The organism is Capillibacterium thermochitinicola, from assembly GCF_013664685.1.
In the GTDB taxonomy this organism is placed as follows: Bacteria; Bacillota; UBA4882; order UBA10575; family UBA10575; genus Capillibacterium; species Capillibacterium thermochitinicola.
The window spans coordinates 1-57,671 of record NZ_JAAKDE010000014.1 but is presented as its reverse complement, the minus strand read 5'-3'; the positions used below and the strand labels follow the sequence as shown (position 1 = coordinate 57,671).

The window sequence follows — 57,671 nt, the reverse complement described above, 5'->3', positions numbered from 1 at the left end:
TCGCTCCCGGCGACTACTATGAACTGACCATCAATTACTACTTGCCGGCGTCGATGCCCTCGAACTTCCAGGTAACGATCGACGGCCAGAAATATGCGTTCAAATGTGAATATCCGGATGGTGGCGCGGACGGGACAACCCCGACGCCAACGCCGACGCCGACCCCAACGCCGGGGACTAGCCCGACGCCAACCCCAACACCGACCCCAACACCAACACCGGGCACATCGCCAACGCCAACACCGACCCCAACCCCAACCCCGACGCCCGGGTCAGGTTATCCGGCTTGGGATCCGAATACGGTCTATGTGCGCGGCGACCGGGTAACGCATAAGGGCAAGGTTTGGGAGGCCCAGTGGTGGACGGTAGGCGAAGAACCGGGCACGACCGGCGAGTGGGGTGTCTGGCGCGAGGTGCAAGGCGGCGGCCCGACCCCGACTCCGACGCCAACCCCGACTCCGACCCCGACGCCGACGCCAACGCCGACCCCAACACCGGTCATATCACCAACACCAAGTCCGACGCCGACCCCGACTCCAAGCCCGACGCCAACACCAACTCCGGGGAGCGGTGTGCAGCCGTGGCAGGCAGGAGTAAGTTACAAAGTTGGTGACCAGGTTACCTACCAAGGGATCGTGTACCAGTGCCGGCAGGCCCATACCGCGTTGGTCGGTTGGGAACCGCCCAATGTACCTGCTTTGTGGTTGCCCTTATAAAACCGGGTACTGATTAAAATTGCGAGGTGCTTTAAACGGAGTGTGGCGGAAGCCGGTGGCTTATGAAGCCACACTCCAGTCCCCCTTTCATTTTGCACGGTCGAGGAAGGCGGTGGTTGATGCAAAGAGGGTAATAAAGTGCTGGTGGAGAGTAGTGTTGATTTAAGAGAAAGGAGGAATAAAAAACATGTCCAGGCGGACAAAGATTACACCTGTCGTGTTATGTTTGCTCTTGGCGATGTTCTTCTTACCGGTTGTCCGGGCTAATGCGGCCACAACCAGCGATCATAACAAACAGGTGATTGGCTATTTCACCCAATGGGATGCTTGGAAAGCGGAACAGGCCGGTTTACCGGCACAAGGTGCTTTGACCCACTTAAATATTGATTTTTCGAAGTATACCATCTTAAATTATTCTTTCTTTGGCGTTGCCCATGACGGTTCGTTGCACAGTGCCGATTTTCGGAATAAAAATCTGCACCAGCCGGGGGTCCGGCAGGAGCCCGCGCCCTTGCTGAATGCGGACATCTATAGCAGTTGGGATCTGTTTATCCTCTTTGGTGAGTTGGATCCGGTTTATTACATAAATGAGGAAATCCTTCAGCGCGCGACGGCACAAGGTTTTGAAGTTACGCTGGGCAGCGGGACATGGTCACACCCGGACTGGGGCCTTTATAACCAACCATTCCCCTTACCCCTCAAAAAAGAAGGGGGAGCGCCTGGTGTTCTTGACAAAGCGAAACAACATGGTGTAAAGGTCTTGGCTTCCATTGGTGGTTGGAGCATGTGCCGGCACTTCCCTGAAGTCGCGGCGGACCCGGTAAAAAGACAACGGTTCGTTCAGGACTGTGTCCGCTTGATCAACATTGGTTTTGACGGTATTGACCTTGACTGGGAATACCCGGGGCCGTTTGCCGGCATGAATTTTACGGGCTCGGAAGCCGACTATGAAAACTTCATCAAGTTGGCGGAGGATATCCGCGCCGCCATTGGCTATGACAAACTGTTGACCACCTGTTTTGCCGCGGACATCAACAAAATCAGCGGCTTTGACTGGCAAAGGTTAGATCAACTCTTTGATTATTTCAACATGATGACCTATGACTTCAACGGTGGCTGGTCGAATAAGGCCGGGCACAACTCGCCCCTCTACACCTATGACAATGCGGAAGCTCCGACCTGGAACTGGAACGATGTTTACAACGGGCTTGTTGCCCTGAACGTAAATCTGAGCAAAGTCAACATGGGGATACCTTTCTATGGCCGGGGTGTGATCACCAACGGTCCGGCTGCGCTAAATGCGCCGACGGTTAAGCGGCAAGAATTCGTAGAGCCCGACGGGAGCGTTGAAACCTGTGCCGACTTCGTCAACTGGCCCCGGAATGTCTATGACGGGACTCCGAATTACTACTATATTTTACAAAAGGCTTTAACCCCCGGCAGCGGTTGGATAAGGCACTGGGATAACCAGGCCAAGGTTCCGTATTTGACGAAGGACAATTACTTCTTAAGCTATGATGATGAAGAGTCCATCGCGCATAAAGCCCAATTCATTGTGGACAAAGGGCTGGCCGGGACCATCATCTGGACGGCCTATGGCGACCTTATTTTCAGCGGGCCGTATACCGCTTACGGGAACAAATTAAAACAGTGGGCGAATGTGCAATCGCCGCTTGTTGACACGATTAACAACGTCTTTGCGGCCGGAGGACCATCTTTACCGACCCCAACACCGACGCCGACCCCAACGCCGTGGACTAGCCCGACGCCGACCCCGACCCCAAGCACATCACCGACCCCGACTCCGACGCCAACACCGACCCCGACCCCAACCCCGACACCGACACCAGGGTCAGGATATCCGGCTTGGGATCCGAATACGGTTTATGTGCGCGGTGACCGGGTAACGCATAAAGGCAAGGTTTGGGAGGCCCAGTGGTGGACGGTAGGGGAAGAACCGGGAACGACCGGCGAGTGGGGTGTCTGGCGCGAAGTGGAAGGCGGAGGACCGACCCCGACGCCGAGCCCAACTCCAACTCCAACACCGACACCAACCCCAACGCCGACCCCGACGCCAACACCGGGCACTTCACCAACACCGAGTCCGACCCCGACCCCAACCCCGAGTCCGACGCCAACGCCTACTCCGGGTAGCGGTGTGCAACCGTGGCAGGCAGGGGTAAGTTACAACGTTGGTGACCTTGTTACCTACCAGGGGAATGTATACCAGTGCCGGCAGGCCCATACCGCCTTGGTTGGCTGGGAGCCGCCCAATGTACCGGCATTGTGGTTGCCGCTATAAAGCAAAACTTCTATTGACGGAAGAAAGGCAGCAAGAAAAAGGGGTGTGGTGTTCGCCTCCGTTTGTGACCACTACCATATAAATATGTTTCATCCACACCCCTTACCCCTTTCCCCTTTTCAACTTCGCCTGGCAGTAGTTTCACTTCAAAGACAGGTTCAGTTCGGGACGAAATTGGGTGGAAAGGGATTCACCATTATCGTTTGTTTACCCTTTAGTGACCAGCGTTTTAGTTACCCGTGCAGGCAGCGCAGGAAGGGAATTCGTGCGGAAAATTGAGTAAGTGAGCGTGGTAGAGATGAACAGGTTTAAAATCCGTTTTTTCGCCATCCTTGTGGTGGTGAAAATAATCCTTCTGTTCATTGGACCGGCGGTTTATGCGGAAGCGACCGGTCCTCCGGCGGTACCCACTCTGTCGCATAACCAATGGGGCGGGGATTTGGATGGCGATTACGATTTGACCTGGAATTTGTATTACGGCAACAATGCCACCAGTTGGAAGCTTTATGAGAAGATGGGGGCCGGCGATTATGTTGCCATCCGTTCCGGAATCCTGACGGATAACACACCGCATCCGCAGAACGGAACGGTGGAGATCAGGGGAAAGACCATTGCCGGGACTTATACATATTACGTTGAACTGGAGAATACTTACGGAACAAGTAAAAGCAACACGGTTTCGGTAATTGTCGGGGACCAATTCGGGGATATTTTGATCAACGGGGTGGACACTCATGGTTTAGTTAACCAGTTTACCATCAACCAAGGAGTTAACGAATTTGTCTTAAGTTTTGTCGGAACCGCGTCCCCCAATTTTAAGGTGGAAACAAACAATGATTATGTGCTCAATTGTCAGGTTGTAAACAACAATACACTGCGGCTCGAGGGTTTAAACGCTGGGCGCGCTGGGCTCAGGATCACGGAACAAACCACCAACGTGACCAGATATGTCGGAGTACGGGTTAGGGAACAGGACGGCAGTCTGCCCGGGATGCCGGCGTATGTATCCGTGGGTTCCGTGAGTGAGGATACGGCGGGCGATCTTAACTTTTGGCGTGACTTCCAGCCCGGGGATAAGAACAAGCGCATGGATGTCCGCTACATCTATATTAACGGCGGGCCGATCAACGGTTGGCGAAAGTGGACAACCGTGGAAGGCGACCGGGCGCGGGTCTTCATTAAGGAGAGCCAGAAGCTGGGGATGATTCCGTTTTTCGTCTATTACAACATCCCGGATGATGGCGAAAGTTACGAAATTGATCTCAATCACATCCAGAGCATTTCCTATATGGAAGCCTACTATCAAGATTTAAAGTACTTCCTTGAGATTTGTCGCGACACGGCCGGCGATGATACCGTCGGGATCGTCTTTGAACCGGATTTTCTCGGTTACATGATGCAACAATCCGGAAAACAACCGGATCAGATCATGGCTCAGGTCTCTGCAGCTTACAGCAGTGGTGTACTGGATGCCAGTGATCCATCCTTTCCGAACACCGTCGAAGGATTGGTTAAATCAATAAACTACATTGTCAGGAAATATTACCCTGCGGCCTTTTTCGGTTGGCAGTTCAATCTATGGGCCTACGGCGGCCCCGGTGTGCCCAGTAATGGGCTTTTGCACGCTACCGAAACCATGGGTATGGCGGGCGGACTTCAATTTATCAGGGATGTAGCACAGCAGATTACCGACTATTATCTACGTGCGGGAGTCGCTTCTTACGGTGCCAACTTTGTTTCCATCGACAAGTATGGTTTGGACGGCGGGGCCCTTCCGGGTGCGGCGGCCGATCCAAAGAATTCAACCTGGTTTTGGAATGCCGATCTTTGGAACAACTATTTGGAGTTTGTCCAGGTCATGCATACCAGAAGCAACCTGCCGGTTATTCTTTGGCAAATTCCTGTCGGCCATATCAACAGCAGTCTTGCCGCCAACCCGTATACGGGTGGCTATTTCCCGGATTTGGATGGTTCCGACCGCAAATATGAGGATTCGGCACCCGTCTTTTTCCTGGGCGATACCTTCAAGCCTGGGACAAGCGCACGCTTTAACTACTTCCGCACCAATGAATGGGCGGACCCGAAGATAAGCGACAACGGGGTGGATACGATCACCTGGGGTTCGCATATGCAGGAGGCGCGGGATAAAGGCGTGATCTCCGTCTTGTTCGGGGCGGGAGTAAACAGCAGTACCGATGGGGTGGGTTCACCACCGACCGATGCCTACTGGTGGATCACGAAGGTCCAAAGGTATCTCATGAACCCGGTCCCCTTATCGGGTGCGCCGCAACCGACGCCGACGCCGACCCCGGTGCCCACCCCGACCCCGACACCAACGCCGACCCCCACACCGACCCCGGGACCAACAGCAACCCCGACGCCAACGCCGGGCTCGGGATACCCGTTGTGGGATCCCAACCGGATCTATGTGAAAGGTGACCGGGTGCTCCATAAGGGTAAGGTCTGGGAGGCGCAATGGTGGACGCAAGGAGAAGAACCAGGAACAACCGGCCAGTGGGGTGTTTGGCGCGAGGTGCAAGATGGAGGACCGACCCCGACTCCGACCCCAACGCCAACACCGACACCAACCCCAACGCCGACCCCGACGCCAACACCGGGCACTTCACCAACCCCGAGTCCGACGCCAACGCCTACTCCGGGTAGCGGTGTGCAACCGTGGCAAGCGGGGGTCAGTTACACCCAAGGTATACTGGTGAGCTATCAAGGCTACGTTTATGAATGTATCCAGTCCCATACGTCGCTGGTCGGGTGGGAGCCGCCCAATGTACCTGCTTTATGGCGGCGGTTGTAGGACGATTAAAGAATAACCGGAAGAATAAATATAGTTTTTAAACACAGAGAAATATCAATTGCCGTTCCATAAATTATATGGTATGATTGAAACAGATACAATTTATTAACAATCCTGTAAGAAAACGGTAAAATGCCGCCATGAGTTTCTGGCAGAAACGGAGTGCAATATCCGATCTATTCCGTAACCGATTCCAGTTGGCCTAAGCTTTTGTCCTGGCCAGGCAAGAGAGAGACGGGTGTCCGGGTTGACTGGCTAATCAACGGAGTAAACCAGAAGCTCCGGATCCTAGAAGAAAGTTCTGTGCCGATAGATGAAGGGGTTGTTGTGCGACGATTATCGTTAAGGGAGGTTTTGTGATGAGGAGAAGCCTAAAATTACTATTGATCCCAAGCATCCTGATTTTGCTCTTGTTTTCTTTCGCAAGTCAGGCGGCAGCCCTCAATAAGAACATCGTAGGTTACTTTATCGAATGGGGTATCTACGGTGCCCATGATTATTACGAAGTGGGTCATATCCCCTGGAGCAAAGTCACCCATATCAACTACGCCTTTGCGGTCATTCGTAATGGGGAGATCGCCCTCTTCGACTCTTGGGCGGCGGTGGAGAAACCCTTCGAAGATGACACCTGGGATACCCCGATTCGTGGCAACTTTGGCCGTTTGATTCATTATAAATCATTGTATCCCAACGTGAAAACTTTGATCTCCGTCGGGGGATGGACCGAGTCTACATACTTCTCGGATGTGGCATTGACGGAAGCTTCCCGTAACAAATTTGCCGACAGTTGCGTCCGGTTCATTCGGCAGTACCAATTTGACGGTATCGACATCGATTGGGAGTACCCTTGTGGCGGCGGACATCCTTCGAACATCAGCCGCCCCGAGGACAAGCAGAACTTTAACCTGTTGCTCCAAACTCTGCGCCAGAAGTTGAATCAAGCCGGCCAGCAAGACGGGAAGTACTATATGTTGACTATCGCGGCGCCTGCCGGTTACAGCAACATCCAAAATCAGGAACCCAATGTTTATCACCAGTATTTAGACTTTATCAACCTGATGACCTACGACTACAACGGTGCGTGGTCGAACTTAACCAACCATTTGGCGCCCCTCTACATGAATCCGAACGACCCAACCGCTTCGCCCCAGAAAGAACTCTTCAATATTGACGCCACGGTCAATCAGTACTTAAACCTGGGTGTACCGGCGCACAAATTGAATCTGGGTATCCCCTATTACTCACGGGGTTGGGCTAATGTCACTGGCGGACAGAACGGTCTGTTTGCATCGGCCAACGGCGCTCCGATGGGGAAATGGGATGACGGTACTTCCGGCCCCACCGGGAGCAACCCGCTCTACATTATCTATGAGAACTACGAAACCAATCCCGCCTACCAGAAATTCCGTGACCAATATGCCAAAGTGCCCTGGCTGTACTCACCGTCGCAACGGATCATGTACACCTACGACGACCCGACTTCCGTAACGGAAAAAGTTAACTATGTAAAAGCCAAAGGGCTGGGCGGCGTTATGTTCTGGGAGTTCAGCGGCGATTACCCCGGGCCTGCCGGCACCGGCCGAGTGGGCAGTAACATGACCAGCTTGATTTATAACCTGTTGTCCACAGGTGGCGGCCCGACGCCGACGCCGACCCCGACCCCGAGTCAAGGGCCAACCCCAACCCCGACCCCCACGCCGACACCGGGTTCTTCGCAATATCCGGCTTGGGATCCGAACACGGTTTATGTCCGCGGCGACCGGGTAACGCATAAAGGCAAAGTTTGGGAAGCCCAGTGGTGGACCCAGGGCGAAGAACCGGGCACGACCGGCGAATGGGGCGTCTGGCGTGAGGTTGGAAGCGGCGGCCCGACGCCAACGCCGACCCCAACTCCTGGTCAGGGCCCAACGCCGACCCCAACTCCAACGCCAACACCGACGCCAACGCCAACCCCGGTGAGCGGCGTACAACCGTGGCAGCCGAACGTGTATTATAAAGTCGGCGATCTGGTGTCCTACCAGGGAGCGGTGTACAGTTGCCGTCAACCCCATACTTCCTTGGTTGGTTGGGAGCCGCCGAACGTGCCCGCACTATGGGAGCTGTATGCGGGCGGAGGACCGACGCCGACCCCGACCCCGACACCAACACCGACCCCGACCCCGAGTCAGGGCCCAACACCGACGCCTACACCGACGCCCACCCCACCACAGACGGGTATTCCGGGCAAGATTTTAATCGGCTATTGGCATAACTTTGACAACGGTTCGACCGTAATCAAACTGCGTGACGTTTCCAAGAAATTTGACGTGATTGATGTTGCCTTCGCGGAACCGACTTCGCCCGATTGTTGGATGTCGTTCACACCCTTCAACGCCACGGTGCAGGAATTCAAATCTGATATTGCCTATCTGAAGAGCCTTGGCAAGAAGGTTGTCATCTCCATCGGCGGAGCCAATGCCACAATTGAATTGACGAATTCTACGAGAAAACAGAACTTCATCAACTCAATGATCTCCATCATTGAGACCTACGGTTTTGACGGGCTGGACATCGACCTGGAGGGAAGCTCCCTGTCGTTGAACCCGGGCGATACCGACTTTAGAAATCCAACCACACCCAAGATTTACAACTTGATTGACGCGGTACGCCAAATTGCCAACCACTTTGGTTCGAACTTTGTCCTGACGATGGCCCCGGAAACCGCATATGTCCAAGGCGGATATGGCAATTATGGTGGTCCTTGGGGTGCCTACTTGCCTGTCATCTATGCCTTACGGGACAAGCTGACCTTTATCCATGTCCAACACTATAACAGTGGTTCCATGATTGGTCTTGACGGCCGGTCATATTCGCAAGGGACCGCCGATTTCCACGTGGCCATGACGGAAATGTTGCTCCAAGGATTCCCCGTGGCCGGCAACCCGAATAATGTCTTCCCGGCCTTAAGGCAGGATCAGGTGGCCTTCGGAATCCCGGCTTGTCCGAGTGCGGCCGGCGGCGGGTATACCAACCCCACTGAAGTGAAGAAAGCCTTGGATTACATAATCAAAGGTATTCCGTTTGGTGGCTCCTATCAACTGCGTAATCCGGCCGGATATCCCAACTTCAGAGGTTTAATGACCTGGTCGATCAACTGGGATGCGGCCAGCAATTACGAATTCTCCAACAATTACCGCGCCTATTTCGATTCACTGAAATAATCATAACTAACTAAAATCCGCCGTCTTTGTGGGCGGAGGATGAATGGAGTGATCAGGGGGATTGGCGAAAAACAACCGAAGAAGCGACACCCGATCCCCCTGACCTCTTTTATCAAACACGGTTGCCGCTTGCTGTATCGGTAAAGGAGTGCAAATAAAGCATGGGAAAAAGAGAGAAAGACCGGTTAATGAAGGAACAACAGCCCAACAAGGCCTCCACCGCTAAATCAAGTTCCAAGCGTGCCAAGGCCTCCCTCGTCAAAACGGGAGGAGTAATCGGGGTCATCCTGGTACTGGTCATCCTCGCCCTTTGTTGGTTTCGGAATTACGTAAAACCGGTTTATCTGATGCCGGAGCTATGGACAGAAATTTCTGGAGATTTTATCCTGGATGAAGCAGGGTACGAGCCGACGCTGCTCGAATTAAGAAGTAAACTAGAAAAAACCGAAAAATACCTTAATTCCATTGTGGCCAGTGATTTTTCCGGTTTTAAGCAAAGCTTGATCCAGTGGGCAACCAGTCAGATTAATAAGGAAGAGGTAAAAGGATACATCACGGAGCTATGGGCGAAGGCGAAAAGCGGCTTTCGGGTTGCTTTGCCAGGCCAAATGGAAGAGATGTTTACGGATATCAGTGAGAGTATGATCGTCGCTGTAGATCAGATCGGCAGCTTAATCGAGGCCGACCTTGCCACCCTTGAAGAGAAAGGGCCGCGCCGCTCGGTGCTTCTGCTCGGTGAAAAACAGCTTGCCTTTTATGATTTTTCCTCCGCCGAGATGGTCAGTTATATTCAAAGGCAGATTGAGGAGCTGAATCGGGTAATCGACCGGATCGAACGGGCCAAAAAGGTCGGCGCAACGCGTTTGACCAGGATTAGTCGAACCGTTGAAGCGATTGATCAGTATTTCACGTTTGAAACACGAACCCGCGTGGAACTGGATAGCGGAGAAGGGCTGATCCCAGCGGCCAAAGAAATGTATTTGGCCATCAACCAAGTTCGTCTTCTGCATGATACATACTGGGACGAAAAGTTGACCGGCATCCCGCAGGAAAGGCTGATTGCCGCGCTTGAAGAGTTTTACCACCAAAAGGTAACCGGCGGGGCCAAGGATGAAGTCAGGGTTACCATCCCCCTGGGACCGGAGGGAGAGCTTGTGATCGAGCCGCATCTCGAAGCGACGGCAACGATTCGGGGGCCGCTCGCGGCTTTGAAATGTACGAACCATCCCCTGGTTTCCTTGAAAAAAAGATGAAGGCAAATTAGAAAATTAATTATAAATGTATTTCAGGACTATTCATTGTAAGTGGGGGAGCTGTTTTGAGCAAGAAGAAAAAGGGGTTTTTCCGGGTCTCCCTATGCTTAATCCTCTTCCTCCTTGCGCTTGGGGTAGAAGCAGCGGCAAAGTGGGATCTGGATTTCAAGAACGCCGATCTTCATGATGTTTTAAGAGCCCTGGCCGAGTTGGAAAAGGTCAACATGATTATTGACCCGGCGGTTCAGGGGCGCGTCACCATTCATCTGAAACAACTGACCTTTGCGGAATGCCTGAATATCCTGGCTGCGGAATTTGGCTTTCAGGTGGAAAAGAGCAACGGGGTTTATCGTGTTTACTACGATCCGTTGCGATCAATCAAGATTGAAGCGGGAGAGCATGGACTGTCCGTTGACCTGAAAGATGCCCCGTTGGAACTTGTTTTGGCGGAATTAAGCAAAGCTACGGCGACCAATATTATTTACCCGCCGGAGGTAAAAGAAAGGGTCAGCCTGACTATGTATCAGGTCGGGCTTCCTGAACTTTTGACCATTCTGGCGGACCGGACCGGGTATGAGCTAGAGAAAGACGGTGAGTTTTATTTCTTGAAGAAGAGCCCGTTGCGGGAAGGCTTTTATCTTCTTTGGGAAAACGACCTGCTTTCCCTGGATCTTACCAATGTTCCCCTCCAGGAGTTGGCGCGTGAGCTGACCGCACAGACCCCGGCGACGGTAGTGGTAGACCGGACGTTGCAGGCGTCGGTGAGTGTTTTCTTCCGGAATTTACCGCTGGAAGCCGGGCTCCAGCTTTTGTGCCGGACCAATAACCTTTCGCTGTCCAAGGAGGGCCCGCAACTTTATCGGATCGTGGGCAATGATGAAGACTTTCAGGTGATCTTTAACAACAACCTGCTGAGCGTCGAGGCGAATAACGTGGAAGTAACCCGGATCCTGGATAAAATCGCCCGGGTGGCCGGGATTGACCTCTTGTACGACCAGGAGGTAAGGGGCCGGATTACCGTTAAATTTGTCGATCTTCCGCTTGAGCGGGGACTGCAATTGATGTTGGAGTCAAACAACTTTATCCTGGAGCGTAAGTCCGGCTATTTCTATGTGCGTTGGAACCGCAATCCAAACATCAAGATTGTTCATGATGAGGAAACAGGCCTTTTTACGCTTGACATTATCAATTCTTCCTTGAATGATGTCCTGATTGAACTGGCGAGGCGGGCGGACCAGGACATCATTATCTACAGCCATGTCAATCATAACATCAACAAGATCTCTATCCGCGGTGTTACCTTCACGGAAGCCCTGGATTATGTTTTACAGGGGACAATCTATACCTACAAGTATGCCAATGGTGTTTATGTGGTTGGTGACGGGACAAACCTTCGCCCGGAAACGATTGATCTGATTGAATCGCGTTTTTATACCTTAAATTACACCAATGCCGAGTATGTCTTCAATAATCTTCCCGTTAATCTTCCCCGCACTAATATCGTGGTTTTCAAAGAACAGAACGGTTTTTTGGTTAACGGCAGTAGCCAGTTACATAAGTACTTTCAAGAATATTTGGCGGCGTTAGACCGGCCGGATAACATGATCCGTACGGAAGTGATCCGGCTTCAACATATCAAAGCGGAGGAAGCCCTTAAGTTGATCCCGTCCAGTATTCCCAAGCAAGACCTGATGGTCTTGACCGAAGCCAATGCGATTGCGGCGACGGGGACGAACGAACAGATTAAACGGGTGCGGAATTACCTCGAAAAGATCGACTTGAAGAACCCGCTCATCCTCTTTGATGTGATGGTGGTTCAGTTAAGTAAAAGTTTAGGACGGAATTATGGCCTCACCGAGCTTGGTGCCGCCCCCGGCCAAAGCGAACCGGGAACGGTTTTATCGTGGGGAGGGGATTCTTTAAAATCACTGGTGGCCGAGACGATCTTTCCTGGCTCCACCGCCGCACAACTGGTTAAAGCCCGGCTTGAAGCAATGGTCAAGGATGGCAAGGCTCAGCTCTGGGCCAACCCGCAGATTACAACCTTAAACGGTTCACGGGCCGAATTCAATGTCTCAACCCGGTATCCCCGGACCGTGGTGGTGACCACGGCCGTTCCGGCCGGCGGCGAAGGGCAGGAGACCCAGACGCAGACCAGGCTGATCGAAGTGGTGACGGGAATTAAAATCTCGATTCTGCCCTGGGTTTCGGCGGATAAAGATATCACCCTGGAGATTAAACCGACGATCACGGAGAGTGTTCCGGATACCCTGGCCGGCGGCGAGGGGAACCCGATCCCGGCGACCAGTGAACGCTCGACCGAATCGACGGTGCGGGTGAAAGAAGGGGACCCGGTGGTGATCGGCGGTTTAATTCAACGGCAAGAGAGTGTAACCCGCAACAAGATTCCGATTTTGGGTGATTTGCCGTTGATTGGCGGGTTGTTTAGTAATACCGCGGTCAACCAGGAAGAGAGCGAATTTGTGGTGATCATTACCCCTTACATCCTTTCGGGCGAATATGCCGAGGAAGAAAGCAAAGTAAGCACGACGGATATAATGGAAGAATACAGTGCGGAGTTTCAGAAGGTAATACCTTAAAAATAAAAAGGAGCGGTACCTTTGGTGACCAAGCTGCAGGAATGGTGCCGGCAGCAATTTGTCCGGTATTTTCCGGCGGAAACCCGGCACCAGTTCATCAGATACTTAATCACCGGCTTTTCCTCGTTCGGGTTGGAATATTCCTTGTTTTATCTTTTCTACCGCGGCGTACGGATGCCTTATCTGTGGGCGAACACCCTGGTGATGACGATCGTTTTTTGGTTTAATTTCCTAATGAACCGGTACTGGACCTTCAAATCAAAACAAAAACTCCGCAAACAGCTGCCGCTTTACGGTTTGATCTTCTTTTTTAACATCGGTGTCTCCAATCTATTGATGTATTTGTTGGCGGAGAAGATGAGTATCTCTCCTCTGATCTCAAAGGTTCTTGCCATGGGCTTCATTGTGATGTGGACGTTTACCATCTACCGGAAGGTTATCTATAAAGACTAGTTGGTTAAGGCGAGGTTCGGAAGGTGAAAGATTTTTTCCTCTCCATTATTATTCCGGTTTACGAAGAAGGAGAAGCTCTCGCGGAGAGTATCAGGACGATCGACGGTGTCCTTGCCCCGCTGGAGATCCGGCGCGAGTTTATCCTCGTGGATGACGGTTCAACCGACCAGAGCTGGCAGGTGATCAAGGAGCTGGCCCAAGAGGTTCCCGGAGTGTGTGGGCTTCGTTTTACGCGTAATTTCGGGAAGGAAGCGGCGATCTTTGCCGGTTTGGCGGTGATGAACGGGGATGCTTGCGTGGTTATGGATGCCGACCTCCAACACCCGCCCGCCCTGATCCCGGAGATGGTCCGGTTGTGGCGGGAGGAGGGGTATCAGGTCGTGGAAGGGGTCAAGCGGACCCGGGGGCAAGAAGGCCTCAAAAACAAAATATGTGCCACTTTGTTTTACCGGCTGTTAAAGTCCTTTTCCGGCATTGACTTGAACAACGCCACCGACTTTAAGCTGTTGGACAAACGGGTGGTTTCCGCCTTGTTGCAAATGGAGGAACGGAATACTTTCTTTCGGGGGATGGCCAACTGGGTCGGGTATAAGCGGGCGAGTATTCCCTTTGATGTCCCGGCGCGCCAGGTGGGGAAATCCAAGTGGTCGACTTGGGGTTTATTTAAATTGGCCGTGAACGCCATAACCTCCTTTTCGTCCATGCCGTTACAGATCGTTACCATGCTTGGGGTCTTGTTCTTGTTGGGCTCTTTTCTGTTGGGCATCCAAACCTTGTACATGAAGATCAAAGGGGTGGCCGTCAGTGGTTTTACCACTGTGATCCTGCTGCAGTTGATTGTGGGGAGTACATTGATGATCAGCTTTGGGATCATCGGCACTTACATTGCGCGGATTTTCGATGAAGTAAAAGCGCGCCCCAGATATCTCCTGGCCGAAACTTTTAATGTGAAGGATTCCGCAAACGACTGAGTGGGGTAATAAGTTTTGTTTTAAGGAGCAGATGAAATGGCTGGTCTCTTCTATTTAGGCCTTTCTTGGCTAACTGGTTATTATCTTCTACAGTTTTGCCTGCCAAGCCTTTGGCGGGTCAACAAAGAAAAAAGCCTCTTGGCGTGCGGAAAGAGTTCCTTTGGATCCTGGCTGGTCATCTTGCCAGCCTCCTTTTTGGTGGGAATTCTGGTGGTTACTTGGGCGACCTATCTTGTTGCCTACCGGTGGCGGGAGGCGGATAAGCCGCTTTTTTGGGCAAACTTGGTCGTCTTAAGCCTGCTCACACTGGTCCTAGCCGGGATTACGCTGAAACGGTGGCGGCAAAAAAGCGGACTACTTAAACCAACAAAGGAAGGGTTTTTTGCTTTCTGCCGGCGGAACAGGACGGAACTCATTCTGATCCTTCTGGTGACGGCGTTCTGGAGCTTTTTCATGTTTCGCTCCTTTTACTGTGCCGCCGGGACAATGTATGTGGGTTATTCGGTCTTTAGCGATTTCGCGCCGCACCTGGCGGTGATCCGCTCTTTTTCGGTGGGGAATAATTTCCCGACGGAATATCCCCATTTTGCCGGGGAGGGGATCCGGTACCACTTTTTCTTTCAATTTCTCACCGGGAATCTGGAGTTTTTGGGTTTACGCATCGACTGGGCGTTCAACCTTCCCAGTATTTTGTCCATGCTCGCCTTCCTGCTCCTGCTTTATGCCTTTGCCCTCTTGCTGACGGATGACAAAGGGGTCGGGCTGCTTACGATCGTGTTGTTTACGTTCCGCAGTTCGTTTGCCTTCTTTACTTTCATGGCCGGTATGGAATCCCTTCCGCAGGCCATCACCGCCATCCTCACCAACGAGTTGCATATCGGGAAAACGCGGCACGAAGAGTGGGGGTTATGGGCGCAGAAAGTCTACGTCAATCAGCGGCACTTTGCCTTCGCCCTGGGGGTGATGGTGCTGCTCCTGATTGCCCTTTATCCTTTGTTCCGCAAGATGGTCGCGGTTTTAAGTGAAAGAGGGAAGGAGCAACAAATTACGATTCCGGAGGCCGGTACCGGGGTCGACCAGGCTGGCGGGGCCGGCGGGACCGAAGAAGCGCGGCCCCGGTTGGGCTGGCGGAGGAGGATAAGTATGCTCAAGCCTGGCCTGGCGGAGTTTTTCTGGACAAAAGACGCGTGGTGGCCGGCGGATTTTAAACGCGCTGTTGTGCTTGGCCTTTTCCTTGGCCTACTGGCCTTCTGGAACGGTGCTGTCGTCCTGGCGACCTTGGCGATCCTTTTCGTGCTGGCGCTTTTTTCCAAACACCGGTTGGAGTATCTGGTGTTGGCGGTGCTCACCGTCGGCTTATCCATGGCGCAGAGCAGGTTTTTTATCGGGTCCGGGACGGGGGCGGTTAACCCCCGCCTGACGGTGGGGTTCCTGGCCGCGACCCCGGATCTGCTGGGCATCGCCGCTTATTACTTGGAGCTGCTGGGGTTTTTGCCCTGTCTCATCCTGGCTTTCTTTTGTACGGCGCCGCGGGGCGGGCGCGCGCTGACCCTGGCTTTTCTCGCGCCCGTCATTATGGCTACCACCTTACAAGTGACGCCGGATATTGCGGTCAATCATAAATATGTCATTGCCGCAGTGCTTCTTCTTAATATTTTGGCCGCCGTTTATCTCGTCCGCTTTTTTGCAGTCCGCAACATTAGGGCGAAAGGATTGGCCGTGTTGTTGGTCGTGTTGTTAATCCTGACCGGGGCGGTGGACCTGATCACCCTGTACAATCTAGATAAAAAAGCACTGGTGTTCCGGATGGATGACCCTTTACTGGTTTGGGCTATGCAGAATACCGAAGCCCATGAAATCTTTCTCACACCCCCATACAGCAATCATCCGCTGTTACTGGCGGGGCGAAAAATCTTCTGCGGCTGGCCCTATTATCCGTGGTCGGCCGGGTATGACACCTACGGGCGAACGCAAATGGTCCGGTCGATTTATGCCGGGGACGACCCCGCCCGGGTGGTGGAGATGCTGCAAGCGAACAATATCAGTTATGTCGTTATAGACCGGGAAGTGCGCAGTTCGGTTGAATATGACTTGAACTACCAATTGTTTGTAGACCACTTTGTCCGTGTTTATACGGACCACCGGCAGGAGATTGAGATTTTCAAAGTTCCCGAAAGCGGGCGACCTTAAACGTTACATGAAAGGGTTTGTCATTCTGTTGTGCTCATAATCAAAAAGGGCGGGTGTTGGCCCAGTTGGTACCCCGCGCAGATGGATTGGAGGGGAAGGGAATGAAGAACCGTGTTTCTTCGGTAAAAGGCTGGTTGATCGGCTTGGTGGTTGGGGTGACTGTGATCGTCCGTTATTTGTTGACGCTTTTACCCAGTTACCAGGTGGATATGGGCGGGTACAGCGCATGGAGTTTATACCTGGCCCAGGCCGGTTTTGACGGTTTTTACCAGACCTTTCACGTGGTATATGCCCCGGCCTACATGTATCTCTTGTGGCTCACGGGCAAGATCACGACGCTTTTTTCTTTAAGCATGGAAACCCATGTTTTGCTCATCAAGTTATGGGCGGTGCTCTCCGACCTGGTGGGGGGCTATCTTATCTATCTGATCGGAAAGCGGCTCGGCAAAGCGAAGCTGGGTTTTATTCTTGGGACGGCCTATGTCTTGAACCCGGCCATCTTTTTCAACTCTTCGGTCTGGGGGCAGTTTGACTCCATTCCGGCCACCATGCTGCTGGGGGTTATTTACTTCTTTACTTTAGAGCGGAGTGTAACTGCGGTTATCCTGTTCGCCCTGGCCGTGCTCACCAAGCCCCAGAGTGCGATGGTCTTTCCGGTTGTGCTATATCTCTTTTTCCAAACTCCTTTTTCCTGGAGGAAGCTGATTTCCTCCTTCCTTGGCGGGCTGGCGACTTATACGGCGGTCACGCTTCCGTTCGCCGCGGGACGGTCTTTCCTCTGGATCATTGACTTGTACCTGACCAGCGGGGGCGATTATCCCTACGCAACGGCCAATGGGTTTAATTTCTGGACGCTCTGCGGCGGACAGGCTGTTCATGATTCCCTTCCTTTCTGGGGTTTGACCTATGCCACCTGGAGCCTGATCTTTCTGGCGGCGGTTGCCCTCTTTTCGGTCTGGGCCTTATGGAAGAAGGGCGGTTCGCCGCAGATGTGGTATTTCACCACCTATTTCCTGTCCTTGGGTGTTTTCTTCTTCGGCAGCCGCATGCACGAGAGGTATATGTTTCCGGCTTTGCTCTTTTTAACGGTCGCCCTTTTGTGGGACCGCCGGTTGTGGCTTCCCTTGGTTGCGTTAAGCCTGTGCATGCTGGTTAACCAGTGGTACGTCTACGAACTGGCGAAGAAAAACCAGTTTTGGCTGGCCAACTACGACCCGGTGGCGATGGTTACCGCCATTGTTACCTTGCTGGCCGTGGGTCATGGTGTTTATTATCTACTTTCCAATCATGCACGGCATTTGGTTGTGAATGAAGTCGGTACGGACAAGGGGGTGGCGCGGTGAGGATTGGGATTGCCGGAGCCGGACCGCTTGGGCTGACCATCGGTTACGAACTGAGCAAAGCCGGGCACGAAGTGACGATTCTGGAGGCGGAAGAAGATTACGGCGGTTTGGTGCGGACGGCCAGGATCGGCGGTCAGGATTTGGAGTATTTTTACCACCATATCTTCACCAACGACCAGGAGATGGTCAAGATGGTCGAAGAGCTGGGCCTTTCCTCCGCACTGCTTTGGCGGGAGCCGCGGGACGGGATCTATATTAACCGCAAATTGTACCCGTTTACCTCGCCCCTTGATCTGCTGCGCTTCCGTGAACTCTCTTTGTTTTCCCGGATTGCCATGGGCTCCCTGGTGTTACGGGCGCGTTTTGTGCGGGATTGGCAAAAACTTGAGGCGATCAGTGCCAAGGAGTGGATTACCAGAAAGGCCGGCAGGGACGTCTACGCCAAGGTCTGGGGCCCTCTTCTTCAGTCCAAGTTTGACCGGGACGCGGAGGAGATCGCGGCCACCTGGATCTGGAACAAATTCAAGCTTCGGGGTTCGACCAGGAGCAAGAACCTGAGCAAGGAATTGCTCGGTTACATGCAGGGGAGCTTTATCACCGTCTACCGGAAAATGGTTGCCGCGATCACGGGCGCCGGGGGACGAGTGCTGACGGGCGCGGCGGTAAACCAAATCCGCCAAAGGCCGGACCTTACCCTAGATCTGCGCTTTAACGGCGGCGAGCTTAACTTTGACCGGGTTGTGCTCACGATGGCGCCGCCGGCCCTGAAGGCCATTGATCTTCCTTTCCCCGACACTTACCGTGCGCGGCTTGACCAGATCAGGTATAAGGCTAATATTTGTCTGATCCTTGAGCTCAAACACAGTTTGTCCCCTTACTACTGGTTAACCGTGGCCGAGCCGGAAGCGCCCTTTGTGGCGGTGATTGAACACACCAATCTCATTCCGGCTGAGCATTATGGGTCACACATCGTCTATCTCTCCCGCTATCTCGACGAAGAAGATGAACTGTACCGTTTGCCGGAGGATGTGGTTGCGGACCGTTTCCTCAACTATCTACAGCAGATTTTCCCGGCGTGGAACCGCGCGGATGTTAAGAAGATCCACTTTTTCCGGGCGCCGTATGCCCAACCGGTCGTCGGCCTCGGGTACTCCCGGATGAAGCCGGGTTATGAAACACCCCTTAAACACCTCTATCTGGCGAACATGGCCCAGATCTATCCGGAGGACCGGGGGCAGAACTATGCCATACGGCTGGGGAAAGAAGTCGCCCGGCTTGTGGGAGAAAAGGAAGGATGAGGATGGAATATTCCGGATTACGCCGGTTATTTATATTGTTTCTGTTGTGGGCGGTGGCCGTTACGGTTTCAGGTCAAAACAGCGGAAACTTGGTCTATAATCCCGGCTTTGAACTGGAGGCGCCGGATGGCTTCCCCCTTGGTTGGTGGGCGGAGCAATGGGACCAAACAAGCGGGGCCACTACTTACCAGGTGGTCGCGGAAGGGGCCTATGCCGGGGACAAGTGTTTTCTGCTCACCAACCACCAACCGAATGACGCCCGGATCATGCAGGAGATAAAGGTGGAACCCGACACCATTTACCGGATCGGCTGCCGGGTGAGGGCGGAAGGGCTAACCGCGGCGACCGGCGGGGCCAATCTGTCCATCTTAAACCACAACTATTCTTCCGCGGAATACTTTAACACTAACGGCTGGTGGGAGTTGGTGGAGTTTTACGTGCGCACTCCCAAACCGGGTCCTTCCGTGTTGCGGCTTGCTTTGCGCCTGGGCGGTTGGGGTGCCTTGAACACGGGAAAGGCCTACTTTGATGAGGTAGTGGTCGAAGCCGTACCGAAGCCGCCGATCGGGGCTTTGGTGATCGAGTTGGAAAGTGAAAAACAAGCAGCGGAGGAACAAACCCCGGCGGAAGGAGTGGCCTCCGCCGGACCACCGCACCGCGACGACCGGGCGGGAAAACGATATTTAGTTCTATTCTCCCTGGTGGTTACCGCCTTTTTGGTTTGGGCGGAAAAACGCTGGGCAAAAAGGTGAGTTCTTCCCGGAAGAACCGTTCCTGTTGTCATTAACGAAGGAAGATGCAAAAGGGAGCTTTTGCGGGGAGAACGGAAAAAGAGGGGGATTTGGTCAAATGAGAAAGTTAGGGGCCGCCCTGACGATGTTGTTCTTGATGGCGGTATCCGTCGGCATCCTGACGGGGGCCGCCGAAGGAATGCTCCCGCCCAACGGGGGATTTGAAGAAGGAGTGAACGCGACCGTCTATTATTGGATGACCCACGCCTGGGACACCCGGGAAGGGGTGACGGAATTTCACTGGGATGATACCCAAAGTTACACCGGGCAAAAAAGTGTTTGTATCGTTAACAACGAGCCCAATGATGCCCGTTATAAACAGCAAATCAGGGTAAAAGGGGATACTTATTACCGGCTTTCCTGTTATGTCAAAACGGAGAATGTGGGGCATGACCATAAAGGGGCCAATATCTCTGTGGAGGGAATCATTGATACGTCACAGGACATCCGGGGAACAACGGACCAATGGACTTATATTGAGATGTACGGAAGAACCGGTCGCCGGCAGGAGACCTTGACCGTGACCGTTGGTCTGGGCGGGTATGGGAGCCTGAACACGGGAAAGGCCTATTTTGACGAGGTAGTGGTGGAGGAGGTGACGTCCCTCCCGCCGCACATTCACGCGGTGAATCTTTTCCCACCGGAAGCGGCGGCCACCTTGGACCGGGGCAGTAATCTCCTGACAACCGTGATCTCTGTCTTCGCCTTGTTGGTGGCGGTTTTCTTGGTCGTAACGGACAAGGGTGACCGGCCGCCCGCGGCCGGCGAACATAAACAAAAGCAAGGACCGGGGGAGGAAGACCGGGAGCAGGTGGTTGACGGCCAGCCCGGCCGCAAGCCGGGCCTGAAAGACTGGCTGCTTATCTTAGTACCGGTTCTGGTCTATCTGTGTTTTGCCCTGCCCCGGCTGGGTACGACTGCGGTGCCGAAAACTGGATGGCAGCCGGTCAAACCGGGTGAATCTTTTCTGGTGGAGTTTGGGGAAACCCGCTCCTTGACGCGGATCTATTACTACGCCGGCAGCGGCGAGGGCCAATTTCAACTCGAATACCAGGATAAAAGCGGGGTTTTTCGGCCCCTGATCACCTGGCAGCAAAGGGAGTTTTACAAGTGGAACTATCTGGATGTGAATGCCGAGACCGCCCGCTTAAAGTTTACGGTGGTCCAGCCGGGTGCCCATCTGTTGGAGCTCGCATTTGTGGCGAGGGATGCCGCCGGGCCGGTCGGCATCGTCGGGATTACTGAGCAAGCGGTCGATCCATTGTCGGAAGGAGCAGTGGAAAATCTCTTCGATGAACAAGAAACCATTGATTATAGGGCTTCCTTCCTGACCGGGACTTATTTTGATGAGATCTATCATGCCCGTACCGCCTATGAGCATCTGAAAGGGATCGAGCCGTACGAAACCACCCACCCTCCCCTCGGGAAAGTGTTGATCGCGGCCGGAATTGCCCTCTTCGGGATGAATCCGTTTGGCTGGCGGATTATGGGGGTGCTCTTTGGCGCGGGGATGATTCCCGTGATGTATCTCTTTGCGAAGAAGATTTTCGGGGGTTATCTCCTCCCCTTGACCGCCGCTTTTCTGTTGATCTTTGATTTCATGCATTTCACTTTGAGCCGGATTGCCACCATCGATGTATACACTACTTTCTTTATCCTGTTGATGTACTATTTTATGTACGATTACTTTACGAGAAAATCATATCAGGTCGGCTTTAAAGAGTCGCTGAAACCGTTGTTCTGGTGCGGGCTCAGTTTTGGCCTGGGGGTGGCCGTGAAGTGGATCAGTCTCTACGCCGGTGTGGGCCTGGCGATCCTGTTCTTTAGCGCAAAAGCGATCGAGTACTTTGACTACCGCCGGGCGAAAAGGGCAAAGCCGGGCGGGAAGGGGAAAGACCATTGGACTTCCAGGTTCGTTCCTTACTATATTAACAGGACTTTTCTCTTCTGTGTGGTAGTCTTCGTCCTTATCCCGGCCGTTATTTATCTCCTATCTTATCTGCCGTTTCTGATGCTCCCCGGCCCGGGCCACGGCATTAAAGACGTGATCTCTTACCAGAAACACATGTACAACTACCACAGCCGGTTGGTGGCCACCCATCCCTTTGCATCCCCCTGGTGGGAATGGCCGATTATCCGGCGGCCGATCTGGCTTTACAGTGGCCAGAACCTGCCGCCCGGAGTCGCCGCTTCCATCGTCTCCATGGGGAATCCGGCCATTTGGTGGCTGGGCCTTTTGGCGTTGATCCCGGCGCTGGTCTTTGCGGTTAAAAAACGGGAAAAGAGCATGGTTGTGGTCTTTATCGCCATGGCGTTTCAGTATTTGCCTTGGGTCCTGGTACCGCGGCTGACCTTTATCTATCATTTCTTTTCGACGGTACCCTTCTTGATTCTGGCAATGGTCTATTTGTTCCAGCAAATCATCCGGCGGTACCCGGCGGCGGTGAAAGGGGTTTACCTTTACCTGGGCCTGGTTGGGGTCATGTTTCTCCTCTTTTATCCGGTCTTGTCGGGACTGGCCGTCCCGTCCAGTTATGTGCAGTCGCTGCGCTGGTTTAAGACCTGGTTCTTCTAGGGAAAGCCAACCCGGCCGGCGTAGTCGGGCCAGTATTAAGCCCGTGAAGTCCGGTGCGTTACCCCGGCGCGGCGGGGCAATCTTGTCGGATTGTTGGCGGTTATCCGTTGGGGTTTGAGGCGTGGGGAGAAAAGAAGGGCAAAAGGGAGGTTTTATGATGGCGGGTAAGGTAATTTACTCCATTGTCGTGCCGGTATATAATGAAGAAAAAGTGGTTTTGGAAAGCTACAAGCGGTTAAAAGCCGTCATGGACGGTGTGCAGGAAGAGTACGAAATTATTTTTGTCAATGACGGGAGCAAAGACCAAACCGGACCGCTGGTTAGCGAATTGTGTCAAAAGGATCGCAGAGTGAAGTTCATTGAATTCTCACGTAACTTCGGCCATCAAGTGGCGATTACCGCCGGGATGGATTACGCCCGTGGGGAGGCCGTGGTGGTGATCGACGCGGATCTGCAAGATCCGCCGGAGGTCATCCCCGAGATGATTGCCAAGTGGAAAGAGGGTTACGATGTTGTTTACGGTAGGAGAATCAAGCGGGAAGGCGAAACCTTCTTTAAGAAGTTTACCGCGAAGGTTTTCTACCGCTTTTTACGACGGATGACCGATGTGGACATCCCGGTCGATACCGGGGATTTTCGCCTAATTGACCGCAAGGTCTGCGATGCCCTGAAAGGGTTGGGCGAAAGAAACAGGTATGTCCGGGGGCTGATCAGCTGGTTGGGGTTTAACCAAGTGGCGGTGTATTACGAACGGCATCCGCGCTTTGCGGGGGAAACCAAGTATCCTTTGAAAAAAATGTTGAAGTTTGCTTTTGATGCGGTGACCTCCTTCTCCAACAAGCCTTTGAAACTGGCCTCCTTCACCGGAATCCTCCTGTCCGGGCTCAGCTTCTGTTATCTGTTGGTCGTTCTCTATCTACGGCTCTTTACGTCCCGGACGGTCCAGGGTTGGGCTTCGATCTTGGCGGTGAACCTCTTTTTCCACGGTGTTATCTTAGTGACCTTGGGCGTGATCGGTGAATATATCGGGCGGATCTTTGACGAGGCCAAAGGGCGTCCTTTATATATTGTCAAAGCATTACATAACTTTGCCGATGATGATCAACAGAACTGAAGTTAACTGGAAGGTGTGGCGTTGACGGAGAACAAAATCAGATATTTCGGCGAGATTCTCATCAATAAGGGTCTGATCACCCAGGAACAATTGGAACGCGCCTTGAAAAGGCAAAAAGAAGACGGCCGGTATCTGGGGGAAATCTTGGTCGCGGAGGGGATTTTGACCGAGGAGGATGTGATCGAAACCCTTGTCGAGCAGCAGGGGCTGCCCTTAGCCCGGCCGGCCGATGAAACCATTCCCCCCGAGGTGATCAATTGTATCACGCCGAAACAGGCCCACGAGTATCGAGTGATTCCAATTGCCAAGGGAGAAAACAGTATCACCGTGGCCTGTGCGGATCCCTTTGCCACGATTGCACTGGACAACCTCCGGCGGGAGTTGGGCGTCACCATTAAACTGGCGATCACCACAAAAGAGCAGATCGAAAGAGGCCTGGAAAAGTATTATCATGAACGCCTCCATAACGTCTCGGCCATTTTGGAAAATTTAACCGAGGCGGAGATGAAGAATCTGGTGGTCGAGACGTTCGACAATGGAACCGCCGGAGATCTGGAGAACCTGGCCAACGAGGCCCCCATTGTCCGTTTGGTCAATTTTCTGATCGCGGAAGGGATCCGGTTAAAGGCCAGTGATATTCACCTGCAACCCTTCGAAAAAGAGGTAAAGCTCCGGTACAGAATTGACGGTGTTCTCTACGAAAGAAACGCGCCACCCCGTAACCTTTACGCCGCGATCATCTCCCGCTTGAAATTGATGGCGGGCATGGATATCACCGAGCGGCGTTTGCCGCAGGACGGCCGGATCCGGTTTATGCTTGGGGATAAGGAGTTGGACTTACGGGTGGCGGTGGTCCCGGTTTTACACGGGGAGTCGGCGGTGATCCGGATCCTCAATCACCAAGGCTTCCTGCTGGATCTGGGGGTGCTGGGGATGGACGGCCTCTTGGACCAGTTTGAGCGGCTGATCAACATCTCCCATGGGATGATCCTGGTCACCGGCCCCACCGGCAGCGGAAAGACCACCACGTTATATGCGGTGCTGGCGCGGCTGAACCGGCCTGAACGGAAGATAATTACGATCGAAGACCCGGTGGAATACGAGATGATTGGGATCGACCAAATCCCCGTCAACCCAAAGCTGAATTTTGGTTTTGCGCAGGGTTTGCGCACCGTGATCCGGCACGACCCCGATATTATCCTGGTGGGTGAGATCCGGGACCGGGAAACGGCGGAGGTGGCGGTGCAATCGGCCCTCACCGGCCACCTGGTCTTTTCCACCCTGCATACCAACAACGCGGCGGCGACCTATACCCGCTTGGTCGATATCGGGATCGAACCGTATTTGGTGGCGTCGACCGTGAAGGGGGTTTTGGCCCAGCGGCTGGTGAGGCGGATCTGCCCGGCCTGCCGGGTGGAATACACCCCGAGTGCGGCCGAGCGGGAAATTTTAGCGGAAATTTCCCAGCCACCGGCCCGGCTTTACCGCGGGACCGGGTGCGAGGAGTGCAATTACATCGGCTACAAAGGACGGTTGGGGCTTTTTGAGTTGCTGATCACCAGCGAACAGATAGAGAAACTGATCATGGCCAACGCCAGTACATCCCAGATCAAGAAGGTGGCGATTGCCGAAGGGATGAAAACCCTTCGTGAAGACGGGTGGGACAAGGTCAGGGCGGGCCTTACCACTTTGGAAGAGGTCTTGCGCGTGACTCAGGAGTAAGGGGGATCAGGGCAAAAGTGGAATTTCGTTATAAAGCAGCTGAGGCCACCGGGCGAATCATTACGGGGACGCGCACGGCTGCAAACAAAACCGTTCTCCTCCGCACCTTGAAGGAGGAAGGCTTGATCCCCATTGAGGTGCGGGAGGTCAAACGGTCAAACTATGGACGTTTTCTGAAGAAAGGCGGCAACAAGCAGGATCTTTTCCTTTTTACCCGCCAACTCGCGGGACTTTTGGCGTCCGGGATTACGCTGGACAAGGCGATGGAGATTGTGGTCAACTTATTGCAGAACAATCCCCTCGGTCGCGTGATCCGCACGGTCCATCAGCAGATGAAAGCCGGCGTCTCCCTTTCCCGTGCCATGGAGGACCACAATTTGTTCTTTGACTCTTTATACGTGAGTCTGGTCCGGGTGGGGGAAAATACCGGGTTACTGCCGCAGATCATGGGACGGCTGGCGCAGACCATGGAAGAGGAGCTAAATCTACGGCGACAGATCCTTTCCAGCCTTACGTATCCACTCATGGTCTTCATCGCCAGTATTGCGGCGACCATCTTCCTCCTGTTAAAGGTGGTGCCCCAGTTTGAGGCACTCTTTACGCAGAGCGGCAGTGACCTCCCCAGGATTACCCGGATTGTTCTGGGACTGAGCAAAAATCTGCAAACGATTGGCTTAATCCTGGCGGTGACGGTTGGTTTACTGTTGCTCCTGTTGATTTTCTATTTCAGTACGGAGCAAGGAAGGCGCCTCCGCGACCGTCTGCTTTTGAACCTGCCGGTTACCGGCGGACTCCAGATGCGGTTTATTTTGGCTGATTTTGCCCGTACCTTAAGTTTACTGTTGAAAAGCGGGGTACCGCTTCTGGAGAGTCTTTCGCTATTAAAGACAACGATCAGCAATGTGATCGTGGCCGACCTGATCGGCACGGCGGAAGAAGAGGTGCGCAAAGGGGGAAGCTTCGCCCGTTTTCTTTCCCGGCAAACGGTGCTGCCCAGTTTGGTCGGGGAGATGTTTGGCGTCGGCGAAGAGGCGGGCACCCTTGATGAGATGGCCGCCCATCTGGCACGGTTTTATGAAACCGAGGCCAAACAGAAGCTGAACGCGCTGGTTTCCTTGTTGGGGCCGGTCTTGATTATTTTACTCACCGGTTTGATCTTCCTGATTGCCATCGCGGTGCTCTTGCCAATTATCAGTCTAAACATTGGCTATTAAGCTTGTGGGAGGGGAACAGGCATGAAGAGAATCAAGTTTCAACAAAAGGAAGGTTTCACGTTATTTGAAGTAATTGCCGTTTTATTTTTGGTGGCGGCCTTGTACGCGTTGGTCGGGCCTTCCATCTGGAAGCGGCTGGAGACCGGGAAAGTGCAGACCGCCCGGGCACAGATGGCCCTCTTGAAAAATTGTTTGAACGATTACCGGCTCGACATGGGCACCTATCCTTCAACGGCAGAGGGTTTAGCGGCGCTGCGGGTACGACCGGCTTCCGACCGGGGAAATTGGAACGGTCCTTATATTGAAGGTCCCATCCCGAAGGATCCCTGGGGGAATGAGTATGTCTACCGCTTCCCGGGAACCCGCAATTATGATAGTTTTGACTTATACTCCCTAGGGGCGGACGGCGAAGAGGGAGGTTCAGGGGTCAATGCTGATATCAGCCTCTGGGAAGAAGAGGATGACCCGGTTTATTCCGGCCTGCCCGAGGGATAAGCGGCGGAATAGCGCACGGCGGGATGAGGAGCGCACGGCAGGTTTTACCCTCTTTGAAGTAGTAGCGGTTTTAGCTTTAATTACCCTTCTTTACTCCATCTTTATCTATGATTTTGACGAAGCGGCCCGCCGCCTCACCGAGCGGATCGACCTCAAGCAGGTGGAGGCCGACCTCCAAACTTTACGGGCGGAGAGTTTGGGAAGGCCGGGCGATTACCGTTGCCGTTTTTTCCCCAATGAACGCTTTTACCTGTTGCAAATGGATGATACGGTTTTAAACAGGAGCCTGAAGACTCTGGCCTATACCGGCCTGGAAGAGTTGGAGCTGGTCTTTGCCCGTTTTGAACCCGTGACGGGGGAAATCCGACTCGGGACGCCGCAGGGGCGAGAATACCGGCTCTTACCAAATGCCGCCGGTTATTTTGAGGTGGTGCGGGAATGAGGATGGCGAAACGCGGCGACGACGGCTTTACCCTTCTTGAGGTGGTCTTGGCTCTTGTCCTTATTGGGCTGGCGGTTCGTTACCTTATGCCCGCCTTTTCCGGTTTTTTGGTTTCCGATCGTTATCTCACCCACCGGCAGGAGGCATATCTGCTGGCCGCCGGGAAACTGGAGGAGATCATTTATCAAGTGGAGAAGGCGCACGAGGGGGATTTTCCCGCGCCTTGGGCCCACTTCCACTGGATTTACCGCGTTGAGCGGCTGGGCGAAGGGTTGGTCCGGCATGAATTGACGGTCAACTGGAGGGAGACGGTTGGCGAAAGAAGAATTTCTGTTTCGCGTCTGCAGTTCGAGTAGGACCAGACCAAGAAATGATGCCGGATTTACCCTCCTGGAAGTGCTCATGGCCTTAACTTTGACCGGGATGGTAATGCTGGCCGCCTTGTCTTTGTTACGGAATACCTATGGCCTCTGGCAACGGAATTTTTCCGATGACGCGTCGACCAGGGCGGCCCGTTTACTGACCATAAACGTGCGGCGGATCGTGGACCGCGCGTATTACTATCCTTATTTGGATGGAAAGATCGAACACCTGCGGGGAACGGATGACGGGTTTGACTTGCCGGTGGTCACGGAGCGGAACGGGATTCAACGGGAAGGACTTTATTTTGCGGAGGGGCAGATTGTTATTCGGCAATACGATACGGCGCAGCCCAACGAGGTCCGGGAGGAACTGCTCCTGGAGAAGGTGGCGGCGGCGAAGTTCACTTATCTCCAGGCCGACCGCGGCGTGTGGGTGGATTATTGGGACGACCGGGATTACCCGCGCCTGATTCGCTTGGAGATTAGTTTGCGGGCGGAAGACACGGCCGGTGGAGAGAAAAGGGTTCCCCCGCTGGTTGTTTCTATTCCGGTGGGAATGGAGTGTCGTTTTCAATGAATGAGGGGCGTAAGCAGAAGGGAAGCGCCGAATTGATGGTGGTTTGGGTGATTATGATGATCACCGCGCTGCTTTTTGCCACCGAATCATTGTTGGAAGTAAAAAGGGTTGCCGGGCAACAGTTTTTAAAAGAAGAGGAGTTACGCCGGGGCGGAGACGAAGTCTTTTCCCTGGTGCTACACTGGCTGCACACGGTGGACGGTGCGTACGATACCCCGGCGGAAAGGGTTTTTCCTGAGGAAAGGTTGGCGGAAGCCGGGTATCCGGGCGCTACGGTGGAGCTGTGGGATGAAGGAAGCCGTTTTAATCCGAACAACGCGACAAAAGCGTTGCTTGACGAGTATTTCGCGGCAACCCCCCGCCTGCGTCAGGCGGTCACGGAAGAGTTGTTCGGGTGGGCGGCGGGACCGACCGAAACCCTCGCGCGGAAGAATTATTTCCTGACCAAGAGCGAACTGAAAGCACTGGGCAAGACGGCGGTGGAGGACGCCCTGTTGGACCAGTGTACCATTTACGGCCCGGCGGCCTTTCATCTTCTTGACGGGGAAGTCTTTCTTTCGCTTTTGTACCGGGCTGGTCTGGATTTGACGATTACGGCGGAAGAAAGGATAATCAATAATTTCAACGAAAAAAGGAGCACCTTTGTAAACACAACGGACGTGGCCCGGCTTCTTGCCGCCCTGCAGTTGGAATTCCTGCCGTCACCGGAGGAGATGGGGGAGTTGGTCACAGGTGAGGGAATCGTCAATCCCAATTACGCCAGCCGCCACTATGTGGAGACGGTGCTCAGTTGGCTTTTCGGCCGGGTCGAGCTTTATGATTTTGAAGAGTATCGGGTTGCCAATCCTTTTACGAATCGCGAGAGCTTTGTTAATTACCTTAGAATGGTGTATAACCGGGAGATTGACGCGGAGAAGGTTTGGTTGTGTTTTAACCTAAAGACCCGGATCTGGGGGGTGCGGATTATCCTCCCGGAGGAAGAAGGCGGTAAGGAATTACAGATCTCGGCCGTCCTGGAGCGGATTCCTGGGCGGGACCGGTCCGACTTTTTCTTTAAGGTTCTTTCCTACCAAAGTGTGATTGTCCGTAGTGAGTGAAATGTGTCCGAAGCACCTTCTACCAATCAACAAAGGGATGAAGCGGGATGGGAAAAAGAGTTACGGCGATTGATCTCCGGGAGGACGGCTTTAGCATTGTGGAGATGGTCGGCGGCAGAAAGGGGCCGTACCTGAAGACCTTTGTGGGGGAGACTTGGGAATCTAGCCACCCCGGGGAGAGGAGCCGCCAACTGACCAAGGTCTTTGCGCGGCAACGGATCGGGAGAAAAAGAATTGTGGCGGCTTTACCGCTGAGTTTGGGGCGGTGGATCCGTCTCCGCCTTCCTGCGCTTTCCGGAGATGCGCTGGAGAAGGCGGTCGCCCTTTCTTTACAGGAACAAAGCCAGTGGTCCGCTACGGAAGCGATCTTTGGTTTTCAGGCGCGAAAGATGGGCGAACAGATGCAGATTGATGCTTTTGTCTTTCCGGAACCGGCGGTTCAATCAAGGTTCGATCTGTTGAAAAATGCCGGCTTGAACCTGAGATACTTTGTACCGCGTCCTTTCGGGGTGATCAACTACTTACTGTTTTATCCGGTGAGGATGCCCGAGAATGAGGTGGCCGCTTGCCTTGATTTTTCAACCCAGGAAACCGAGATCACCTTTTTTGACCGGGAAGGTTTAATTTTGCTCCGGAGCTTTCCCAACCCCTTAAAAGCGGAAAACCAGTATGATACTTCAGCCCTGGCGGGCGAGCTGCGTTTAGTCCAATTAAAACTGCGCCACGACGGAAAGCTGCTGACCCGATGCTACTTATCGGGTTGGATGTCCGGATTAAATCTGGAAGAGCTTACTCCGGCGGTAACGGCCCATCTTGGAGTGGAGGATGGGGCGACCGGCTATCTTCCTCCGGCCGGGCTTCTCTCGGTCATCGGGCGCGAGGGGAGCAAAACGCCGGGGGCTTTAACTACGATCGGCCTTGCCCTTGAAGGATTGGGTTACACGCCCGCCCTCCGCCTTTACCCGGACGATGCGGAGGCCCGCAGGAAAAGGATGCGCCTCTCCCGGGTTGCGGCCGGTTTGAGTGTCCTTTTTCTGCTCGGAGGCTTTTATTTTCAGTATAGTGCCCGCCAACGGAACAAGATGATTATAAGCGAAAAAGCCCGTTTGGCCCAGTCGGTGGAAGCCCGGCTGACCAGATACGAAAATCTTTGGTCCAACCGTGTCCCCAGCCTTCGATTCTTCACGGAATGGGAAAAGATTGCGCCGGAAGGGACGGTCATTACCGCCCTGGTGATCGAAGGCAACGAGGTTAAGGAGGTCAGCGGTTACACACCGTCTTTTAGCACCTTGTACCAAAGACTGCTCTCCTCTCCATCCTTGCGGAATTTACGGATCAGAGGGGGAATTCGAAAACACAGTGAAGGGTTGGAAGCATTTCGTCTTTCCGGGCCAATGGGGGAGGGGAATTAATTTGGCGACTGAGCGCAAAACCAGCAAGTGGGCGTGGATCGCGATCATCATTTCGATACCGATCATCCTTTGGCGGTTGGGAACAACCGGTATGTTCGGTCCGGAGGCCAACTTGTCTTTGCCAACCCCGATCGTAAGCCGCGAGGATGGGCGTGTCAATCAAGGTAAAGATGACCGTGACCAAGGAAAAGCGCAACTTTCCTCAGTCGAAGCCCTGCGGGTTTGGGAAGAACGCTTTTACGCGGCGGGTCAGCCGAATCTTGTGGCTGAATTTTTGGGGGTTGTTGAGACTTTAATTGCCAAGGCCGGGTTGGAGGTGACCGAAAAACAGCTCTTGGATGGGCTACGGGCCCCGGAAGGCTGGGTTAAAGTAGGGATCAACTTGAGCGGCCAGGGGGACTTTTTTACGGTCGCCGCCTTTTTAAACCAGGTTTATGGTTATGAAAAGTATATTGCTGTCGAGCGGGTGCGGATCTCCGCCGACCAGAGTCGCAAAATCCTTAATTATGATCTGACCTTAACCACTTTGGCACTGAAGAAATGACAAGGAAAAAAGGGAGTTGGCGATGGGAAGAAAAAAAGAGGAACGCTGGCTGCTGTTTTCGGTTTGTTTTCTAGTGCTATCCTTGGCTTTTTTCGGAGTCAGTTTCCGCCAGTGGGATCAGCGGTCCCCGGTTGTAAACGGAGAAAGCGACTGGAGCGGGGTAATGCCGGCTCCGGGGCAACCGGTGAAGCTATTACATGATCCTTTTTTCCCGGCGGAGCCTGGGGAGGAAGAGCAGGCCCCCGCATCTTCGCAATTTGTCTTGCGGGGAGTGATCAGTGGCCAGTCCTCAATGGCCATCCTGGAACTGGCCACCGATCCGAACTCCAGTTGGCTGGTGAAGAAGGGGGATGTTCTCCTTGGGGAAAAAGTGCTTAAGATCGGACCAGGCTCGGTGGAACTGTCGGTCGGCGAGGGGCAGGTTGTTGTTTTGGAGATGATCAAGGAAGAACCGGGAAGTGAGTGGGGATTGACTAATTAGAGAAGAAGATGATAATTGACCCATAAAAGGAAGAATTTGAAAATAGTGAGTGGATTTTGCTGGTAACCGGCGCTTTTACGGGAAGAAGCGCGCCGGTTACTTTTTTTTGTGTCTTTTTATATCACTATCTCTTTTATAGTTTGGGAGAAGTAATTCAACGTAACCTCATCGGCGTATCTGGGAGGAGGCGGAAGACAGTACAAAGGTCTTGTCCCAGGATCTTTTCGATTAAAAATGAAAAAAGTGCAAATATTGTACAATATTATTAGGATATATATTGCCAAGAACTAGGAGGTTATGATAAACTTTTGATTAAATATCTATGTCAAGAAAAATGGCTCTACAGAAGCAAAATTATTCCTTAAATTCACCTATGACACCAACGAGAATACAGTTCAATAACGCCGTTATCAGAACCGGAATGTTTGTGGACCTAAATGACCAAGGGTATGTGATCGGTCAGGACGCGCCTTTTAAAGAAGATGAATTCCAAGGCACTGACCCTAATAACATTAGCAACATGAACTATATTTATTAATAGAAATTTATTTATTGTGCCTTTTGGGGAGAAGCAAGAGGTGTCAGATCATGGCCAAACCCGGAAAAAACAAGGAATTGACTCCTTTCCAAACAAAACGGCTGCAAGAATTCAACTCTGTCCGGGAGGAGTTACTGGCGAAAGGATTTACGGAAAAGCATTTGACAGTTAGTATGTTAAAAGCAAATTTGGTGGCTTTCGTAATGGCTTTCCCGATTGCGTTGGTCTTATATCTGCTTTATCTTGTGGTCAATGGTACGGGCCAACAAGGATCCGGGCCTCGTTTCTTGTTTATTGTCCTGTTTCTGTTGGGGATTGTTCTTCATGAATTGATCCATGGTGCGGTCTTTGCGGCTTTTGCAAAGGACAAATGGCGGGCCGTCCGTTTTGGGATCCATTGGCCGACCCTGACTCCTTACTGTTCTTGTGTCGAAGCGCTTTCCCTACCCAAATATGTTTTGATTTGCGCGATGCCTACCATCATCTTTGGCTTGCTTCCATACTTTATCGGATTGGCATTTGGTCTTTCGACACTGGCCTATTTTGGTCTTCTGTTTATTTTTGCTGGTGGTGGGGATGCCTATATATTATGGATGATCCGGAAAGAAAGGCAGGGCTTGATTCTTGACCATCCTTATCTAGTAGGATGTGTTGTCTTTTCTCCCAAACTTTCTGATAGTTGCTCCACGCCTGTTCCTGCCGGGCAACGAAGTGATGTAAATTTAAACTAGCGATGAAGATAATTAGCAGGAAAAAAATAGAGGTGAGTAAGTTACCACTGGGATTATATGGGGAGTAACCGGCGAGAAAAGGAAAAAATACGGTCAAAGGCGAATAAAGTGGTCAGCTAACATTTCTATCCGCGGAGACAAGCTTCAATCTAATCATCAAAGGAGAGTGGTCGGGTGCTTACGCTGACCGTTTTTTTGAGTGGTGCCGTTTTAATGTCCCTGGAGATGGTGGGCAGCCGGATTTTGGCTCCCACCTTCGGCAGTTCGATCTATATCTGGGGCTCCTTAATCGTTGTCGTCATGGCCGCCCTGACCCTCGGGTATTATCTTGGCGGGCGCATTGCCGACCGTTACCCCGATTTATTAGTCATTGGTATTATCTTGGCTGGTGCCGGTGGCTTTATTGGGTTCCTCCCCTTCTGGACCAGTCACGTCAATGCCATTTGCGGGCGGCTGGAGCCGCGCCTGGGTTCCCTCATGGCGGCGTCTGCCTTTTTTTTTCTTCCCAGTATTCTCCTGGCCACCGTTTCGCCCTATGCGGTCAAACTGGCGGGGCGTAATCTGGAAAACCTGGGGAACGTTGCGGGTCGTTTATCGGCCATCTCCAGCACCGGGAGCGTTATTGGCACTTTGGTGACTTCCTTTTTCCTGATTCCCCTCACAGGCGTGCGGAATATTGTACACTCCCTCGGGCTGATCCTGCTTTTATTGGCCTTGTTGATCATTGGCCGCCCGGCGGGGCGGGACACCCGGTCCACGCCCGGTCTTTTCTGGTTAAGACGTGGCGTCGGGCTGGTGGTTTTGGTCTTGATTGTGCTTTTAGTCGTTTTCTGGCGGTCTACCGCTTTCCGTGCCCTGTTTAGCCAAGACGGGGTCATCTACGAACGGGATACCTTATATAATCACGTAAAGGTGACCCAATACGATTCCTTGCGTTACTTGCGCTTTGACAATTCCATGCAGAGCGGGATCGATTTGAACGACCCTTTACGGATGGTCTTTCGTTATACTTCTTTCCTCCATTTGGGGGTCGTTGTCTGTCCCCAACCGGAACGGGTGCTTTTTATCGGGTTGGGGGGTGGTTCCGCGCCCATGAAATTTCTTCATGATTATCCTTCCTTAAAAACCGTTGATGCGGTGGAGATCGACCCGGAAGTTGTCAAGGTCGCGCGGACTTATTTTGCGTTGCCGGAGGATCCCCGTCTACGGGTGGTTACCCAAGACGGCCGTTTATTCATCCAGCAAATGTCGGATAAAATTGCCCGCGGCGAGCGCGCGCCCTATGATTTGGTGATTATTGATGCCTATTCGGCCAGTACCATTCCTTATCACCTCACTACCCTGGAGTTTCTCCAGGCGGTCCGGCAGGTTTTAGCCCCCGGTGGCGCGGTTGTTTCCAATATTATTGGAGCGCTCGCCGGTCCATACAGTAGCCTGTTCCGGGCGATGACCCGTACTTTTGACGCGGTCTTTCCGCAGCGATATATCTTTCCCGTTTACGGTTGGGACGGCGTGAGTGATACGGCGGAGCAGAATATCATCCTGATTGCCACCACGGATCCACGTTACCGGTCGAAGACAGTCTGGGAGGAGCAGGCGGAGGAGTTGTTCGCCCGGGGGATGATTGAGGAGGAGGTCCCTCTTTTCGTCCGGAACCTGGTGGATGACCCCTTGGTCTTCCAGGAAGCTTGGTTGGCGGATGTGCCGCTCCTGACCGATGATTACGCGCCAGTCGATACTTTGAAACACCCGTTGTTATGAAATTGTGAAGAGGACGAGCGCGGACAGGTTATTTCAGTAAAATTATGTTATAATTGGAATGACTGCCATGACAAGGAGGTTTTAAAATGAAAAAAGTGACATCCATTTTGTTATGTGGTCTTTTGTTGCTATTGTCGGCGTCACAAACGATGGCCAGTGGGCTGTCGGCGGAGACGTTTCTGGGTAACCTGGCGCAGACGAAAAAAACGGAACGGGTCGTTAGCGGGATAACAACAACAGCCCTCGGGATCGGGACCGGTATTTTAGTCTCAAGCCTCGCCTCCGACGAGGAATTAGCAGAGAACGAGGCAAAGGCGATCAAGACGGTTGGATATTTCGGAGCCGGGCTCCTGGTTGGCGCGGGAATTATTACTTTGGCCATTCCTTCCGAAGCGGAAACCCATTACCGGGATGTACAAGCCATTGAGGACCCGGCGGCCCGGGAAAAGGCAGCCTACAGCAGTCTGGTCTACTGTGCGGAAAAGGCAAAAAGAGAACGGTTAATTAACGGGGCGCTCTCGGCCGCGGGTGCTTTGTATTTCTTGTTTGCCGAGCCCGTTACCTATTATGATACCAATTACAATACATACAACGGACTGATCTTGGCAGCCAGTGCCGGGGCAAGTTTCTTGATTAAAAGTGTGGAAGAAAAAATGCTGGAACAGTACCACCATGCGCGTGACTTTGGTGCGGAAGTGGAGCGCAATCGTTCCAACCTGCGGTTGGGGTGGTTGCCTGATGGCCGTATTGCTGCAGTTTACAGCTATCAGTTTTAAGTAGTTGCGCCGGAGTTTATCCGCACACTACTTACACGATTTAATAAAAAAACTCCCTTCAGGATCGGCGGTCGCTGGTAACCGTCACCCGGAAGGGAGTTTTTAATGTTCGGGACCATGCTTTGGTCACAACTGAATCATAATTGATTCAAGTCGTAAGGTGTTTCTTGGTAGACGTAGTAGTTCAGCCAGTTGCTAAAGAGCAGGTTGGCGTGGCCGCGCCACTTGACGATGGGGTTTTTGGTCGGGTCATCATTAGGAAAATAATTTTTGGGGAGGTCGATCGCAAGACCCTTCTTGATATCCCTTTCGTATTCCGCTTTCAGCGTTAAGGGATCGTATTCGGAATGCCCGGAGACAAAGACTTGGCGACCATTGCGGGCCAGTACAATATAGACCCCTGCCTCCTTGGATTCAGCCAGGATCTGCAGTTCTGGGACCTTGAGCACATCCTCTTTCCGAACTTCCGTATACCGGGAGTGGGGGACGTAGAATTCGTCGTCAAACCCGCGGAGTAACTTGACATGGAAATGTTGCGGATCGATCACATGTTTAAAGATGCCGAACAGTTTTTTCTCCAGCGGATGTTTGGGAATTCCATAGTGGTAATAAAGGGCGGCTTGGGAAGCCCAGCAGATATGAAAGGTGGAAAAGACATTTGTCACGGTCCAGGCCATAATCTCGGTTAATTCGTCCCAATAATCAACTTCTTCGTATTCAATCTGCTCGACCGGCGCCCCGGTGATGATCATCCCGTCAAATTTATCGTGTTTAATTTTGTCAAAGGTGGTGTAGAACCTCTCCAGGTACTCGGCGGGGGTGTTTTTTGACTGATGGGTTTGCGGGTGAAGTAAAGTGACTTCCACCTGGAGCGGAGTGTTGGCCAACAACCGGAGAAGCTGAGTCTCGGTCACACTCTTATTCGGCATCAAATTCAGGATCACGATTTTTAAAGGACGAATGTCTTGGTGAAGGGCTCTTTCTTCATCCATAATAAAGACATTTTCGTTTTGGAGAATCTCCAGCGCCGGTAAATTGGTGGGTACCTTAATTGGCATGGGTTTCCTCCTGTTCATTCCTTAAGACTAAATTTTTATCATTGTACTTCCTAACGATCATTTCGTCAATATGAATCTGAGAAACTTTTCCCTTCTCTGCTCATGACCTGTTTTTCATTGACCAGCCTGCCGTTCGGGGTGTCATTCAAGCGGAACCAAGAAGTCAACAAGGAGTGGCAAACAGGATTCCCTCAAAGAAAAGGATTTTTTTAGGAATAGATATTGCATCTTGCCACTCCCTATAGTATAATCTTGATAATTTATCCATTACCGAGTAAGCCGCCCTGAATAATATGTTATTCCTTTTCGCGTTGGCGAAGATGAAAATAAATAAAAATAAAAGGAGGCTTAGGCACATGGAGAAGACATTTCGCCCGGAGACTTTAGTGGTGCACGCCGGACAGACGCCGGATCCGGTGACGGGAGCAAGAGCAACGCCGATCTACCAGACCACCTCCTACGTCTTTAAAGATACAGACCACGCGGCGGCGCTTTTTGCCCTACAGGAAGAAGGGAATATCTATACGCGGTTGATGAACCCGACCACCAGTGTTTTTGAAGAGCGGATGGCGGCTTTGGAAGGCGGGGTTGGTGCTTTGGCCACTTCTTCCGGCCAGGCGGCAATTGCGCTGGCGATTCTTAATATCGCGCAAGCCGGTGACGAGATTGTGTCGGCCAATAATCTTTACGGCGGGACTTATAACCTCTTCCAGCACACTTTGGCGCGGTTTGGCATTAAAGTATACTTTGTTGACTCGACGGATCCGGGGAGATTCAAAGACGCCATTACCCCGCGGACGAAAGCAATTTACGCGGAATCGATCGGCAACCCTAAACTGGATGTTTTGGATTTTGAAGCGGTGGCGCGGATCGCCCACGACCACCACCTCCCTTTGATCGTCGACAACACTTTGGTTCCTTATCTCCTCCGTCCCATTGACTACGGAGCCGATATTGTCGTATATTCAGCTACGAAGTTTGTTGGCGGGCACGGCACCTCTTTAGGGGGAGTGATCATCGATTCCGGCCGCTTTGATTGGACGCAAGGAAACTTTCCGTTGATCACCGAACCGGACCCCAGTTATCACGGGATCAATTTTGTCGAAGCCGTGGGCAACAAAGCATTTATCGTAAAAGCCCGCGTGACTTTGATGCGGGATCTCGGCGCCACGCTATCCCCCTTCAATTCCTTTTTATTCCTGCAAGGTTTGGAGACTTTGCACCTGCGGATGCTACGCCATAGCGAAAACGCTCTGAAGGTGGCTAAATTCCTGCAAACGCACCCGCAAGTCTCCTGGGTCAACTATCCCGGACTGCCCGACAGTCCGCACTACGACAAGGTGCAAAAATACCTCCCCAACGGCGCCGGGGCGATTATCGGTTTCGGGGTCAAGGGTGGGAAAGAGGCCGGTATTAAATTTATCAATCGCGTCAAGCTCCTGTCTCATTTGGCCAATATTGGCGATGCCAAATCCTTAGTCATTCATCCGGCTTCCACGACGCACCAGCAATTGACCGAGGCGGAACAGTTGGCCACCGGTGTGACTCCGGACTACATCAGGCTTTCGGTGGGGATTGAAAACGTTGAAGATATTCTGGCCGACCTGGACCAAGCCTTGAAGGCAACCGTCTGATTACCATAGAAAGCGGTTTGGTTGACGACGTTTAGACATGTCTGTTCAGAACGGGTTCAGCACGGTTGTTTTTAAGGCCAAGGGCGCCAACTAATCAAGGGGATCAGAATTAAGTGTATTGCTCCTTTTCGGGAAGATGATGGATTGAGATTAAGACAGGCATCTTCCGAAAAGGAGTTTCTTTATGGAGGGATAACGTTTTTTCCCGGAGGAAGATCTTCTCTAACTTGCCAAAAGCAGCGGATTAATTTATGATAATGACAATGACCAGCTTGTTTACGTTTCCGGGGAAAGGGTGAGGACAGTTAAGCGTGACGATTTTTTGACGGGGATGAAGACCGGCCTGCCGATTGCCTTCGGTTACTTTTCGATTGCCGTTGCCTTTGGTTTACTGGCGAAGGCCAACGGTTTGCCCGCCATCACGAGTATTCTGATGTCGGCGCTGGTTTTTGCCGGGGCCAGCCAATTTATTGCGGTCAATCTGTGGGCGACCGGGATGGGTGGCGGGGAGATCATCATCACTACTTTTCTGGTGAATATGCGCCACTTTTTAATGAGTGCCACTCTGGCCCGGCGGCTGGGTCCGCAACCGCCGAAAGTAAAGTCGTTAATTGCTTTTGGCATTACCGATGAGACCTTTTCGCTGGTGGTGATGCAGCCGGAGTATAACCGGGTTCCCGGCTTTGTGGCCGGGGTTAATACAGCAGCTTATTTAGGCTGGGTTTTGGGGACCGCGGCGGGGTCGCTGCTGGTCAACGGGTTGCCCGCGGTCATCCAGTCCAGTATGGGGTTGGCTTTGTATGCGATGTTTATTGGGTTATTGGTGCCCGGACTTAAGGGTTCCAAGGCCAATGTAACCGTTTTCGGTTTGACACTGGTCTTGAGCGCGCTGGCGTCTTGGGGTCCGTCGTGGCTGACGGCGATCGGCAAAGGCTGGAAGGTCATGATCATAACAGTGATCACCTGTAGTTTGGGGGCGTTGCTGTTTCCCGAGGAGGAAGTGAAAGATGCAAAATAGCCAAGATTTGTTGCTGGTGCTGGGGATGGCGGCCGTTACCTATCTGCCCCGTTTATTGCCGATGCTTCTGCTGTCGACGGATAAACTTCCCCCTGTGCTCAAACGGTTTTTTGATTTTGTTCCTTATGCCGTCTTAACGACTCTGATCTTCCCCGAGATTCTTTTTTCGACCGCACAGCCGGCTTCGGCCGCCGTCGGCGGGGTCATTGCCTTCAGTCTCGCGTATGGCGGAAAGAATCTTTTTCTGGTCGTGACCGGGGGGATTGGTGGGGTTTTCCTTTGGGAATTGCTGTTTTGACCGCGACAATAGAAAACCCCATCTTTACCAATGACTGCAGATGGTCCAAGGGGGCAGATGGCAAGGGGTCAGGTCCTGTTGATTCCCGGGGGTGTTTGGTGGAGACCGATGGAGAGGAGGATGCGCGATGGAAGTTTTTCTCGACTGTTTACCCTGCGTTTTGCGGCAGGTCTTGGAAGCCTCCCGTCTGGCGACGGACCGGTTTGAGGTCCACGAAGCGATTATGCAGGAAGCCACCGCGCTTTTGAGCAAATACCGCCAGTTTCGGAATGCGCCGGAACTTGGCGGCAGGATGCATGAGATTGTGAAGAGACACACCGGTGTGCACGATCCTTACCGGGAGGTGAAGGAGGTAAGTATCCGTGAAGCTTTACAAGTCTATCCTTTTCTTGAGCGGTTCCTGGCGGAAAAGGTGGAACCTGCGGAGCGGCTTTATTGGGCGTTAAAGATCGCCGCGACTGGGAATATTATCGATGCAGCCTTGGGGAACGGTGCCACCTGGCTGAAAAACCTCGAAGCCGAATTGGTAAAACCGTTTGCGGTTTGTGATCTGACCCGCTTCCAAAGGGAACTGGAGCGGGCGAAAAACCTGTTAATTATTGGGGATAATGCCGGTGAGACCGTCTTTGACCGTCTCTTATTGGATTACCTGTCGGACTTTGAGATCATCTACGCTGTCCGGGGAGAACCAGTGATCAATGATGCCACCGTGGACGATGTCCGTGCCTCCGGATTCGACCCCCGGATTAAGGTGGTGTCGACCGGCGCCACGACTCCGGGGTTGATTCTGGAGGAGTGTACCGAGGAGTTCGTCACTCTGTTTTACCAGGCCGACCTAGTGATCAGCAAAGGACAGGGTAACTTTGAAGCGCTGATGGACGAGGAGGGCCGCGGCCTCTTTTTCCTTTTGAAGGCCAAATGTCCGCAGGTAGCTGCGGTCCTGGGTGTTCAGGTTAACGACTATGTTTTTAAGTGGCAAGGCCGATAAACGAAATGGTTCGGGGGAATATTAACAAAAAGACTAAACAGGAGACGAGGAAGAAAATTGTTACGGGACAAATTAATCTCTGGTGCCTTGGCCGGAGTTGTTGCTGATCTTGCGATGAGTATTCCCGAGTTTATTCTGTGGAAACTGAAGATTCTTGGCCACCCTCTCTTTCACCATGCGGCTAGTTTGCTTTTGCCACTGGAATACGTCCATAAGAACTTCCTGGGCGCATTTTTAGGGTTTATTGCTTGTAAAGTTTACAGTGCTTTCCTTGGGATCGTCTTTATCGCGCTTCTGGTTTATACCGGAGACCGTTACTTCCGAACCAAAGGCCTGATTTACGGGGCCTTTCTCTGGTTGGCTTCCTATAGCGGACTGGCGTCATTACCCATCGTTAAACTGAGCGCCCACCCGCGGACTCCCGTGGAAGTGCTCCTCTTTCTCTTCCTCCATCTTCTGTTTGGGCTTGTCCTCGGTATGATAGCCCGCTGGTTAAAGCGGCAAGAAAAACTGGACTAATTTGGCTTGTTTTTTTTCCTTCTTGTCACTAACAGGTAGACAAGGAGGGACGAAGGGATGTTCAATAAGCCCAAAAGGCCCCAAAGCCAGGCGTTTTCGCCGCGTTTCCGTGCGTCCTGAAAGATCCAAAGCGCTTGTGCTAGGAGGAGAACAGCAATCAGGGCATAAGCCCACCAAACCAGTCTTTCCGTATTGCTCAAGTTAATAAACCTCCTTTTTATGGGGAGTTGGCGGCCAGAGGATGAGAAAAGGCAAAAGCACGCTGATCCCGATATAACCGGCCATCACCGGGAACAGATAACCCTTTTGGAGCAAGAGACCAACCCCGCTCAAAAAGCCGAAGGCGACGAGCAGAAAGAGCAGGTTCTCCAAGACCATCCACCGCCGGGTGCGGTGGCGGGTTTCGACCACCAGCCTTTGAAAATGGTCGATAGGGGGTGTGGGGATCTCTGCGACCATCGCTTCGACCTCCTGGCCAAAGGCATCCAACGGTTCTTTTAGTTGGTGCAGTGCCGTGTGAAACTCTTTTTCGGTGCGCATTGCCGGTCACTCCTCTCTACTGGCTAGACTGTCCCGTAACGCACGCACAGCCGCATACAGACGGGAACGGACCGTGCCGACGGGTACTTTCATTATGGCGGCAATTTCTTCGTAGGAATAATCATAATAGTACTTCAGGACCAAGGGGGTCCTTTTTTTTAACGGAAGCCGGAGCAAGGCTTGTTTAAGGGTGATGGTGTTGACCGGGACCGCCTCCGCGGGGGCGGACCGGTTGTTCCTTTCGGAGAGGGCTTGGTACCGTTTCTCCAGTCTTTTTTGGCGGCGCCAATCGTCGCGGTAAAGGTTGGTGCCGATCGAAATCAACCAGGAAGCGAAAGAGGACTCCTGCCGGTATTGGCCGCTTTTTTTGATTGCCTTGACCATCGTTTCCTGCGTTAAATCCTGGGCCAGATTGGGGTCCTGGGTGAGTTTGAGAAAATAACCAAGCACATAGCGGTAATTGGCTTGGAGCAAGGCCGCCAGTGTTTGGTCGTCGAGCCCACCGGCTCCTTTGACCGGGTTCTTTGGGGTCAATTTTTCGCCCACTCTGCTGCACCCCGCTTCAAGGAGAATTTATGAAACTTGACTGGTAAAAAGTTGGTCGCGGTTTAAAAAACGGCCGCATTTTTTCAAGAGGAGAAAGTTGATGAACCACAAAGCGGCACCAAACCACCACAGGAAAACACTGCTGACCAGGAGGATGCCGAAGAGCTGTCCGATAAAAAGACCGAGGATGGGCAGGATCACCAGCCCGCTCAGTTGGAAGGCTTCCTGAAACCCCTTGACCTTGGCGGAAATAAAGACGTTGACAAAGACCGTGCCCAGACTGAGGGCGGGAGAGACCCAGAGCAAAAGGAGAAGCCAGTTTCCTTCCGGAAAGATCAGCCGGCCAAAGAGGGGGTAAGCCGTAATATTGACGACGATCCCGTACAGGAAGGAACAGATCAAGGTGAGGAGGGTGGCCGGCAGAAAAGCGGCCAGAATTTTCGCCCAAAACAGCGTGTTCAGGTCGAGGGGGGCGAACAAAAGGGTTTCCAAGGTTTTGCGCTCTTTTTCCCCGGCGAAACTGTTGGCCCCAATGACACTGGCGGTCATTAACGGAATCAGGAGAAAAAAGGGGGCGAACAGGTAATTGACGGTGAAATAGACAATTTGCTGCTGGACCGCGGGAAAAGCGAAGATGGTCTCCCGGAGCCTCCCCGGCGGTAGTTGCGAAAAAAGCCTCATTATTACATCAGAGTTTCCTATGGCGCTCAGATCGGTGAACCGGGCCGGCAGAACCAAAACTAACGGGAGGACCAGGCTAAAGAAGAGCGGAACGACGATCATTGGCAACCAAAGCTGGATATTGCTGCTGATCGCCTTGATATCTTTGGTGATAATAGCCTTGGCGGCTCTTTTGTTCATGCTTTTTCCTCCTTGATCCGAAAGTAGAGGGTCTCCAAATCACGACCGATGATCTTGGCGGAATAAACGGGCCCGGTGGCGAGCAGTTCTTTTAAAAGAAGAGGAATCTGTTCCTTTCGTTCCAATTTAAACTGGAGAAAACCGGGGGTGCTCTTCTCCAGGAGAAAACCCCGGAATTCGGTTCCGGTGATCGTTAGATCGGTCTCCACCTGCAAGCTGAGGGTGGTAAGGTATTTATCCGCCAGTTCGGCAAAGGTCCCCTCCGCCAGGAGGCGGCCCCGGTCAATGAAGATAAAGCGGTGGCAGAGCGCTTCGACTTGTGGCAAAAGATGGGTGGCCAGGACGATCGTTACGGCAAAACGTTGGTTTAGTTCTTTAATGTAGTCCAGGAGCGCCCGGGCACCTTCCGGGTCCAAACCGGTGGTCGGCTCATCCAGGAAGAGTATCTCCGGTTGGTGGAGCAGGGCTTTGGCGATACCCAAGCGTTTTTTCATTCCGGTACTGAACACCGCCACTTTCTTGTCGGCGTGGGGAAGCAAACCGCAAACGTCAAGCAGTTCTTCCACCCGGCGCGCGGGGTTGGCCACGGCATAGAGCTCGGCGAAGAAAAGCAGGTTTTCGCGGGCGGTCATCGGCCCGTACAAAGCGGCTGATTCGGTGAGGACACCACATCTTTTCCTTACTTCGTCCCCGGCGGTAACCGGATCGAACCCGGCCACGGTTAAGCGGCCGGTATCGGGGGTAATTACCCCGTTGAGTAAACGGATGGTGGTGGTCTTTCCGGCACCGTTGGGTCCTAAAAACCCCAAGATTTCTCCCCGGCGGACTGTGAAGGACAGGTTGTCGATCACCGGAATCCCGGAAAAGGACTTGTCGACCTTTTCCAGATTTATTATTTCTTGTGCCAAGTACATCACCCCGTACGTATGACGAATACGGCACGGAAAAAGTTCATTTATTCTTATTTATTCTTTTAAATATATGTTATATTGGTATATATCCACGGTAGTCGCCCACGCGGGCGATTGCTTAAGCGGCCCACAAACCCATAATGAAAATTGATGAAATGGGGGATACAAAATCGGAAAGCAAAAATGGCGAAGCCGGACCATCCTGGTTCCGCTGGTCTTCATCATCTTCATTTATTTAAACAATAGTTCCTTCTTGGTTGGAACCGCGGACAAACCACCTTTCTTCGTTGCCCACCGGGGGGTCCATCAGACCTTTCCCCTGACCGGAATCCAATGGGACACCAATACGGCCGCACGCATCTACCCGCCGGAACACGCCTACTTGGAGAATACCATCCCTTCGATGGCGGCGGCCTTTGCGGCGGGTGCCGATCTGGTGGAGTTTGATCTTCAGTTGACAAAGGACGGACAGTTTGCGGTTTTCCATGATCACCGGCTGGACTACCGGACCAACGGCCAAGGCAGGGTTGGGGATTATACCATGGCGGAACTGAAAAAACTTGACATCGGTTACGGCTATACCGCCGACGGGGGTAAATCCTTTCCCTTCCGGGGCACCGGGATTGGCCTGATGCCTTCCCTCGACGAGGTTTTAACGGCCTTTCCCGAACGGTCGTTTTTGGTTCACCTGAAAAGTAACGAGCCGCAACTGGGCTCCTTGTTGGTTGAATATTTGCGCGGCCTTCCCCCGGCGCAACTTAACCGCCTCACCTTTTACGGTGATGCTGAACCACTGGCTGCAATCAAGGGCGCTTTTCCCCACTTGCGGGTAATGTCGAAGCGGACCATCCTCAAAGCCGTCCTTTCCTATTTGGTGGTCGGCTGGACGGGTTATGTGCCGCCGGCGATGCGCAACACCCATCTGCACCTTCCCTTGCGTTATGCCCGTTGGCTTTGGGGGTGGCCCCACCGGTTTCTCAAGCGGATGGAAAGGGCCAACACCCGCATTGTTTTGGTGTTGGGGGATGGGCGCTGGTCGGAAGGGTTTGATACGGAAGAAGACCTGGCGTTGCTTCCACTCAACTATACCGGAGGAATCTGGACCAACCGGATTGAGCGGATTGGTCCTTTGGTCAAGGGGGAAAGGCAATAAGCTCACCCCGCCGGTGACAAATGTCAAAAAAGCAAGCTCCAAAAAGAGCTTGCTTTTTATTTTGCCTTAAGCCCCAAGAAAAACGGTTGGTGGTCGACGGCGATGGGACCGGCAGGGAGTCGGAGTTTGAGCTTACCCGCCGAAAAACGGGGTTAGACCTTGACCAGCAGGAAGACGGACTAGATCTCGACCTGCAGGAAGACCCGGAGTAAAATCCCGATGACAAAGCTGAGACCGGCCACGCCCAGACTGATGACGGTCATCTCCAGAAAACGGGGCCAGAAGGACAAGTCCTTGGCGACGGCAATATAGTAGTTAAAGACCAGGATAATAACGACACCGATGATCAGTGTTAAGGCCAGACTGAGGGAGTAGTTGGCCGTCAACAAGTAGGGCAAGATTAAGGCAAAAACGGTGAAGAGATAGGCGACCCAGGTATAGAGGGCGGATTTGAAGGCCTCCGCGGGCTTGCCCCCGCCTGCTTTGTTGGACAGGTACTCGGAAGCACCCATCGAAAACGAAGCGGCGATTCCGGTGATTAAACCGGACAAAGCAGTCAAACGGTTATTCTGGAGCGCGAAAGTCAGTCCGGCCAAAGTTCCCGTCAGTTCGACCAGGGCGTCGTTGAGCCCGAGCACGATCGAGCTGACATAGTTAAGACTCTCTTCTTCCAACAAATCAAGGAGTTGATGTTCATGTTCCTGTTCCTCGGTAATAATCTGGGCGACTTCCGGGATGCGGTCACTTAGTTCTTGATAATTCTCCTTGGCTTCTTTTTCGCCCGTTTCCATCAGTTTGAGGCTGAAGGTAAGCCCGAAGAGCCGGGCACACCAGGTAAAGAAGAAGATCTTGAAACGGTTTGCTTTAACGTCCCTTTGCGTATATTTGCGGTAAACCCGGTAATGGTGAAGTTCTTCGGCGGCTATCTTCCTGAGGATCTCCTGGTTGGTTGGGTTCGGGACCATGTGAGCCAGCCGTTGGTAAATCTGGTACTCGGTCAGCTCGTTCTTTTGAAAGGTGATTAGCTTTTTTAAATGTTCGGCTTCTAAGTTCATCCTGTTTGGCCTCCTTTCGCCAACAGTATTAATCTTAGCACAATTTGCCCCAGATGGCAATTTTCCCAAATTTTACGGGTTCGGTCTTGACAGATGAACAAAAGAAAACGATAATTTAGAGAAGGTATTACAGAGTAATACGAAGCCACGTGCTGGTTGCGGTTAGTTGGGGAGGAAAGAAGATGAGTCCGCAAAAGAAACAAGAAGTGATCACCTTTAAGGTGGACGAAACTTTAAGTAAAGCGCTGGATGGGATCCCCAATCGTTCTGAGTTTATCCGGACGGCGATTATGGCTGCTTTGGAAAGTACCTGCCCGTTGTGCCGCGGGACCGGAATCCTGACCCCGCAACAACAAAAGCACTGGCAGGAATTTTCCCAAAACCACCTGTTGATGAAATGCAGCGAGTGCCATTCGCTCCATTTGGTCTGCGCCGTTGAACAAAAATAGGATTGAGAACAACGTTAATGCCCTGCTCAAGGGATGGGGGGACTTTTCGTGAACAAGCACCAAAGGCCGTGGGGGAAGGTTTTATCTCTCTTTGGCGGCGGTTTGCTGCTGGCGGTGGCAGTCGGAGTCGGAAGCAAACTGTTCACTTCCGTCACCCTTCGCGACGGGGAGAGGGATAAGATTAAGGTATTTGTCAGTATTCTTCCGCAGAAATACTTTGTGGAACGGATCGGCGGGGAACGGGTTTCCGTGGCCGTGATGGTTGGTCCCGGGCAAAACCCGGCCACTTATGAACCGTTACCGCAGCAGATGAGTGCGTTGGCTGAAACCCATATTTACTTCCGGATTGGCGTGCCCTTTGAAACGGCTTGGATTGACCGGCTTCAAAGGCTGAACCCGGAAATGATTATGGTTGATACCCGGGAAGGTGTTCCGCTGCGCGAGGTGGAGGACGCCATCTGCCATGCGCCGGGGGAGGAAGCGGCGGAAGCGGATACGCCGGATGGGCACGGTCACAACGGAACCGGCCTGAAGGACCCCCATATCTGGCTCGATCCGTTACTGGTTAAAGTCCAGGCGGAAACGGTTTACCGGACTCTGGCGGCCTTCGACCCCGACTACCGGGAATACTACCAAGCGAACCTGAACAGATTCCACACGGAGCTGGACCAGCTCCACGCGGAGCTCCAGGCGACCTTCGACGGTTTAAAAAGGAAGACGCTGATGGTCTACCATCCTGCCTGGGGTTATTTGACCGACCGGTACGGGCTCAAACAAGTCCCGCTGGAAGTGGAGGGCAAAGAACCAGGCCCCCGCGAACTGGCCCAGTTGATCGACTATGCAAAAACCCAAGGGATCCGCGTGGTCTTTATCCAACGTCAGTTTAACTCAACGGCCGCGGAAGCGGTGGCCCGGGCGGTGAACGGACAGGTGGTCTCCATTGACCCGCTGGCGGAAGATTATTTAACCAATATGCGCCGGATTGCCCAGGCGATTAAGGAGAGTAACGATCGAAGTGGGGAAAGCGATTGAACTTCACCAGGTTAGTTTTGCTTATGAAGACCGGCTGGTCCTCGAGGAGATCAATCTGACGGTCGGCGCCGGCGATTTTCTGGCGATTGTCGGGCCGAACGGCGGGGGGAAAACGACGCTTCTCCGCCTGCTCATAGGCAGCTTGGAACCGCGACAAGGCGAGATCCGGATCTTCAACCAACCACCCCGGAAAGCACGGCGTTTGATCGGTTATGTTCCGCAACAGAACGCTTTAGACCGGGATTTTCCCGTTTCCGCGCTGGAGGTTGTGCTGATGGGACGGTTGGCCCCCAACAGTTTTTTTCCCCGCTACCGCAGGGAAGACTATGCAGAAGCTTATGCGGCAATGCGGGCAGTGGGTGTTGAAGACCTGGCCGGCATGCGTTTTGGTGACTTGTCGGGGGGGCAAAAGCAGCGTACCTTGATCGCCCGGGCGCTGGCCGGCCGCCCCCAATTATTGCTCCTCGACGAACCCACGGCCAGCGTGGATCCGGCGGTGGCCGAGGATATCTACGAATTACTGGCCCGGCTGAACCAGGAAGTCACCATCGTTTTGGTCTCCCATGATCTGGGGTATATCGCTTCCCATTTCCGCCAAGCGGTCTATCTCAACCGTCGTTTGTCGTGGTACCAGCCGGGGGGGAAGCGGTTCGGGCTCGTTTCCCGGCTGGTATGGCGGAAAAACGAGTATGGTGCGGGGTGGGCAATGATGGGTACTTTTTGGGCGGCCTTGTTGCAATATAAATTTATCCAAAATGCGGTCTTGGCCGGGGCTCTTTCGAGTCTGGCCTGCGGGGTGTCCGGCGTTTATGTGGTGGTGAAACGGATCACTTTTATCAGCGGCGGGATCGCCCACGCGGTGCTGGGGGGAATCGGCGTTGCCTATTATCTGGGCCAAGATCCGCTGGTCGGGGCGGCGCTGGCTGCTTTATGTTCCGCCGTTTTACTCGGGTTGATCAATCTGACCGCCCGCCAGCACGAGGACATTGTTATCGGGGCTTTATGGGCGGTGGGCATGGCGGTGGGGATTATTTTTATGGCCTTAACTCCCGGCTACAGCGTGGATCTGATGAGTTTTCTCTTCGGTAATATTCTCATGGTTACGGAACCGGTGCTTTGGGCGCTTTTCCTCCTGGATCTGGTCATCCTGTTGGTGGTGGCGGTCTTTTACCGCCAGTTTCTTTTGGTTTGTTATGATGAAGAGTACGCCCGCTTGCGGGGGCTGCCGGTCAAGGCGTTGTACATTTTACTGCTTGCCCTGATCGCCTTGACGGTAGTGATCCTGATGAAAGTGGTCGGTTTGATCATGGTCATTGCGTTATTGACATTACCGGCGGCGGTGGCGGGGCTTCTCACCCATAGTTTACACCGTATGATGCTCTTGGCCACGGGTTTGAGTTTCCTCTTTATCCTGAGCGGGCTGGTCTTCTCTTACCAGCTGAACCTCCCGTCGGGGGCGATCATTGTCATGGTGGCGAGCATCGGCTACCTGGGGGCTTTGGCTTGGCGTCAGCTTTTACCGCTTCTCCGGCGGCGGGGGACATATAAAAAGTTGTTTCCGTAAACAGGTAATGATATAATAGTTTATTAGTATTGCCTGGATACATTCGGACTTGGTTTTTTGTCGTGAAAATGGCTTGTGGGGAAGAGAGGGCGAAGCCGATGCTGAAGTTTTTTCGGAACATGTGGGACACCAACCAAAAGGAGTTAAACCGGATCGCGCCGCTGGTAACGCGGATCAATGAGTTGGAAGCCGAATTTATGCGCCTGTCCGATCAGGAGCTGAAAAATAAAACCGCTGAGTTTAAGGCTCGCTTGCAGAAGGGGGAAACCCTTAACGATTTGCTCCCCGAGGCCTTTGCAACGGTGCGGGAGGCGGCCAAACGCACCCTCGGCCAACGCCACTATGATGTGCAGTTGATCGGTGGGGTCGTACTGCACGAAGGGAAAATTGCCGAGATGAAAACGGGCGAAGGCAAGACTCTGGCGGCCACGCTACCCGCCTACCTGAACGCGTTGACGGGCCGGGGCGTTCATGTGGTGACGGTCAACGATTACCTGGCGAAGCGGGACAGTGAATGGATGGGTAAGATCTACCGCTTTCTCGGGCTGTCGGTCGGCGTGATCATCCATGGCCTAAACCCGGAGGAGCGCCGGGCAGCCTATAACGCCGATATCACCTACGGGACGAATAACGAATTCGGATTTGACTATCTCCGGGACAACATGGCGATTTCCCAAAAGGAACTGGTCCAGAGGGAATTGCATTATGCCATCGTCGACGAAGTGGACAGTATCTTAATCGACGAAGCCCGCACCCCGCTGATCATTTCGGGGCAGGCGGAGGAATCAACCCGGCACTACTCGGATTTTGCCCGGATTGCCAACCAGTTGAAGCGGGATGTCGACTATACGGTCGATGAAAAAGCCCGCTCGGTGGCGGTAACCGAAGAAGGGGTGGCCAAGGTTGAGAAACGGTTGGGGATCGACAACCTCTACGCCCCGGAGCGGACCACCCTTGTCCACCATCTGATCCAGGCCTTAAAAGCCAAAGAATTGATGAAGCGGGACCGCGATTATGTGGTCAAAGACGGCCAGGTGATCATTGTGGATGAGTTCACCGGGCGTTTGATGTTCGGGCGCCGTTACAGCGAGGGCCTCCACCAGGCAATCGAAGCGAAGGAGAACGTGAAGATTGAACGGGAGAGCCAAACGCTGGCGACGATCACCTTCCAGAATTACTTCCGGATGTATGAGAAACTGGCCGGGATGACCGGAACGGCGGAGACCGAAGAACTGGAGTTCCGGAAGATCTACGGTTTGGATGTGGTGGTAATCCCCACCAATCTGCCGATGATCCGGATCGATTACCCCGATGTGGTTTATAAAACGTCGGAAGCCAAGTTCCGGGCGGTACTGGAGGAGATTGAAACGGTGCATAAAACCGGCCGCCCGGTGCTGGTGGGGACAATTTCGATCGAGAAATCGGAGGCCTTATCTAAGGCCTTGACCAGGAAAGGCATTAAACACCAGGTTTTAAACGCCAAATACCACGAGCAAGAGGCGGAGATTATCGCCCAGGCCGGCCGGTTGGGGATGGTGACGATTGCCACCAATATGGCCGGGCGGGGGACCGACATCATCCTTGGGGGGAACGCGGAAGCCCTGGCCCGGGAGATCTTGAAGAAGAAGGGCAACCCGGAAGAGGCCACCCCCGAAGAGGTGGCGGCGGCGCTTCAGGAAGCCAAGGCGATCACCGAGCGGGAGCATGAACAAGTGGTCAGCCTGGGCGGGCTGCACATTATCGGTACGGAACGGCACGAAAGCCGGCGGATTGACAATCAGCTGCGGGGCCGGGCGGGTCGGCAGGGTGACCCCGGTTCTTCCCGGTTTTTCGTGGCCATGGATGATGACCTGATGCGTTTGTTCGGCGGCGAAACGATCGTCCAGTGGATGGAACGCTTGGGATGGGAAGACGACATGCCGATCGAACATCCGCGGATCGCCAAGGCAATCGAGAATGCCCAACGCCGGGTGGAAATGCGCAACTTTGAGATCCGGCGGCAAGTGCTGGAGTATGACGACGTCCTCAATAAACAGCGGGAAACCATTTACAGTCTGCGCCGGAAGTTGTTGCTGGGCGAGGACCTCAAGGATCAGGTGCTTGAGGCGCTCCGGGACGTCATTGCCCAACTGGTGTTGGCCCATACTGATGCCCGCCTCCCGGAAGAATGGGAGTTTGACAATATCTTACAAGCCGCCGAGCAGATTTTTCTGCCCGTGAAGACCTACACCGCGGAAGAACTGGCGACAGCGGCCCAAGGCCAGGCCGAACGGCTCAAAGAATTTCTCTATGACGCCGCGGTCCGGTTCTACGCGGACAAGGAAGAGCGGATTGGCGCGGCGAACATGCGGGCGATCGAACGCTATATCATGCTCCGTACCATTGACAACCTCTGGATCGATCACCTTCAAAACATGGATGATCTGCGCGAAGGGGTCGGGCTGCGGGCCTATGCGCAAGAAGATCCCTTGGTGGTCTATAAAATCGAATCTTACCAGATGTTCCAGGAGTTGCTCTACGCGATCAAGGAGGATGTGGTGCGCTACGTTTTCAAGATGGAATTTACCCAGGAAGCGCCCCGTCCCGAGCGGCGGATTACCAACATTGTCACCAACCGGGGCGAAGACGGGGCCCCGGTTGTCCAGCAGCGCAAGACGGGCAAGAAAGTCGGACGGAACGATCCTTGCCCGTGCGGCAGCGGGAAGAAATATAAAAAGTGTTGCGGTGCTTAATTAATGACGATCGGTCCATAAATTAGTAAAGACAGGAGGTAAATCCATGATTGAAGTAGCAGAAGTGAAAAACCAGATTAACGATTTGCAGTTACGCGTCGCCAAAATGAGGGAATATCTTTGACCTCGAGAGGAAAAGTAAACGGGTGCAGGAATTAGAAGCCGAAACAACGGCCCCGGATTTTTGGACGGATCAACAGAAAGCCCAGCAGGTTATGCAAGAATTGAACCGTTACCGGCAGGAGATCCAGGCGGTCGAAACCTTGGAAAAACAACTGGCCGACAACGGTGAGCTGCTGGAACTGGCACTGGCGGAAGACGATACCGAAGTCATGGCCGAGGTGGCGCGGGGCGTTAAAGCGTTGGCGAACGCGGTGGACCGCCTTGAACTGACCACCTTCCTGAAGGGTGAGTTTGACCGTAGTAACGCCTATCTGTCCATTCATCCGGGCGCGGGCGGAACCGAATCCCAGGACTGGGCCAGCATGTTGCTGCGGATGTACACCCGCTGGGCCGAACGGCATGATTATAAAGTTGACCTGATTGAGCTCCTGCCGGGCGAAGAAGCCGGGATCAAGAGCGCGACCCTCTTTATTCAGGGGGAGAACGCCTACGGGAACTTGCGGAGCGAAAAGGGGGTCCACCGTCTGGTGCGGATCTCGCCCTTTGATGCCTCCGGGCGGCGCCATACCTCTTTCAGCTCAGTGGATGTCACACCGGAGTTTAATGACGAATTCGAGATTGAAATCCGCCCGGACGAACTAAAGATCGACACTTACCGGTCGGGTGGGGCCGGCGGGCAACACGTCAATAAGACCGATTCGGCGGTGCGGATTACCCACCTCCCGACCGGGATTGTCGTGGCCTGCCAGAACGAACGCTCCCAGTTTCAGAATAAAGAAACGGCCATGCGGCTCTTAAAGGCGAAACTGGCCGAGATGTACCGCAAGGAACAACAGGCAAAGCTCGAACAGATTAAGGGTGAGCAGATGGAGATCGCCTGGGGAAGCCAGATCCGTTCTTATATCTTCTGCCCCTATACGCTGGTGAAAGACCACCGGACCGAGGTGGAGACCGGAAACGTCCAGGCGGTAATGGATGGGGAGATTGATCTTTTTATTGAGTCCTTCTTACGTTCTCCGTTCAATAAAGGATAAGAAAAAGGGGGAAGACAGTGGTTAAACGCGGTCTTGGGGTGGGCTTCCTCCTCTTGGTTTTCGGGTTATTCGGGACGAGCTCCTTACTGACGGCGGTGGTCAAGCAAAATCTCACCCGGACGCTGATCGCGCAGGCCCGGGTAGCGGAAGGGGTCGAACTGAAGATGGCCCCCCTGCGCCTGGGGGACCTCCTGAACGGAAAGGTGGGAGCGGTTGAGTTCTCCGCCAACCGGTTAGGGTTTGCCCAAGGGCCGGTCTTTTCCAACGTTTCGTTCCGTAGTAAAGGCGGGCAGTTTGACGTTGGCGCCTTGCTTTGGCAGGGCGAATTTGTCCTTCAGGAACTGGCGGAGACCCACGTGCGGCTTGAGCTTGTCGAAGAAGAATTAACAGCCCTGATGCGGCAGGATCTGCCGGAGCTGGAACCAACGGTCTATTTAAAGGAAGGCCAGGTCGAAGTGGAAGGTTTTCTTGCGCTGTTTGGAGAAAGGCGTTTGCCCTTTAGCGCCAGTGCTTCGTTGGAAAAGGCTTCCGGCCGCAGTCTGCGGCTGGCCCCTTTAGCGCTGAAAGTGGCCGGCGTTGCACTCTGGGCAGATTTGTTTAACAAGTACGCCCCCCAACTAAGCTGGGAGTTTCCCCTGGAGATTCCCTGGCCGGTCCGGCTGGAACGGTTTAAGGTGACGCCGGGGGCGATCCATATGGAGTGGCGAGAGGAGGCCCGAATGTGAAATATTTTATCTCCGCCGGGGAGCATTCCGGCGATTTACACGCGGCGGCGCTCATCCGGGAGCTTAAAAAGCAGGACCCCGAAGCCCGGGTGTGGGGGATGGGCGGTCCTTTAATGGCGGCGGCCGGGGCGGAAATCTTGTTTGATCCGACCGCGGAGAGTACGATCGGTTTTTGGGAAGCGGCAAAGAAAGTCTGGGTTTTCAAACGCCGTTTGGCCGAATTCACCCGCTTCTTGCAGGAAAACCGGCCGGATGTGGTGGTTTGGGTTGATTTTGGCGGATTCAACCGCCTTCTCGCCGAACAGGCGGCGGCCCTGTCCATCCCGGTGGTCTGTCTCTTTCCTCCGTCGGCCTGGGCCTACGGGAAAAAGCGGGCCGACCGTCTCGCCCGTTGTGTGAAGCATGTTGCTTCGGTGCTGCCATTTGAGGCCGATTTTTACCGGCGTTATCAAAATTTGAAGGTTACCTACGTCGGACACCCGCTGGTCGACCGGGTGCGGCCGCAACTGGCCCCGGCGGACTGGCGGCGGCGCCACAACCTGGCTCCGGCGGAGAAGGTGATCCTTCTGATGCCCGGCAGCCGGAAGCAGGAGGTCCAGACGTTGCTCCCGGTGATGTTGGCAGCGGCGGCGGAACTGGCGGCGGAGTGGAAAGACTTACGGTTTTTCCTGCCGGTGGCCCCGACGATCGACCAGAGGCTGATCAAGAACTTCCTGGAGCAATATCCCAGTTTGGCGGTGGAGACGACGACCTCCGCCGAAACGTATAATTTAATGGCGGCGGCTGATTTTGGGATTTTGGCTTCCGGAACTGCCACTTTGGAAGCGGCCTTGCTTGGTTTGCCAATGATCGTCATTTACCGGGTTTCGAACGTGTCGGCCCTTCTCTTCCGTGTTTTGAGGAATAAAGAGAACAACCAACCATTGATGGTGGCGTTGCCCAATTTAATCAAAGGGCAAAAGATTGTCCCCGAATTGGTTCAAGACGGGTTGACCGTGAATGATCTTGTCCTCCAGGCCCGTCTCTTTTTGGAAATTCCCGAGCGCGCTGCTCAAGTACGGAAAGAACTGCTGGGGATCGGGGAAATCCTGGGCCCGCCCGGCGTGATGGAAAGGGTGGCCACCATCGTGCGGGGGGAAGCGGTTCAACGTACTGAATAAAAGAAGAAAGATTGGTATCACGAAGCGAGATGGTTGGCGGCGGAGGCTGTTCGTGCAAGCGGGCAGCCTTTTTTCTTTCACGCCGTTTTTTCCTGTTCTAGCTTGTGGCCTTCGTACATATTTTTTAGCGATCAAACGACGGTCTCTGCGCCGTTGCAGGGACACGCAAAAAGCCAAGAGAGGGATCGGCCGATGCGCATCTATTATTTTTCCCGCTGGAAAGCGCTGGGCCTTGGTCTGCTGGCCGCCTTTGTCTTCTGGTATTTTTCCCACCCGGTAGTTTTACGCCGGACCGCGCTGCAAGTCGCAGTCTTGCTTGGCCAACGGATTATCCCGATTTATGCGGTTGGCACCGATGAAAAGAAGATCGCCATCTCCTTTGATGCCACCTGGGGAGCAGACCAAACGCCTGATTTATTGCGAATTCTCCGGGAAAATCAGGTCCGGACCACTTTTTTCCTCTGTGGTTTATGGGTGGAGAAATACCCGGAGATGGTGAAAAGGATTGCCGCCGAAGGCCATGAAGTGGGCAACCATTCTTACACCCATCCCCATATGAACAGTTTAAGTGAACGGGAGATCGCCCATGAGCTAAACCGGACCCATCATTTAATTAAAGAACTTACCGGTCAAAGTCCCACCTTATTCCGTCCGCCCTTTGGCGAGTATAACAACAAAGTGATCGAAACCGCACGGGCCTGTGGTTACACCACGATCATCTGGGATGTGGACTCTTTGGACTGGAAAGATCTAACGGCCGAGGCGATGCTCGACCGCATCCTCAAGCGGATCAAACCCGGTTCGATTGTGCTCTTTCACAATGCCGGGAAAAACACCCCGCAAGCTTTGGCCAGACTCCTGCCGATCCTGAAAGGACAGGGTTTTTCCATCGTGCCCATCTCCGAGTTGCTCCATAAAGGCGAAACCTATACGGACCATACCGGGCGACAGTTTCCCAAACCCCGTATGGAACAGTCGAAACCGCCGGAAGGGGGGATCTAAGAATGAAACTGGTTATCCTTGAACGGAAGAAAATCACCTGGTTTTTCGGGTGGGTTTTGTTGGTGGTGCTTAGTACGGTCGCCGTGACCCAGTGGTCCGCTATCCAACGACGGTGGTACGGAGTCAAAGATGGAGTTATGCTCGAAGGAAGGTCGATGGCCCGTCTTTTGCCGGACGAAGTGCGGACCATCGTGACGGAAATGGCGAAGTTCTACACCCTTGAACCGCAAAATGCCGGTTACTTTGTGGAAACCGGGGAAGTGATCCCCGAAAAAGAGGGGCGGGGGGTTGATGTTGAAGCCACGGTTGCCGCGGTCTTGGCGGCCGAACCCGGTGCCCGTCTGAATCTGATCACTTATGCCATCCCGGCCACGGTGAGCAAAGAATATTTCACACCGGTCTTTCAAGGTCCGACCGACCAGAAAAAGGCCAGTCTAACCATTAATGTCGCCTGGGGCGAAGCGGAATTGCCGGCGCTCCTCAAGATCCTGCAAGATCGGGGCGTAAAAGCAACCTTCTTTTTCGACGGGGCCTGGGTGAAAAAGTTTCCCGAGATGGTCAAGGCAATCCACGCCGCCGGGCATGAGGTGGCCAACCACGGCCTTTACCACGGACACCCGGCGCAAATGAGCCGGGATGAACTGAAGCGGCTGATTGTCGAGAATAATCAACTTTTGGCGGAGGTGATCGGCACCGAACCGGCGAAGCTGTTTGCCCCGCCGTACGGTGAATTTAACGACCAGATCGTGGCGGTCGCCGGGAATTTGGGCTACCGGACGATCATGTGGACGATCGACACCATTGACTGGCAACGGCCCGCTCCGGAGGTGATTATCCGCCGCGTGGTCGACAAAATTAAACCCGGGGCGATTATTCTGATGCACCCGACCGTCCCCACGGTGCAGGCCCTTGGGCAAATCATCCAAACCTTACAAGGGCAGGGCTATTCTTTGGTCACGGTTTCCGAGTTGTTAACGGGAAAACGTCCATAGGAAAAAAATCGACAAAAAAAGTTTAAAAAAAGAAGGATTGGAGATTAAAATAGCGAAACAATAATTCAAATCCTTTGTTAAGCAGTCTGACAGCTTGACAAGGTCTTAACTTTTTAATATGATCTTCTTACATTCATCAATGAATATTCTGGTCGGTTTTTACCAAAACGCCCAGAGAAAGGTTGCTTTCTATTTCGAAAATCTTATCCGTGCTTGTTATTTGTCGCTCGTAAATACATGCCTTGGCAGGACAGCGCGCTCAATTTTCATCCATTCACTGTTTCAAGCTCTGAATTAGTATCTTACTTGGTATAAAAGAGTTGTCGTGGGTGACCGGGCAGTTGGTTGAGCGACTATTTGACTATATAGAACAAATAAATATGAAAACCCGATTATATATTTTTCAGTGAACTTGTCAGACAGCAAGACAGCAAGACTGGGAAATTATAAACCAAGGTGCGAAACAACGTAATTTAGCTATAGTTTGAAACGGAGCAAAGGAGGTTC

At 53.2% G+C, this 57,671-nt stretch carries 49 protein-coding genes (1 of these 49 running past the window's edge); 43 read left to right on the top strand and 6 right to left on the bottom strand.

Translation table 11 applies throughout. The annotated features are described in order from the left end of the window. The 27 genes from G5B42_RS07515 to G5B42_RS07380 form a co-directional block, all read left to right on the top strand. Positions 1-716, top strand: partial view of a chitinase C-terminal domain-containing protein gene (locus G5B42_RS07515; RefSeq protein WP_407926906.1) — the end only. It extends 1,969 nt beyond the left edge of the window; only the last 716 of its 2,685 coding nucleotides appear in the window; its start codon lies off the left edge, out of view; it ends in the stop codon at positions 714-716. A 187-nt stretch (positions 717-903) separates the two neighbouring features. Continuing rightward, positions 904-3,018 (top strand): glycosyl hydrolase family 18 protein, encoded by a 2,115-nt coding sequence (locus G5B42_RS12145; protein ID WP_181339858.1) that lies wholly within the window; start codon positions 904-906, stop codon positions 3,016-3,018. A 283-nt stretch (positions 3,019-3,301) separates the two neighbouring features. Continuing rightward, on the top strand, positions 3,302-5,830 hold the full coding sequence (locus tag G5B42_RS12270; RefSeq protein ID WP_331274076.1) for a carbohydrate-binding protein: 2,529 nt from the start codon (positions 3,302-3,304) through the stop codon (positions 5,828-5,830). A 359-nt stretch (positions 5,831-6,189) separates the two neighbouring features. Next, entirely contained in the window at positions 6,190-9,030 is a 2,841-nt protein-coding gene (locus tag G5B42_RS12265) for a glycosyl hydrolase family 18 protein (protein ID WP_331274075.1), read from the top strand. Between the two features lie 161 nt (positions 9,031-9,191). Then, positions 9,192-10,283, top strand: coding sequence for a hypothetical protein (locus G5B42_RS07490; RefSeq protein ID WP_181339856.1), 1,092 nt, complete (start codon positions 9,192-9,194; stop codon positions 10,281-10,283). 65 nt (positions 10,284-10,348) lie between these two features. Beyond that, positions 10,349-12,883 (top strand): type II secretion system protein GspD, encoded by a 2,535-nt coding sequence (locus G5B42_RS07485; RefSeq protein ID WP_181339855.1) that lies wholly within the window; start codon positions 10,349-10,351, stop codon positions 12,881-12,883. A gap of 24 nt (positions 12,884-12,907) precedes the next feature. Next, positions 12,908-13,336: a GtrA family protein gene (locus G5B42_RS07480; protein ID WP_181339854.1), complete on the top strand. Its 429-nt coding sequence runs from the start codon at positions 12,908-12,910 to the stop codon at positions 13,334-13,336. A gap of 23 nt (positions 13,337-13,359) precedes the next feature. After that, positions 13,360-14,307 carry a glycosyltransferase family 2 protein gene (locus tag G5B42_RS07475; protein WP_181339853.1) on the top strand — a complete coding sequence of 316 codons (948 nt, stop codon included), beginning with the start codon at positions 13,360-13,362 and terminating at the stop codon, positions 14,305-14,307. A 36-nt stretch (positions 14,308-14,343) separates the two neighbouring features. Then, positions 14,344-16,497 (top strand): hypothetical protein, encoded by a 2,154-nt coding sequence (locus tag G5B42_RS07470; protein ID WP_181339852.1) that lies wholly within the window; start codon positions 14,344-14,346, stop codon positions 16,495-16,497. Between the two features lie 101 nt (positions 16,498-16,598). Further along, positions 16,599-17,840, top strand: coding sequence for a hypothetical protein (locus tag G5B42_RS07465; protein ID WP_181339851.1), 1,242 nt, complete (start codon positions 16,599-16,601; stop codon positions 17,838-17,840). Further along, positions 17,837-19,138 (top strand): NAD(P)/FAD-dependent oxidoreductase, encoded by a 1,302-nt coding sequence (locus G5B42_RS07460; protein ID WP_181339850.1) that lies wholly within the window; start codon positions 17,837-17,839, stop codon positions 19,136-19,138. The genes G5B42_RS07465 and G5B42_RS07460 overlap by 4 nt, the downstream gene beginning before the upstream one ends. Positions 19,139-19,173: 35 nt before the next feature. Continuing rightward, positions 19,174-19,890: a carbohydrate binding domain-containing protein gene (locus G5B42_RS07455; protein ID WP_231133350.1), complete on the top strand. Its 717-nt coding sequence runs from the start codon at positions 19,174-19,176 to the stop codon at positions 19,888-19,890. Positions 19,891-19,987: 97 nt separating this feature from the next. Beyond that, positions 19,988-22,504 (top strand): phospholipid carrier-dependent glycosyltransferase, encoded by a 2,517-nt coding sequence (locus G5B42_RS07450; RefSeq protein WP_181339848.1) that lies wholly within the window; start codon positions 19,988-19,990, stop codon positions 22,502-22,504. A gap of 157 nt (positions 22,505-22,661) precedes the next feature. Further along, the gene (locus tag G5B42_RS07445) at positions 22,662-23,618 is read left to right on the top strand and encodes a glycosyltransferase family 2 protein (protein ID WP_181339847.1); all 957 of its coding nucleotides are present in this window, start codon (positions 22,662-22,664) and stop codon (positions 23,616-23,618) included. A 21-nt stretch (positions 23,619-23,639) separates the two neighbouring features. Continuing rightward, complete coding sequence (locus G5B42_RS07440) at positions 23,640-25,340, top strand: GspE/PulE family protein (protein WP_231133349.1); 1,701 nt, start codon at positions 23,640-23,642, stop codon at positions 25,338-25,340. Positions 25,341-25,357: 17 nt separating this feature from the next. Beyond that, entirely contained in the window at positions 25,358-26,554 is a 1,197-nt protein-coding gene (locus G5B42_RS07435) for a type II secretion system F family protein (RefSeq protein WP_181339846.1), read from the top strand. 21 nt (positions 26,555-26,575) lie between these two features. Beyond that, positions 26,576-27,049 (top strand): type II secretion system major pseudopilin GspG, encoded by a 474-nt coding sequence (gene gspG / locus G5B42_RS07430; RefSeq protein ID WP_181339845.1) that lies wholly within the window; start codon positions 26,576-26,578, stop codon positions 27,047-27,049. Beyond that, complete coding sequence (locus G5B42_RS07425) at positions 27,015-27,491, top strand: hypothetical protein (protein ID WP_181339844.1); 477 nt, start codon at positions 27,015-27,017, stop codon at positions 27,489-27,491. Before gspG ends, G5B42_RS07425 begins: the two co-directional genes overlap by 35 nt. Next, positions 27,488-27,847 carry a prepilin-type N-terminal cleavage/methylation domain-containing protein gene (locus G5B42_RS07420; RefSeq protein ID WP_181339843.1) on the top strand — a complete coding sequence of 120 codons (360 nt, stop codon included), beginning with the start codon at positions 27,488-27,490 and terminating at the stop codon, positions 27,845-27,847. Before G5B42_RS07425 ends, G5B42_RS07420 begins: the two co-directional genes overlap by 4 nt. Then, positions 27,804-28,430, top strand: a complete 627-nt coding sequence (locus G5B42_RS07415) for a type IV pilus modification PilV family protein (RefSeq protein ID WP_181339842.1) — start codon at positions 27,804-27,806, stop codon at positions 28,428-28,430. The genes G5B42_RS07420 and G5B42_RS07415 overlap by 44 nt, the downstream gene beginning before the upstream one ends. Next, positions 28,427-29,527, top strand: a complete 1,101-nt coding sequence (locus tag G5B42_RS07410; protein ID WP_181339841.1) for a hypothetical protein — start codon at positions 28,427-28,429, stop codon at positions 29,525-29,527. Before G5B42_RS07415 ends, G5B42_RS07410 begins: the two co-directional genes overlap by 4 nt. A gap of 47 nt (positions 29,528-29,574) precedes the next feature. Then, entirely contained in the window at positions 29,575-30,939 is a 1,365-nt protein-coding gene (locus G5B42_RS07405) for a hypothetical protein (protein ID WP_181339840.1), read from the top strand. Position 30,940: 1 nt separating this feature from the next. Next, positions 30,941-31,483: a hypothetical protein gene (locus G5B42_RS07400; RefSeq protein ID WP_181339839.1), complete on the top strand. Its 543-nt coding sequence runs from the start codon at positions 30,941-30,943 to the stop codon at positions 31,481-31,483. Positions 31,484-31,505: 22 nt separating this feature from the next. Continuing rightward, positions 31,506-31,964: a hypothetical protein gene (locus tag G5B42_RS07395; RefSeq protein ID WP_181339838.1), complete on the top strand. Its 459-nt coding sequence runs from the start codon at positions 31,506-31,508 to the stop codon at positions 31,962-31,964. Between the two features lie 711 nt (positions 31,965-32,675). Then, a complete protein-coding gene (locus G5B42_RS07390; RefSeq protein ID WP_231133348.1) occupies positions 32,676-33,233 on the top strand; it encodes a DUF3267 domain-containing protein in 558 nt (185 codons plus the stop codon). 174 nt (positions 33,234-33,407) lie between these two features. Next, the gene (locus G5B42_RS07385; protein WP_181339836.1) at positions 33,408-34,994 is read left to right on the top strand and encodes a spermidine synthase; all 1,587 of its coding nucleotides are present in this window, start codon (positions 33,408-33,410) and stop codon (positions 34,992-34,994) included. Between the two features lie 86 nt (positions 34,995-35,080). Further along, positions 35,081-35,770 (top strand): hypothetical protein, encoded by a 690-nt coding sequence (locus G5B42_RS07380; protein ID WP_181339835.1) that lies wholly within the window; start codon positions 35,081-35,083, stop codon positions 35,768-35,770. Between the two features lie 137 nt (positions 35,771-35,907). On the opposite strand, the gene metA is transcribed toward G5B42_RS07380, so the two are convergent. Next, a complete protein-coding gene (gene metA, locus G5B42_RS07375; protein ID WP_181339833.1) occupies positions 35,908-36,828 on the bottom strand; it encodes a homoserine O-acetyltransferase MetA in 921 nt (306 codons plus the stop codon). A gap of 356 nt (positions 36,829-37,184) precedes the next feature. On the opposite strand from metA, the gene G5B42_RS07370 reads away from it, so the two are divergent. From G5B42_RS07370 to G5B42_RS07350, 5 genes are all read left to right on the top strand, one after another. Then, positions 37,185-38,462: a homocysteine synthase gene (locus G5B42_RS07370; RefSeq protein ID WP_181339832.1), complete on the top strand. Its 1,278-nt coding sequence runs from the start codon at positions 37,185-37,187 to the stop codon at positions 38,460-38,462. A 295-nt stretch (positions 38,463-38,757) separates the two neighbouring features. Then, positions 38,758-39,480, top strand: coding sequence for an AzlC family ABC transporter permease (locus tag G5B42_RS07365; RefSeq protein WP_331274074.1), 723 nt, complete (start codon positions 38,758-38,760; stop codon positions 39,478-39,480). Further along, positions 39,470-39,778, top strand: a complete 309-nt coding sequence (locus G5B42_RS07360) for an AzlD domain-containing protein (RefSeq protein WP_181339831.1) — start codon at positions 39,470-39,472, stop codon at positions 39,776-39,778. Before G5B42_RS07365 ends, G5B42_RS07360 begins: the two co-directional genes overlap by 11 nt. Positions 39,779-39,905: 127 nt before the next feature. Continuing rightward, entirely contained in the window at positions 39,906-40,766 is an 861-nt protein-coding gene (locus G5B42_RS07355) for a damage-control phosphatase ARMT1 family protein (protein ID WP_181339830.1), read from the top strand. A gap of 57 nt (positions 40,767-40,823) precedes the next feature. After that, positions 40,824-41,285 (top strand): DUF6789 family protein, encoded by a 462-nt coding sequence (locus G5B42_RS07350; protein WP_181339829.1) that lies wholly within the window; start codon positions 40,824-40,826, stop codon positions 41,283-41,285. A 201-nt stretch (positions 41,286-41,486) separates the two neighbouring features. On the opposite strand, the gene G5B42_RS07345 is transcribed toward G5B42_RS07350, so the two are convergent. The 4 genes from G5B42_RS07345 to G5B42_RS07330 are packed head-to-tail and all read right to left on the bottom strand — an operon-like array spanning position 41,487 to position 44,146. Next, entirely contained in the window at positions 41,487-41,825 is a 339-nt protein-coding gene (locus tag G5B42_RS07345; RefSeq protein ID WP_181339828.1) for a hypothetical protein, read from the bottom strand. Positions 41,826-41,831: 6 nt separating this feature from the next. Further along, positions 41,832-42,371, bottom strand: coding sequence for a sigma-70 family RNA polymerase sigma factor (locus G5B42_RS07340; protein ID WP_181339827.1), 540 nt, complete (start codon positions 42,369-42,371; stop codon positions 41,832-41,834). Between the two features lie 27 nt (positions 42,372-42,398). Further along, complete coding sequence (locus G5B42_RS07335; RefSeq protein ID WP_181339826.1) at positions 42,399-43,232, bottom strand: ABC transporter permease; 834 nt, start codon at positions 43,230-43,232, stop codon at positions 42,399-42,401. Next, positions 43,229-44,146, bottom strand: coding sequence for an ABC transporter ATP-binding protein (locus tag G5B42_RS07330; protein ID WP_181339825.1), 918 nt, complete (start codon positions 44,144-44,146; stop codon positions 43,229-43,231). Before G5B42_RS07330 ends, G5B42_RS07335 begins: the two co-directional genes overlap by 4 nt. A 250-nt stretch (positions 44,147-44,396) precedes the next feature. Here G5B42_RS07330 and G5B42_RS07325 point away from each other — a divergent pair, with 250 nt between their 5' ends. Both G5B42_RS07325 and G5B42_RS11870 read left to right on the top strand, forming a co-directional pair. Next, positions 44,397-45,296, top strand: coding sequence for a glycerophosphodiester phosphodiesterase family protein (locus tag G5B42_RS07325; RefSeq protein WP_231133347.1), 900 nt, complete (start codon positions 44,397-44,399; stop codon positions 45,294-45,296). 20 nt (positions 45,297-45,316) lie between these two features. After that, a complete protein-coding gene (locus tag G5B42_RS11870; protein ID WP_231133346.1) occupies positions 45,317-45,508 on the top strand; it encodes a hypothetical protein in 192 nt (63 codons plus the stop codon). Here G5B42_RS11870 and G5B42_RS07320 read toward each other — a convergent pair. Beyond that, entirely contained in the window at positions 45,476-46,351 is an 876-nt protein-coding gene (locus G5B42_RS07320; protein WP_181339824.1) for a VIT1/CCC1 transporter family protein, read from the bottom strand. The two genes, G5B42_RS11870 and G5B42_RS07320, sit on opposite strands and share 33 nt — an antisense overlap. A gap of 182 nt (positions 46,352-46,533) precedes the next feature. Here G5B42_RS07320 and G5B42_RS07315 point away from each other — a divergent pair, with 182 nt between their 5' ends. From G5B42_RS07315 to G5B42_RS07275, 9 genes are all read left to right on the top strand, one after another. After that, positions 46,534-46,800 carry a ribbon-helix-helix domain-containing protein gene (locus G5B42_RS07315; protein WP_181339823.1) on the top strand — a complete coding sequence of 89 codons (267 nt, stop codon included), beginning with the start codon at positions 46,534-46,536 and terminating at the stop codon, positions 46,798-46,800. A 48-nt stretch (positions 46,801-46,848) separates the two neighbouring features. Beyond that, a complete protein-coding gene (locus G5B42_RS07310) occupies positions 46,849-47,832 on the top strand; it encodes a metal ABC transporter solute-binding protein, Zn/Mn family (protein ID WP_181339822.1) in 984 nt (327 codons plus the stop codon). Next, positions 47,783-49,396 carry a metal ABC transporter permease gene (locus G5B42_RS07305; protein WP_231133344.1) on the top strand — a complete coding sequence of 538 codons (1,614 nt, stop codon included), beginning with the start codon at positions 47,783-47,785 and terminating at the stop codon, positions 49,394-49,396. Before G5B42_RS07310 ends, G5B42_RS07305 begins: the two co-directional genes overlap by 50 nt. 98 nt (positions 49,397-49,494) lie before the next feature. Continuing rightward, complete coding sequence (gene secA / locus G5B42_RS07300) at positions 49,495-52,128, top strand: preprotein translocase subunit SecA (protein WP_181339819.1); 2,634 nt, start codon at positions 49,495-49,497, stop codon at positions 52,126-52,128. Positions 52,129-52,174: 46 nt separating this feature from the next. After that, a protein-coding gene (prfB, locus tag G5B42_RS07295; RefSeq protein ID WP_231133343.1) for a peptide chain release factor 2 occupies positions 52,175-53,285 on the top strand; the annotation gives its coding sequence in 2 pieces (ribosomal slippage) (positions 52,175-52,249 and positions 52,251-53,285; 1,110 coding nt in all). Positions 53,286-53,302: 17 nt separating this feature from the next. Next, a complete protein-coding gene (locus G5B42_RS07290) occupies positions 53,303-54,010 on the top strand; it encodes an LmeA family phospholipid-binding protein (protein ID WP_181339813.1) in 708 nt (235 codons plus the stop codon). Beyond that, on the top strand, positions 54,007-55,170 hold the full coding sequence (gene lpxB / locus G5B42_RS07285) for a lipid-A-disaccharide synthase (RefSeq protein WP_181339809.1): 1,164 nt from the start codon (positions 54,007-54,009) through the stop codon (positions 55,168-55,170). The genes G5B42_RS07290 and lpxB overlap by 4 nt, the downstream gene beginning before the upstream one ends. A 192-nt stretch (positions 55,171-55,362) precedes the next feature. Next, complete coding sequence (locus G5B42_RS07280; protein ID WP_181339807.1) at positions 55,363-56,172, top strand: polysaccharide deacetylase family protein; 810 nt, start codon at positions 55,363-55,365, stop codon at positions 56,170-56,172. A 2-nt stretch (positions 56,173-56,174) separates the two neighbouring features. Then, on the top strand, positions 56,175-57,164 hold the full coding sequence (locus G5B42_RS07275; RefSeq protein ID WP_181339805.1) for a polysaccharide deacetylase family protein: 990 nt from the start codon (positions 56,175-56,177) through the stop codon (positions 57,162-57,164). Positions 57,165-57,671 lie beyond the last annotated feature (507 nt).

What these genes read in the sequence shown, in the direction of transcription:
- G5B42_RS07280 (WP_181339807.1), top strand. Translation starts at nt 55,363, where the DNA reads ATGCGCATCTATTATTTTTCCCGCTGGAAAGCGCTGGGCCTTGGTCTG.
- G5B42_RS07395 (WP_181339838.1), top strand. Translation starts at nt 31,506, where the DNA reads ATGGGAAGAAAAAAAGAGGAACGCTGGCTGCTGTTTTCGGTTTGTTTT.
- G5B42_RS07490 (WP_181339856.1), top strand. Translation starts at nt 9,192, where the DNA reads ATGGGAAAAAGAGAGAAAGACCGGTTAATGAAGGAACAACAGCCCAAC.
- G5B42_RS07335 (WP_181339826.1), bottom strand. Translation starts at nt 43,232, where the DNA reads ATGAACAAAAGAGCCGCCAAGGCTATTATCACCAAAGATATCAAGGCG.
- G5B42_RS07425 (WP_181339844.1), top strand. Translation starts at nt 27,015, where the DNA reads ATGACCCGGTTTATTCCGGCCTGCCCGAGGGATAAGCGGCGGAATAGC.
- metA (WP_181339833.1), bottom strand. Translation starts at nt 36,828, where the DNA reads ATGCCAATTAAGGTACCCACCAATTTACCGGCGCTGGAGATTCTCCAA.
- G5B42_RS07345 (WP_181339828.1), bottom strand. Translation starts at nt 41,825, where the DNA reads ATGCGCACCGAAAAAGAGTTTCACACGGCACTGCACCAACTAAAAGAA.
- G5B42_RS07320 (WP_181339824.1), bottom strand. Translation starts at nt 46,351, where the DNA reads ATGAACTTAGAAGCCGAACATTTAAAAAAGCTAATCACCTTTCAAAAG.
- G5B42_RS07355 (WP_181339830.1), top strand. Translation starts at nt 39,906, where the DNA reads ATGGAAGTTTTTCTCGACTGTTTACCCTGCGTTTTGCGGCAGGTCTTG.
- G5B42_RS07450 (WP_181339848.1), top strand. Translation starts at nt 19,988, where the DNA reads ATGAGAAAGTTAGGGGCCGCCCTGACGATGTTGTTCTTGATGGCGGTA.
- G5B42_RS07380 (WP_181339835.1), top strand. Translation starts at nt 35,081, where the DNA reads ATGAAAAAAGTGACATCCATTTTGTTATGTGGTCTTTTGTTGCTATTG.
- G5B42_RS12265 (WP_331274075.1), top strand. Translation starts at nt 6,190, where the DNA reads ATGAGGAGAAGCCTAAAATTACTATTGATCCCAAGCATCCTGATTTTG.
- G5B42_RS07465 (WP_181339851.1), top strand. Translation starts at nt 16,599, where the DNA reads ATGAAGAACCGTGTTTCTTCGGTAAAAGGCTGGTTGATCGGCTTGGTG.
- G5B42_RS07370 (WP_181339832.1), top strand. Translation starts at nt 37,185, where the DNA reads ATGGAGAAGACATTTCGCCCGGAGACTTTAGTGGTGCACGCCGGACAG.
- G5B42_RS07275 (WP_181339805.1), top strand. Translation starts at nt 56,175, where the DNA reads ATGAAACTGGTTATCCTTGAACGGAAGAAAATCACCTGGTTTTTCGGG.
- G5B42_RS07470 (WP_181339852.1), top strand. Translation starts at nt 14,344, where the DNA reads ATGGCTGGTCTCTTCTATTTAGGCCTTTCTTGGCTAACTGGTTATTAT.
- gspG (WP_181339845.1), top strand. Translation starts at nt 26,576, where the DNA reads ATGAAGAGAATCAAGTTTCAACAAAAGGAAGGTTTCACGTTATTTGAA.
- G5B42_RS07360 (WP_181339831.1), top strand. Translation starts at nt 39,470, where the DNA reads ATGCAAAATAGCCAAGATTTGTTGCTGGTGCTGGGGATGGCGGCCGTT.
- G5B42_RS12145 (WP_181339858.1), top strand. Translation starts at nt 904, where the DNA reads ATGTCCAGGCGGACAAAGATTACACCTGTCGTGTTATGTTTGCTCTTG.
- G5B42_RS07445 (WP_181339847.1), top strand. Translation starts at nt 22,662, where the DNA reads ATGGCGGGTAAGGTAATTTACTCCATTGTCGTGCCGGTATATAATGAA.
- G5B42_RS07315 (WP_181339823.1), top strand. Translation starts at nt 46,534, where the DNA reads ATGAGTCCGCAAAAGAAACAAGAAGTGATCACCTTTAAGGTGGACGAA.
- G5B42_RS07390 (WP_231133348.1), top strand. Translation starts at nt 32,676, where the DNA reads ATGTTAAAAGCAAATTTGGTGGCTTTCGTAATGGCTTTCCCGATTGCG.
- G5B42_RS07410 (WP_181339841.1), top strand. Translation starts at nt 28,427, where the DNA reads ATGAATGAGGGGCGTAAGCAGAAGGGAAGCGCCGAATTGATGGTGGTT.
- G5B42_RS07420 (WP_181339843.1), top strand. Translation starts at nt 27,488, where the DNA reads ATGAGGATGGCGAAACGCGGCGACGACGGCTTTACCCTTCTTGAGGTG.
- secA (WP_181339819.1), top strand. Translation starts at nt 49,495, where the DNA reads ATGCTGAAGTTTTTTCGGAACATGTGGGACACCAACCAAAAGGAGTTA.
- G5B42_RS07330 (WP_181339825.1), bottom strand. Translation starts at nt 44,146, where the DNA reads ATGTACTTGGCACAAGAAATAATAAATCTGGAAAAGGTCGACAAGTCC.
- G5B42_RS07405 (WP_181339840.1), top strand. Translation starts at nt 29,575, where the DNA reads ATGGGAAAAAGAGTTACGGCGATTGATCTCCGGGAGGACGGCTTTAGC.
- G5B42_RS11870 (WP_231133346.1), top strand. Translation starts at nt 45,317, where the DNA reads ATGTCAAAAAAGCAAGCTCCAAAAAGAGCTTGCTTTTTATTTTGCCTT.